Source organism: Microvirga mediterraneensis (genome assembly GCF_013520865.1).
Classification (GTDB): domain Bacteria; phylum Pseudomonadota; class Alphaproteobacteria; order Rhizobiales; family Beijerinckiaceae; genus Microvirga; species Microvirga mediterraneensis.
Window position 1 is genome coordinate 4,519,618 of the sequence record NZ_JACDXJ010000001.1, and the last position, 55,649, is coordinate 4,575,266.

Annotated in this window: 55 protein-coding genes and 1 tRNA gene (2 of these 56 only partly in view); 33 read left to right on the top strand and 23 right to left on the bottom strand. The window is 64.6% G+C overall.

The genetic code is table 11. The features are described from left to right. Positions 1–1,055: the 5' portion of a hypothetical protein gene (locus tag H0S73_RS21465; protein WP_181054041.1), read on the bottom strand. The gene continues 427 nt to the left of window position 1, outside the view; only the first 1,055 of its 1,482 coding nucleotides appear in the window; it begins with the start codon at positions 1,053–1,055; the stop codon falls past the left edge of the window. Continuing rightward, the gene (locus H0S73_RS21470) at positions 1,052–2,182 is read right to left on the bottom strand and encodes a hypothetical protein (protein ID WP_181054042.1); all 1,131 of its coding nucleotides are present in this window, start codon (positions 2,180–2,182) and stop codon (positions 1,052–1,054) included. The genes H0S73_RS21465 and H0S73_RS21470 overlap by 4 nt, the downstream gene beginning before the upstream one ends. A gap of 1,369 nt (positions 2,183–3,551) precedes the next feature. On the opposite strand from H0S73_RS21470, the gene H0S73_RS21475 reads away from it, so the two are divergent. The 5 genes from H0S73_RS21475 (at position 3,552) to H0S73_RS21495 (ending at position 7,410) form a co-directional block, all read left to right on the top strand. Continuing rightward, entirely contained in the window at positions 3,552–4,238 is a 687-nt protein-coding gene (locus tag H0S73_RS21475; RefSeq protein WP_181054043.1) for a recombinase family protein, read from the top strand. Positions 4,239–4,811: 573 nt separating this feature from the next. Beyond that, positions 4,812–5,078 carry a hypothetical protein gene (locus H0S73_RS21480; RefSeq protein ID WP_181054044.1) on the top strand — a complete coding sequence of 89 codons (267 nt, stop codon included), beginning with the start codon at positions 4,812–4,814 and terminating at the stop codon, positions 5,076–5,078. Beyond that, complete coding sequence (locus H0S73_RS21485; protein WP_181054045.1) at positions 5,075–5,569, top strand: ribonuclease H family protein; 495 nt, start codon at positions 5,075–5,077, stop codon at positions 5,567–5,569. The genes H0S73_RS21480 and H0S73_RS21485 overlap by 4 nt, the downstream gene beginning before the upstream one ends. A 98-nt stretch (positions 5,570–5,667) precedes the next feature. Then, the gene (locus H0S73_RS21490; protein WP_181054046.1) at positions 5,668–6,330 is read left to right on the top strand and encodes a hypothetical protein; all 663 of its coding nucleotides are present in this window, start codon (positions 5,668–5,670) and stop codon (positions 6,328–6,330) included. A 609-nt stretch (positions 6,331–6,939) separates the two neighbouring features. Next, entirely contained in the window at positions 6,940–7,410 is a 471-nt protein-coding gene (locus H0S73_RS21495) for a hypothetical protein (protein WP_181054047.1), read from the top strand. Between the two features lie 117 nt (positions 7,411–7,527). Here H0S73_RS21495 and H0S73_RS21500 read toward each other — a convergent pair whose 3' ends face one another. Further along, entirely contained in the window at positions 7,528–8,769 is a 1,242-nt protein-coding gene (locus H0S73_RS21500) for a DUF6538 domain-containing protein (protein ID WP_181054048.1), read from the bottom strand. Positions 8,770–8,842: 73 nt separating this feature from the next. Next, a tRNA-Glu gene (locus H0S73_RS21505) sits at positions 8,843–8,918 on the bottom strand. Between the two features lie 95 nt (positions 8,919–9,013). Between H0S73_RS21505 and H0S73_RS21510 the strand changes: the two genes are divergently transcribed. Next, positions 9,014–10,012 carry an RluA family pseudouridine synthase gene (locus H0S73_RS21510; RefSeq protein WP_181054049.1) on the top strand — a complete coding sequence of 333 codons (999 nt, stop codon included), beginning with the start codon at positions 9,014–9,016 and terminating at the stop codon, positions 10,010–10,012. A gap of 186 nt (positions 10,013–10,198) precedes the next feature. Beyond that, a complete protein-coding gene (rpoH, locus tag H0S73_RS21515) occupies positions 10,199–11,089 on the top strand; it encodes an RNA polymerase sigma factor RpoH (protein WP_181054050.1) in 891 nt (296 codons plus the stop codon). Between the two features lie 75 nt (positions 11,090–11,164). Here rpoH and H0S73_RS21520 read toward each other — a convergent pair whose 3' ends face one another. Together H0S73_RS21520 and H0S73_RS21525 are read right to left on the bottom strand one after the other, a co-directional pair. Beyond that, positions 11,165–12,352 (bottom strand): histidine kinase, encoded by a 1,188-nt coding sequence (locus H0S73_RS21520; protein WP_181054051.1) that lies wholly within the window; start codon positions 12,350–12,352, stop codon positions 11,165–11,167. Between the two features lie 34 nt (positions 12,353–12,386). Next, positions 12,387–13,679 (bottom strand): adenylosuccinate synthase, encoded by a 1,293-nt coding sequence (locus H0S73_RS21525; protein ID WP_181054052.1) that lies wholly within the window; start codon positions 13,677–13,679, stop codon positions 12,387–12,389. A gap of 887 nt (positions 13,680–14,566) precedes the next feature. Between H0S73_RS21525 and H0S73_RS21530 the strand changes: the two genes are divergently transcribed. Beyond that, a complete protein-coding gene (locus tag H0S73_RS21530; RefSeq protein ID WP_246389141.1) occupies positions 14,567–15,475 on the top strand; it encodes a bifunctional transcriptional activator/DNA repair enzyme AdaA in 909 nt (302 codons plus the stop codon). Between the two features lie 31 nt (positions 15,476–15,506). Here the strand turns inward: H0S73_RS21530 and H0S73_RS21535 are convergent, their stop codons facing one another. Continuing rightward, complete coding sequence (locus tag H0S73_RS21535) at positions 15,507–15,875, bottom strand: hypothetical protein (RefSeq protein WP_181054054.1); 369 nt, start codon at positions 15,873–15,875, stop codon at positions 15,507–15,509. A 368-nt stretch (positions 15,876–16,243) separates the two neighbouring features. Here H0S73_RS21535 and dnaK point away from each other — a divergent pair, with 368 nt between their 5' ends. The 10 genes from dnaK to H0S73_RS21585 all read left to right on the top strand — a co-directional run bounded on the left by dnaK (position 16,244) and on the right by H0S73_RS21585 (position 25,011). Beyond that, positions 16,244–18,160 (top strand): molecular chaperone DnaK, encoded by a 1,917-nt coding sequence (dnaK, locus tag H0S73_RS21540; RefSeq protein WP_181054055.1) that lies wholly within the window; start codon positions 16,244–16,246, stop codon positions 18,158–18,160. Positions 18,161–18,368: 208 nt separating this feature from the next. Next, positions 18,369–19,517: a molecular chaperone DnaJ gene (gene dnaJ / locus H0S73_RS21545; RefSeq protein ID WP_181054056.1), complete on the top strand. Its 1,149-nt coding sequence runs from the start codon at positions 18,369–18,371 to the stop codon at positions 19,515–19,517. Positions 19,518–19,582: 65 nt separating this feature from the next. Continuing rightward, complete coding sequence (locus tag H0S73_RS21550) at positions 19,583–20,206, top strand: rRNA adenine N-6-methyltransferase family protein (protein ID WP_181054057.1); 624 nt, start codon at positions 19,583–19,585, stop codon at positions 20,204–20,206. A gap of 8 nt (positions 20,207–20,214) precedes the next feature. Beyond that, the gene (pyrF, locus tag H0S73_RS21555; protein WP_181054058.1) at positions 20,215–20,943 is read left to right on the top strand and encodes an orotidine-5'-phosphate decarboxylase; all 729 of its coding nucleotides are present in this window, start codon (positions 20,215–20,217) and stop codon (positions 20,941–20,943) included. A 55-nt stretch (positions 20,944–20,998) separates the two neighbouring features. Further along, a complete protein-coding gene (locus tag H0S73_RS21560) occupies positions 20,999–21,286 on the top strand; it encodes a DUF1330 domain-containing protein (RefSeq protein ID WP_114947455.1) in 288 nt (95 codons plus the stop codon). Positions 21,287–21,290: 4 nt separating this feature from the next. Then, positions 21,291–21,593, top strand: coding sequence for a DUF1330 domain-containing protein (locus H0S73_RS21565; RefSeq protein WP_181054059.1), 303 nt, complete (start codon positions 21,291–21,293; stop codon positions 21,591–21,593). A gap of 197 nt (positions 21,594–21,790) precedes the next feature. Beyond that, complete coding sequence (dapB, locus tag H0S73_RS21570; RefSeq protein ID WP_181054420.1) at positions 21,791–22,597, top strand: 4-hydroxy-tetrahydrodipicolinate reductase; 807 nt, start codon at positions 21,791–21,793, stop codon at positions 22,595–22,597. A 40-nt stretch (positions 22,598–22,637) separates the two neighbouring features. Further along, positions 22,638–23,258, top strand: coding sequence for a 2,3-bisphosphoglycerate-dependent phosphoglycerate mutase (locus H0S73_RS21575; protein WP_181054060.1), 621 nt, complete (start codon positions 22,638–22,640; stop codon positions 23,256–23,258). Between the two features lie 147 nt (positions 23,259–23,405). Further along, positions 23,406–24,026 (top strand): alpha-ketoglutarate-dependent dioxygenase AlkB family protein, encoded by a 621-nt coding sequence (locus tag H0S73_RS21580; protein ID WP_181054061.1) that lies wholly within the window; start codon positions 23,406–23,408, stop codon positions 24,024–24,026. 46 nt (positions 24,027–24,072) lie between these two features. Further along, positions 24,073–25,011: a hypothetical protein gene (locus H0S73_RS21585; RefSeq protein ID WP_181054062.1), complete on the top strand. Its 939-nt coding sequence runs from the start codon at positions 24,073–24,075 to the stop codon at positions 25,009–25,011. 46 nt (positions 25,012–25,057) lie between these two features. On the opposite strand, the gene H0S73_RS21590 is transcribed toward H0S73_RS21585, so the two are convergent. From H0S73_RS21590 to H0S73_RS21600, 3 genes are all read right to left on the bottom strand, one after another. Further along, on the bottom strand, positions 25,058–25,693 hold the full coding sequence (locus tag H0S73_RS21590; RefSeq protein ID WP_343058431.1) for a trimeric intracellular cation channel family protein: 636 nt from the start codon (positions 25,691–25,693) through the stop codon (positions 25,058–25,060). Between the two features lie 212 nt (positions 25,694–25,905). Continuing rightward, positions 25,906–26,523, bottom strand: a complete 618-nt coding sequence (gene grpE, locus H0S73_RS21595; protein WP_181054063.1) for a nucleotide exchange factor GrpE — start codon at positions 26,521–26,523, stop codon at positions 25,906–25,908. A 66-nt stretch (positions 26,524–26,589) separates the two neighbouring features. Further along, complete coding sequence (locus H0S73_RS21600) at positions 26,590–29,340, bottom strand: [protein-PII] uridylyltransferase (RefSeq protein ID WP_181054064.1); 2,751 nt, start codon at positions 29,338–29,340, stop codon at positions 26,590–26,592. 252 nt (positions 29,341–29,592) lie between these two features. Here H0S73_RS21600 and H0S73_RS21605 point away from each other — a divergent pair, with 252 nt between their 5' ends. The 4 genes from H0S73_RS21605 to H0S73_RS21620 all read left to right on the top strand — a co-directional run bounded on the left by H0S73_RS21605 (position 29,593) and on the right by H0S73_RS21620 (position 32,868). Then, positions 29,593–30,561, top strand: coding sequence for an aliphatic sulfonate ABC transporter substrate-binding protein (locus H0S73_RS21605; protein WP_181054065.1), 969 nt, complete (start codon positions 29,593–29,595; stop codon positions 30,559–30,561). 83 nt (positions 30,562–30,644) lie between these two features. Continuing rightward, entirely contained in the window at positions 30,645–31,550 is a 906-nt protein-coding gene (locus H0S73_RS21610) for an ABC transporter permease (protein WP_246389143.1), read from the top strand. Beyond that, positions 31,550–32,338: an ABC transporter ATP-binding protein gene (locus H0S73_RS21615; protein WP_181054066.1), complete on the top strand. Its 789-nt coding sequence runs from the start codon at positions 31,550–31,552 to the stop codon at positions 32,336–32,338. Before H0S73_RS21610 ends, H0S73_RS21615 begins: the two co-directional genes overlap by 1 nt. A 20-nt stretch (positions 32,339–32,358) precedes the next feature. Further along, on the top strand, positions 32,359–32,868 hold the full coding sequence (locus H0S73_RS21620; protein ID WP_181054067.1) for an OsmC family protein: 510 nt from the start codon (positions 32,359–32,361) through the stop codon (positions 32,866–32,868). Positions 32,869–33,071: 203 nt separating this feature from the next. Here H0S73_RS21620 and H0S73_RS21625 read toward each other — a convergent pair whose 3' ends face one another. Further along, on the bottom strand, positions 33,072–34,355 hold the full coding sequence (locus H0S73_RS21625) for a penicillin-binding protein activator (protein ID WP_181054068.1): 1,284 nt from the start codon (positions 34,353–34,355) through the stop codon (positions 33,072–33,074). A 134-nt stretch (positions 34,356–34,489) separates the two neighbouring features. Between H0S73_RS21625 and rsmI the strand changes: the two genes are divergently transcribed. Both rsmI and H0S73_RS21635 read left to right on the top strand, forming a co-directional pair. Then, complete coding sequence (gene rsmI, locus H0S73_RS21630; protein WP_181054069.1) at positions 34,490–35,428, top strand: 16S rRNA (cytidine(1402)-2'-O)-methyltransferase; 939 nt, start codon at positions 34,490–34,492, stop codon at positions 35,426–35,428. Then, entirely contained in the window at positions 35,425–35,802 is a 378-nt protein-coding gene (locus tag H0S73_RS21635; protein ID WP_181054070.1) for a YraN family protein, read from the top strand. The genes rsmI and H0S73_RS21635 overlap by 4 nt, the downstream gene beginning before the upstream one ends. 132 nt (positions 35,803–35,934) lie before the next feature. Here the strand turns inward: H0S73_RS21635 and H0S73_RS21640 are convergent, their stop codons facing one another. Next, positions 35,935–36,807 carry a LysR family transcriptional regulator gene (locus tag H0S73_RS21640; RefSeq protein WP_181054071.1) on the bottom strand — a complete coding sequence of 291 codons (873 nt, stop codon included), beginning with the start codon at positions 36,805–36,807 and terminating at the stop codon, positions 35,935–35,937. Between the two features lie 104 nt (positions 36,808–36,911). On the opposite strand from H0S73_RS21640, the gene H0S73_RS21645 reads away from it, so the two are divergent. Beyond that, positions 36,912–37,121 carry a DUF1127 domain-containing protein gene (locus H0S73_RS21645; RefSeq protein WP_181054072.1) on the top strand — a complete coding sequence of 70 codons (210 nt, stop codon included), beginning with the start codon at positions 36,912–36,914 and terminating at the stop codon, positions 37,119–37,121. Here the strand turns inward: H0S73_RS21645 and H0S73_RS21650 are convergent. Beyond that, entirely contained in the window at positions 37,118–37,999 is an 882-nt protein-coding gene (locus H0S73_RS21650; RefSeq protein ID WP_181054073.1) for a lipid kinase, read from the bottom strand. The genes H0S73_RS21645 and H0S73_RS21650 overlap by 4 nt on opposite strands. Before the next feature lie 224 nt (positions 38,000–38,223). On the opposite strand from H0S73_RS21650, the gene gshB reads away from it, so the two are divergent. Beyond that, complete coding sequence (gshB, locus tag H0S73_RS21655; RefSeq protein WP_181054074.1) at positions 38,224–39,168, top strand: glutathione synthase; 945 nt, start codon at positions 38,224–38,226, stop codon at positions 39,166–39,168. A gap of 257 nt (positions 39,169–39,425) precedes the next feature. On the opposite strand, the gene hemW is transcribed toward gshB, so the two are convergent. Both hemW and H0S73_RS26170 read right to left on the bottom strand, forming a co-directional pair. Then, positions 39,426–40,586: a radical SAM family heme chaperone HemW gene (gene hemW, locus H0S73_RS21660; protein WP_181054075.1), complete on the bottom strand. Its 1,161-nt coding sequence runs from the start codon at positions 40,584–40,586 to the stop codon at positions 39,426–39,428. 130 nt (positions 40,587–40,716) lie between these two features. Further along, positions 40,717–42,285 (bottom strand): calcium-binding protein, encoded by a 1,569-nt coding sequence (locus H0S73_RS26170; RefSeq protein WP_181054076.1) that lies wholly within the window; start codon positions 42,283–42,285, stop codon positions 40,717–40,719. Positions 42,286–42,718: 433 nt separating this feature from the next. Here H0S73_RS26170 and H0S73_RS21670 point away from each other — a divergent pair, with 433 nt between their 5' ends. Both H0S73_RS21670 and H0S73_RS21675 read left to right on the top strand, forming a co-directional pair. Then, positions 42,719–43,390 carry a TetR/AcrR family transcriptional regulator gene (locus H0S73_RS21670; protein ID WP_181054077.1) on the top strand — a complete coding sequence of 224 codons (672 nt, stop codon included), beginning with the start codon at positions 42,719–42,721 and terminating at the stop codon, positions 43,388–43,390. 75 nt (positions 43,391–43,465) lie between these two features. Then, entirely contained in the window at positions 43,466–43,945 is a 480-nt protein-coding gene (locus tag H0S73_RS21675) for a DUF2852 domain-containing protein (RefSeq protein ID WP_181054078.1), read from the top strand. A 73-nt stretch (positions 43,946–44,018) separates the two neighbouring features. Here H0S73_RS21675 and H0S73_RS21680 read toward each other — a convergent pair whose 3' ends face one another. The 3 genes from H0S73_RS21680 to rph form a co-directional block, all read right to left on the bottom strand. Continuing rightward, entirely contained in the window at positions 44,019–45,116 is a 1,098-nt protein-coding gene (locus H0S73_RS21680; RefSeq protein ID WP_181054079.1) for a M10 family metallopeptidase C-terminal domain-containing protein, read from the bottom strand. Positions 45,117–45,238: 122 nt separating this feature from the next. After that, entirely contained in the window at positions 45,239–45,880 is a 642-nt protein-coding gene (locus H0S73_RS21685) for a non-canonical purine NTP pyrophosphatase (RefSeq protein WP_181054080.1), read from the bottom strand. Beyond that, positions 45,877–46,590, bottom strand: a complete 714-nt coding sequence (rph, locus tag H0S73_RS21690; RefSeq protein WP_181054081.1) for a ribonuclease PH — start codon at positions 46,588–46,590, stop codon at positions 45,877–45,879. Before rph ends, H0S73_RS21685 begins: the two co-directional genes overlap by 4 nt. A 147-nt stretch (positions 46,591–46,737) precedes the next feature. Between rph and hrcA the strand changes: the two genes are divergently transcribed. The 5 genes from hrcA (at position 46,738) to H0S73_RS21715 (ending at position 52,431) form a co-directional block, all read left to right on the top strand. Further along, a complete protein-coding gene (gene hrcA / locus H0S73_RS21695; RefSeq protein ID WP_181054082.1) occupies positions 46,738–47,829 on the top strand; it encodes a heat-inducible transcriptional repressor HrcA in 1,092 nt (363 codons plus the stop codon). A gap of 122 nt (positions 47,830–47,951) precedes the next feature. Then, entirely contained in the window at positions 47,952–48,359 is a 408-nt protein-coding gene (locus H0S73_RS21700) for a hypothetical protein (protein WP_181054083.1), read from the top strand. A gap of 245 nt (positions 48,360–48,604) precedes the next feature. Continuing rightward, positions 48,605–48,997, top strand: coding sequence for a hypothetical protein (locus tag H0S73_RS21705; protein WP_181054084.1), 393 nt, complete (start codon positions 48,605–48,607; stop codon positions 48,995–48,997). A 128-nt stretch (positions 48,998–49,125) separates the two neighbouring features. Next, positions 49,126–50,931 (top strand): translation elongation factor 4, encoded by a 1,806-nt coding sequence (lepA, locus tag H0S73_RS21710; protein WP_181054085.1) that lies wholly within the window; start codon positions 49,126–49,128, stop codon positions 50,929–50,931. A 264-nt stretch (positions 50,932–51,195) separates the two neighbouring features. Then, positions 51,196–52,431, top strand: coding sequence for an MFS transporter (locus H0S73_RS21715; protein ID WP_181054086.1), 1,236 nt, complete (start codon positions 51,196–51,198; stop codon positions 52,429–52,431). 20 nt (positions 52,432–52,451) lie between these two features. On the opposite strand, the gene arsC is transcribed toward H0S73_RS21715, so the two are convergent. The 5 genes from arsC to H0S73_RS21740 form a co-directional block, all read right to left on the bottom strand. After that, complete coding sequence (gene arsC / locus H0S73_RS21720; protein ID WP_181054423.1) at positions 52,452–52,877, bottom strand: arsenate reductase (glutaredoxin); 426 nt, start codon at positions 52,875–52,877, stop codon at positions 52,452–52,454. Positions 52,878–52,963: 86 nt separating this feature from the next. Further along, positions 52,964–53,584 (bottom strand): hypothetical protein, encoded by a 621-nt coding sequence (locus tag H0S73_RS21725; protein ID WP_181054087.1) that lies wholly within the window; start codon positions 53,582–53,584, stop codon positions 52,964–52,966. A gap of 159 nt (positions 53,585–53,743) precedes the next feature. Continuing rightward, complete coding sequence (locus H0S73_RS21730) at positions 53,744–54,832, bottom strand: TRAP transporter substrate-binding protein (protein WP_181054088.1); 1,089 nt, start codon at positions 54,830–54,832, stop codon at positions 53,744–53,746. A 212-nt stretch (positions 54,833–55,044) separates the two neighbouring features. Beyond that, positions 55,045–55,218 carry a DUF1328 domain-containing protein gene (locus H0S73_RS21735; protein WP_114945815.1) on the bottom strand — a complete coding sequence of 58 codons (174 nt, stop codon included), beginning with the start codon at positions 55,216–55,218 and terminating at the stop codon, positions 55,045–55,047. Between the two features lie 98 nt (positions 55,219–55,316). Next, positions 55,317–55,649: the end of an ATP-dependent DNA helicase gene (locus tag H0S73_RS21740; protein ID WP_181054089.1), read on the bottom strand. 759 nt of this gene lie beyond the right edge of the window; the window shows 333 of its 1,092 coding nt (coding positions 760–1,092); its start codon lies beyond the right edge, outside the window; the stop codon is at positions 55,317–55,319.

A 55,649-nucleotide genomic window follows, 5' to 3' on the forward strand; every position in this document is an offset into this window, starting at 1 on the left:
AACATGCGCAGCGGATCGTCGATTGCCTCTTCTGCAATCATCATTGCCTTGGCGCGTTCGTACTCATTCAGGCGCATGGCTGCCGACCGCGAGTTCATGCGTACCTTGCGCCGGCCCTGCGCGGGCCCGACCATCCAGCTCAGGTGGCTCGCGTAGGCAATCCGGTCTTCCCGAACCCGTCGACTTACTGATGCAGCCTCAGTCCGCTTACGTTCACGGTCCACGACCTTCCAAACCAGCTTCCACGTATCATCGACTAAGTCAGCGTACAGGTCCCGCAACGGCTTCACGAGCTTGCGAACGGTTGGTGCGTCCCTGCGCCCTGCCCTTGCTTGATTGAACTGCATCATTAGGTCGTACACACGTTCCGCGTCGATCGGATCGGGCGCGGGCCCGACTGCTTGGCGTTCAGCCACCTCCGCTGCGTCAAATCCGTGACGCCCTTTTCCCGGATCTACCCAGGCGTCCATAGCCGCAAGCGAGCGAGCCTCGTAGCTGCTCATGCCGGCGACGTAGTGCGTGGCAAGCAGGTCGGCCATCGACAGGATCAGCTGCTGACCCGGCGTGTTGGCGTGTGCGGCGAGCCACATGAAATGCCTACCCAGCCGAGGAAGAATCGGATCCGCCGCACGCTCTCCAGTCGTGGGTAGATACGCCAGCCGCCTACCAAGGCGGCCCAAGACGCCAACCGTTTCAGAGTTCGCCACGATCACCTGAGGCAACATTTTAGGGACCCGCAGCTCGGCGCCAAAATGCTCAATCACTTCAACGGCCCCCTGCGCGTACGCCTCGAAGGCGGGGCAGAAATCTTTCGCGAAATCGGTGAGAGCCGAGAAGAGCAGTTCGCGATCGAGCGGATAACCCGGTACGTACACCTTCGGGCCGGACCGTTTGGTGCCGAAGGCAATAGCGCCAACGCTGTACGGCTCTGCGCCAAGCTGCCAAGCTACGATGCAGAGAGGGTTTTCAGAGATCGCCCGGTGGCGAAATAAGGCAGACGGCTGAGCACGCCCATCCTTGTGAGCCCGTGCGGCAAGCATAGCTTGGAAGCTCATAGGCCCCCTCCTTTTAGGACACGGTCATACGCCGCAGCGGCCCTTGCGAGCGCGTCAGCAGCATGCACCTCGGCTGGTCCTGGAGGTGCGCCCGTTGAGAGCTCGATTGCGCGGGTCAGGGAGTGGACGCCGGGGAGCTGCCGAACGACAGGTCCTCCGCAGAGCACCGGCAGTCCAGAGGTGTGAGCCCGACTACGGCACAGCCGCGCCATTCCACAATCCTGAAGGCAAGACGGCGTATAGCTCGTGCCGACTATATCGAGCAGCTTTTCGAGCACAATCAAGCGCAAATCGGGGTCCAGTGCGACGGCCGGTAGTTCCACCCCTTCCGGAAGGCGAGATAGGATCTCCGCGGGTTTTGGTAGGGTTGCAAGCAGCCGTTCAGCCCTGCGGATACGAGCTTCCATCGGCTGACGCAGCAGGGTGGGGGTCAAGCCGACACCATCGGCGACGATGATGAACCCTTCTGAAGACACAATGTCCGCGGACAATCCCTCGTCCGCCAGAGTGCGGCGACATAACAGGGCGTACCAGGCAGCCTGATCCACTGCGGCGCCCAGCTTGTCGGGATCACAACGAGCGTCAGTGATCGGAAACGATTTCACTTCAACCACGTGCAGCTTGCCATTGGCAGCTGCGGCCAAGCTGTCGGCCTCGAAGTAAGCCGTTTGCCCGGCGATCTCACACGTCAGCACGGCCCCATCAATGATGTTCGGAGCCGTCGCAGCATTGCGAGCGATCAGCCGCAAGATCCGCTTCGTCTCCGCTGCCCGCTGTTTCAGACCGGCAGTGTTGGGAGGGGTGCGGCTGCGGAGATCTTCGACCCGCACACTCGTCAGCGGGAAGCCTGCTTTATCCCTGAGCAGCTGGATCAGCGTGCCATAATTCGGCTCCTTGACGCGCCGCTCGAACATCTCACCGCGCTGGAACGCCTGGGGATCCTGTCCGAATGCGACCTCGAAGTCGGTCCCATCGCACAGCTTGTCGAGGTCGGCACGGGCTGCGAGCGCAACCATCGCGAACGCGCAATCACTGTGCGACGTCGCCGCACTGAGGACACGTACCGATGGGCGCTTTTCAGGCGCCTGGCCACGCACTTTGATCAGCTTCTGCTCCGGCGTCATCATCGGCCGCTCCTAACCGGATATTGGGACGACTTGCGGCATCGCCCCACCCCATAACAGCTGCTCCTCACCGAGCTGACGCAAAGCGCGGCCTGCCTCGCGCTCGCGCGACTCTTGGTCTTGTGTGCCGATGAGCTCAAGCTCAGCGAGCGTTGCCACACGCACGCGCGACACATCGACTGCATCGCCTGTGGTCCATGCGTCATCGAGTGCGGAGGGCACACTGCGGGCGTACTCCACGAGCAAGCTGCGCATGCGTTGTGCTACATCCTTATTGTCCGCTACCTCCACGCGGTCGGCAATGCGAAGGCACGCCGTCAGATGGTCGGCACGAGGGCTCAGCGGGCCCACGATCCGTTGCGTTAGCGGCCAGCTGGACAGAGCGAGGCGACCACGGCCCGCCAAAAACCACGGCCCCTCAAGAGAGGGCACCAAGTAGGTTTCGCGCCGCGACCCGGAAGACCAGGACCTATATTCATCTCGTCGGACTGACGCGAGAGCTCGCACATCGAAAGGCTCCCCAGTGCGTGCTTCCGCATATGCAGCAATCTGCTTCGGCGAGCTCGGAACCGACAGGTCGGTCAGCGCCGCTATAGTCCGCTCCCTCGCGCTGGGGCTCCTTGGCCGCGACGGCCGCTTGTGCTGACGCAGGCCGAGTCGACGGGCACGCGCCCAAACGCTCTCCGCCTCCTTTTGCAGACGCGATGAAGCTTCGAAGTCACCGCGACGCAACGCGTCCGCAGCTTGGTCGGCCAGCTTGGCAGCATCATTCAGAGCTTTGGCAAGATCATCACTCATGAGGCACAATCTACCAGACTTTTTCCAGATTTCAAGCCCGCTTCCAGATAGAGTCTGGAGCTTATCTGGATACCTCGTAATTTCGTGCGACTTATGAGGGTCGATAGTTAGAGTTGTGAAACCGGCTGGAGCTCCGTACCGCCCAAGCCGTGTTCGGGACGAGCTCTATTGAGGTCGCTCCATATCCCTCTGGTGGGTTCACGCCGATTTTTCAAAGTAATTGTTCGCTCGATTTCCGACCTGCGATCGGCGATGTGTTCCCCCCTCTGGGGTGCCGCAAATGGCGTTGGCCCAGCGGCATTTTAGAAAGCAAGTCTGTTCCATTGCTTCTTCCCTCAGCCCCGAGAAGAGCGTCCGATAGGGCATTCTAACGGCCACCACGAGAACGTGCGTGGGTTAAGTCCGCACAGGTTCCATCCGGGCTTGTGGCAGGCTCAGTACGGACACCGCATTATCGGGCATACCGAAGACGACGACAGAGGCCGCAATAGCGAGTCGTGACAGTCACAACGTCCGTTGACAAATGCCACAGCGGCCGATTAGATCGTCCTCAACATCGAGGAGATCCCGACTGATGCCCACCACCAAGTATGTCCTGTACTACCGCGTTTCGACCGAGGAACAGGGGAAGAGTGGCCTCGGCTTGGAGGCACAACATCGGGACATCACCCTCTACCTAGAGACCTATAGCCCCACACCTTGGGAAATCGTGGGGGAGTTCACGGACATCGAGAGCGGAGCCAACAGCAGCCGCCCCGAGTTGACCAAGGCCATCGAGCTTGCACGGAAGTCCAAGGCGGTCCTGCTCGTATCGAAGCTGGATCGTCTCAGCCGCAAGGTCTCCTTCATCGCGGCCCTAATGGAGGACAGGCGCCTGACCTTCCGGGTCGCCTCGATGCCCCACGCTGATGCTTTCCAACTCCACATCTACGCAGCGTTGGCCGAGCAGGAGCGAGCCTTTATCAGCCTCCGGACCAAAGCAGCCCTACAGGAAGCCAAGGCCCGAGGCGTTAAGCTAGGTGGACTCCGGGATACCACCATGAAGCGCAACGCCGTGAGGATGGAGCAGGCCCAGGCGCAGGCCGAGGCATGGCGTGGGGTTGTTGAGCCCCTACACCACGCCGGGAAGTCTTTGCGGGAGATCGCCGCAGCCCTGAACGCAGCCGGGATCAAGACAAGCCGTGGAGGCGAATGGCAGGCCAAGACCGTGAGCCGTGTCATCGAAAGACTCACCATCGGGGACACGCAGGAAGCCGCTTAGCGGGGCCGTGGAGAGACATCGGAGAAACCTGATAGGCACGGACCACCGGATGCCCTCAAGCCAACCAGCGGACTTCGCAACGGGGTTCCTGAGAGGCGAGAACGCAGGGGACTAGAGGTGGACATCAGATCCCCTGCGAAACCGGAAGAAGTCTCAACAAGATCAAGGCCTGGTCACACCGAAGGGACACGTTGTGACGAATTAAAGGGGCACTACGCAGAAGAAGCGCCCCAAGCTTGTGACATTCAACTGGCTCACAACGCAGGACAGATGCCGGGACGGCATGAGCGAGGTTCTTGAGGAAATCCCTCGGGAGCCTTTTCTAATTTCGGCAGCAGCTCGGTCTCAAATCCCCTTTCCGTGACGTTCAACAGCGGCACATTGCAGAGCAACGCCAGGACGGTGGCATTCGTCAGAGCGCCACCTTGCCCACCTCAAGCGGCGACCGCATCCCCCAATCAAGCTGCTCTGTTTTGAAACTCAGGCCCCTTGTCTCACTCGCCGGAGGCATGGGTTTTCCTTTCAAAATGTAAGAGCAGACAGAACAACCCACCCCAACAACAAGGAACCCCGATGATCAAGAACCGCACCAAGCCGACGCTCTATCGTGTTCGGAACCAAGCTCTCACGAGCCACAATTTCAAGCTTTCCGCAGTGGACCTTCAGAGGCTCGCAAAGATCCGGCAGGCGTTCGAGGAGAAGCATGGAGTGATGGTGTCGACCAGCATCGCCCTTTCTCTTGCGCTCGAAGGAATGGCCGAGGAGATCGCCGCAGGGACCCTCAGGACAAACCGCGAGGTTTCTGAAGGGCTTTTCCGCATGAAGGAAGCAGCACGATGAACGCCTCACCAGAATGGCGCGTGTGGTGCGACGGCAGCGCCCTGAACAACCCAGGCCCAGCAGGCTTCGGGGTCTACATCGAGCAGAGCAACGATGAACGGTGGACCCTCCACGGATCAAGCAGGAACACGACGAACAATCGCGCCGAGCAATACGCATTCCTCCAAGCCGTCCTAGCGGTCCCTGAATACCAGCCCGCAATCATCCGCACCGATAGTGAGTATGTTGTGAAGGGATGCACCGAACGACGCAAGAGTTGGCAGGATCGAGGCATGAGGACCGCAGCAGGAAAGCCCCTCGTTAACACAGACCTATGGAAGCTCATTTGGGAAGCGGTCGACCAACGCCCACTAGTCCGCATCAAGTGGACCAAGGGACATGCTGACGATCAGGGAAACGTCATCGCCGATCGCACAGCCCGGGAGGCGGCGCAGCGAGTGAAGCAGACCGGGAAGCGCGAGGATCTGATCCGCACCGAACTTCACGCCTAGCTCACCTAGTGAACAACTAAAGGCCGACACATGGGGCCCCGCCGGAACACCACCGAGCGGGGCCTTTGCACATCCAAGAACAGCAGCAGGAACAACCAATGTTCTACACCATCGAACGCTTCGACCGGACTAGCGGGGAACTCACCGAGACCGAAGAGAACTGGCTCACCGTGACCGAGGTCGGGCAGCTTTACAGGGTTGGCAACCGGACCACCCGCGCGATCCTTCATCACATGGGATTGTTGCAGCAGGAGCGTGGTCGCTACCGCCTGACACAACACGCCGTGAAGACCGGGCTTGGCAGGCGTCACGATAAGACGAAGTCAGGCAATCCCTTCGACGCAATCTCGCCCCTCGGGCAGGCCAAGATCGCAGAGGCTTGGAACATGACCGTTCAGGATTATGCGGCGGAACTCTCGAAGACCACTTGCATGACCGTAGCGCGTGAAGCCCTGGACAAGTTCAGAACTACCCGCCGCAACCCGATCACGCCCGAGGCGGAAGTCTCATGGCTGATTGACCATTTCTCAAGGCTCACACACGACCACATCGCGACCCTCGTGGAAATCACACAGCCCCTCGTTTCCCGCTATGCGAAGGCCCGTGCGAAGCGCCGAGCGTTCTACATTAAGAAGATGGTAGAGGAGCACCTGGAGGATCTGGGCCGCCCCACTGCGGATCGAGACGAGGTCGCCCAGACCCTCGACTTCTACACGGGCGCTCCATGCCAAACGACCGCGCCGGAAGCTATCGCAGCGTAACTATGGTTCTTTCTCGGCGTGTAATGAGCTTTAGTTATAATTACCGCTTCTACGACAATACACCGCGAAACAGGTCATCCCTGAAGAAACAACAGGGATGGGAAGACACCTACCTCATTGCCTCCGCCTGCTGCCTTCACTCCTGTGTCTATCACCTCACAGGCCACCTCCCTTAAGACCGAGACACAGAACTAGGGAAGGGTGTCCTTTCAGGACCACCGCACAATCGAGCAACACGCGCAGCAATAGAAGCAGCGACACCCATCCACGTATGAGCTTGTGGTCTTTGAAGGCCATAGACGCTCACCCAGATCCCACCAAGGCCCTGCCAGGATCACCCTGAGCAGGGTCTTCTCATGTCAGCAGCACCATCGAAAGACAGCACCAACTATGCCAAACACAACGCCCATCCGCCGGGGGTTCAGCCAATGCTCCATTCCAGGATGCACCAACCCGACCCGCTCTAGCGTATCGCCCCTCTGCACGAAGCATCACTCCCAAGCCCGAGTGCACGGCGACCCGCAACAAACCCTCGTCACCCGCCCCGAGCTTCGCGCCTATGAGGCTAGGGTTCGGAAGGTCATGGCCACGGGAAAGCAGGAACTAATCGTGTCGAGTCTCAATGAGATCACCCGACGCCTCGCCGAGCACGCCCAAGCGGAACTCGCTAGGTTCCACCGAGGCCACGCCATGAACCGTCATCTCGTCACCGCTTGTGATCAGATCGAGAAGGTGACCAAGAGTGTGGACAGTATCGAGACCGCGACCACGATTGCCGCCATGTTCCTGCTGCGGGATCAGCAGCCGAGGAGGTTCGTCTCCGATCAAGGGTTCATAGGACAGACCGTGAGGCAGTTTAGATTGCCGTCAGGGATTGCGCGGGGCACGACCTACGATCAGCGCAAGGACAAGACGGTTGGCTGGTTCCGCCCCCTCAGTCGCAAGACCACGGAGGTGATCGGGCGGATCATGGTCGAAGCCTACAAACCGTGGCTGGTCCACATCCAAGCCGCAGAGAAGAGGCTCACGGAGGAGGAGCAGCGTGTGTCTCGCGACCTCGCCGCAGCCTTCGCATTCTAACGCCAGCACACCGAGGAGCAGGAGGTCTTGGCGGCCCCTGCCCCCTCGCTCGCGAGATTATTTCCTTGTCTGAGTCTTTGAGGTGGGAGGCCATACCTCGATACCCCCGGCCCACCTTCAGTCTAACTTGAAGTGAACCCGCTCGACCCACTCGCGGAGAGCCGCCGCGTCCCTATGCTTGGAATAGACGCGGTAGCTTATGGAGATCGGGGAGTGTCCCAGGAGGCGGACAGCCGTAAGCTCAGGACAGCCCATGCGTTCCAGAGCCCCCGCGAAGTTCTTCCTCAGGGAGTGAAACACCTTGCCGTCGCCGAGTTTCAGGTGATCGAGCTTTCGACCGAAGGCCACCGAGGCGGCAGACGCCTTGAGACCATTGGGTATCACCACGTCAGCAAGCCGGGGATGCACAGGGATCACACGGGCGGCGTTGTCGGTCTTACCCTGCCCATCGGGTAGGACGTAGCAGTCGACCCCATCGATGTCCATGCGGACCACCTGGAAGACTTCCGAGAGACGAAGGCCTGAGAACAGCGAGACCATCGCGGCAGCTTTGAGGTCGTCCCGCCCGTCGAGAGCCTTGAAGACGGCCTTGAGTTCACCGCTAGTGAAGGGATGGTAGGTCTCCCGCCCGCCGCTGTGCTTCTTCCCAAGTCCCTTGACGAGATCCTTGAAGGGGTTGAGCGGGGGCTTCTCATCCATGCGGCAGTCCCAATCGACCAGATGGGAAAGCACCGTGGCGTATCTTTGAACGGTATCCCGAGCCTTGCCCTTGCCAACCTCCTCCAGCCACTCAAGGGCCTTGCGCCGAGTAACGCCCCGGAGAGGCCGATCCCCATGCTTCTCAATCCAAAGGTCCACAGCCTTGCGGTAGTTCGCGGCAGTCGTAGGGGAACGCTTGGGGTTCGCCTCAAGGTAGGAGGCCAAGATCGCGGAGACGGGCTCACGACCCGCGATGAAGTCTTGAAGCGCCTCGACCCGCTCGTCCTTGTCCGGTCCCCGGTAGGCCTCGACTTGGTCGATCAGTGCGTCAACCGCCGGGTTGGTCATGGGCTCGCCAGTCAGGACATTCACGTCCTCGGCCGGCCCCGCAACCTTAAGCCGGGACAGGAAGGCCGCATACCCCGAAGCCTCAGGAGCGGGAGCCTCCTCTTGGAAGCGACCCCGAGCCCAAGTCACGACATCCCAACGACGCCGCTGAGCCTCCCGCAGGTCGGAGGTCTCAAGGGTTCGACGAAGGTACGGACCCAAGCGGGGGCGCAGCCGGTTAGGCACGGGAACCCGAGCGTACCAGCGGGAGCCGATGCGTTGGAGATACTGAAGGTCGTGGGGATCGAAGGAACGGGAGGAGCGTTTGGACATGCCACAAGAATCGCCCGGAGCGAGTCTGTAGGCAAGTCCTGTAGGCAAAGAAAGGGCCAGAACCCTAAACCTTTGGCGCTCCCTAGGGGACTCGAACCCCTGTTTTCGCCGTGAGAGGGCGACGTCCTAGACCGCTAGACGAAGGGAGCTAGCAAGGTGGAGGCCGTTCGTATAACCACCCTTCGAAAGGCCTTCAAGTCCTTTTGCTGAAAAAAGCGGACGGCCCAGGTAAAATGAGGATGCGGTGAACGACGCGACGCGCCAGGAATGGCTCTTGGAAGACGATGTACCGGCCGAACGGCTGGACCGGGTATTAACGCGCCTTCATGCCGACCTGTCGCGAAGCCGCCTGCAGGCACTCATTCGTGATGGGCAGGCTGCCGTCGACGGCGTGCCGGTCCTCGACCCGAACCGAAAGGTCGGCGGTGGCGCCCGGATCGCCCTGACCGTGCCCCCCCCCGTTCCGGCCGAGCCGGTCGGCGAGGCGATCGACCTCGCCATCGTCTACGAAGACGACGATGTCATCGTCATCGACAAACCGGCAGGCCTCGTGGTTCATCCGGCGGCGGGTCACGATTCCGGCACGCTGGTGAACGCCCTTATCGCCCATTGCGGGGAAAGCCTGTCGGGGATCGGCGGCGTGAAGCGGCCCGGCATCGTCCATCGCCTCGACAAGGATACGTCCGGGCTCCTGGTCGTCGCCAAGAACGACCTCGCCCATCAGGCGCTCGCCGCGCAATTCGCCGACCATGGCCGAACGGGCCCTCTGGAGCGCGCCTATCTGGCGATCCTCTGGGGTATTCCCGAGCGGCGGCGGGGAACCGTCGAGGCGGCGCTCGCCCGCAGCACCCACAATCGGGAAAAGATCGTCGTGGTGGGCGAGGATCGCGGCCGCTACGCCATCACCCATTACGAAGTTCTGGAAGGCCTGCCCCCAGGACAACCGATCGCGAGCCTGGTCCGGTGCGAGCTGGAGACGGGACGCACCCATCAGATCCGGGTTCACATGGCCCATCTCGGCCATCCGCTCCTGGGCGACGCGACCTACGGGTCGGGCTTCAAGACCAAGGCGAACCGCCTTTCGGAGCCGCAGAAGGAGGCGCTGGGCGCCCTCGGCCGGCAGGCTCTGCACGCTGCGATCCTCGGCTTCGAGCATCCGCGCAGCGGGGAATTCCTGCGCTTCGAGAGCCCCCTGCCCGCGGACATGGCCAGGCTTCTCCAGGCTTTGCGAACAGAGATTTAGCGTCAATCGGTCGCAAAATCAGGTTCCGCGGGCACCCTTGCGAGTCTGGAGCGTTCACCACGTCTTGAAGCCTGACGCCTCTATTCGGACACGGTTGAACCGATTATATAGGGAGCAGGGTGGCCAGCCATGGAGGGGGCCGCCCCAGGCTTGCCTCGTGGTGAGGGAGCCAAAGGAGGAGAAAAGATGGCTACAGCGCTTCCGGTGCTTGCCAATGAAGGGGGCCTTTCGCGCTATCTCGACGAGATCCGTCGCTTCCCCATGCTTGAGCCGCATGAGGAATACATGCTCGCCAAACGTTGGCGCGAGCATGGAGATCGCGAAGCGGCCCATAAGCTCGTGACATCACATCTGCGCCTCGTCGCCAAGATCGCCATGGGCTATCGCGGCTACGGTCTGCCGATCGGCGAGGTCGTATCGGAAGGCAATGTCGGCCTCATGCAGGCCGTCAAGCGCTTCGAGCCCGACAAGGGCTTCCGCCTCGCCACATATGCCATGTGGTGGATCAAAGCGGCCATTCAAGAGTACATCCTGCGGTCCTGGTCGCTCGTGAAGATGGGCACCACGGCGAACCAGAAGAAACTGTTCTTCAACCTGCGCAAGGCGAAGGGCCGCATCTCCGCGTTCGAGGAAGGCGATCTTCGCCCCGAGCACGTGAAGCAGATCGCCACGCAGCTCGGAGTGACCGAACAGGACGTGGTGGACATGAACCGCCGTCTCGGCGGCGATGCGTCCCTCAACGCGCCCTTGCGCGATGAAGGCGAAGGCGGCGGCGAGTGGCAGGATTGGCTGGTCGACAGCGGCCAGAGCCAGGAGCAGGGGCTGGTCGAGGAGGAAGAAGGCCAGAACCGCCTGAGCGCGCTCCGCTCCGCGCTGTCCGTGCTCAATCCGCGCGAGCGCCGCATCTTCGAGGCGCGCCGCCTGTCGGACGACCCGATTACCCTCGAGGAACTCTCCACCGAGTTCGGCGTGTCCCGCGAACGGGTCCGTCAGATCGAGGTCCGGGCGTTCGAGAAAGTCCAGGAAGCGGTCAAGAAGAACCTGACCCAGATCGAGACCTCGTCGGCCGAGGCTTAAGCTCGGCCGGCTTCGAGACCATGAAAAAAGCCGCGCTGCATGCGCGGCTTTTTTGTTGTCGAGGGTGGGTCCGCCCTACTGCCACTGATTGAAGGCGTCGTTGAGGATCTGGGTGCCGGACCCGCCCTTCTCGAAGCTCAGGATGGCGCGTTGGCCGGATGCCATGCGGACCGGCAGGTCGATCCAGTTGCGGCGCACGAACAGCTGGGTGTTGCGCGCGATATCGACCTGAAGGTTCGAGAGGCCGATCAGGAAGAGGTTTTCGCGCACGGGAACCGGCAATCCGGCCACGGGCGTTCCGCGAGCGGCTTCCTCATCCTTGAACTGCAGCAATCCCACGTCCCGGATGACGCGGTTCGCATCGCCCTGGCGCGTGGTGAAGGTGAGTTCGACCGTGTGCGAGGCGGGCAAGGTCGTGTCGAGGTTGCGCCTCAGCACCATGCGCATGGTCAGACCGGCGTCGGGCACCTCGATCAGGGCGCTGACCGCTTTCTCGAGCGCCTGCCCCTGCCCGGGATTCACGTCCTCCAGGCGCCAGGTGACGCGTCCGACCAGCGCCTTGGGTGTCTGTGGGTTGGTCGGGTCCTCCTCGTAGAAGACCGCGCGCTGCACCGCGCCCGCTTCCTGGCGGGGCGCCGTGGCGGGAGCGGTCGCAGGAGGAGCCTGGCCGCCGACACGCTCGTTGATCTTGGCATCGGCCGGCGGCGCCGGCTGCTGCGGCGCCTCCGCAACGGGTGCTTCGGGAGCGAGGTTTTCCGGTTTGTCGCGCCACAGGAACGCGAAGGCCGCGATCGCCGCGATCACGAGCGCCAGCACCGATCCGAAGATGATGGTCCGCGTCCGTCCCTTGCTCTGCATGGCCGGATGCGGACGGCTGTCGACCTTGGGACGTGCCACCGCGGGCTCGGCATAGGTCTCTTCGGCTTCTTCCTCTGCGGCAGGCTGAGGAGCGGGCGCCCGCAGGCCATGGACGGAACCTCGGGACGCCGCAGGAGCCGGCTGATCGTCCGCCAGCATGTGCGAGAAGGCGTCGGCATCGAACCCGGCCGGCGGCGCGCTGTAATCCGCCTCGACGCGGGTAATGGCGTCGTCGAGGGAACGGCTCTCCTGCTGGATTTCCGCCTCGCTCAACGGCGGGTTGAGAGAGCGCAGCTGTGCGATCAGAGCCGTGCGGGCGCGCTCATAGACAGCGCGCCGCTTGTCGGGATTCTGCTCGGGCAAGCCTTCGACGGCTCGTGCGATGAGAGGGTAATAATCTGCCATTTCTCTCTGGGAATGACCCGCCGTGGCTCCGCCGTCAACCCTCAAAGGGGTTCTTCATGAGGATTGTGTCGTCACGCTCCGGCGAGGTGGAGAGCACGGCGACGGGCGCCCCGATCAGTTCCTCGATCCGGCGGACATACTTGATGGCCTGCGCCGGCAGGTCGGCCCAGGAGCGTGCTCCCGCGGTCGAGCCGCTCCAGCCCTCGATCTCCTCGTAGATCGGCTCGACGCGCGCCTGGGCGCCCTGGCTGGCCGGAAAATAGTCGATCGTTTCGCCGTCGAGCTTGTAGCCGGTGCCGATCTTGATGGTCTCGAAGCCGTCGAGGATGTCGAGCTTGGTGAGCGCGATGCCGTCGATGCCGGAGGTGCGCACGGTCTGGCGCACGAGCGTGGCGTCGAACCAGCCGCAGCGGCGCTTGCGGCCCGTCACCACGCCGAATTCCTTGCCCTTCTGGCCAATCAGCTCACCGGTCTCGTCGAACAGCTCGGTCGGGAACGGCCCCTCGCCGACGCGGGTCGTGTAGGCCTTGGCGATGCCGAGCACGTAGCCGACGCCGCCCGGGCCCAGGCCCGAGCCGGTCGCCGCCTGTCCGGCCACCGTGTTGGAGGAGGTGACGAAGGGATAGGTGCCGTGGTCAACGTCGAGCAGCGCGCCCTGCGCGCCCTCGAACAGGATGCGCTTGCCGGCCCGGCGCTCGTCGTCGAGCAGGCGCCACACGGCATCCATGTAGGGCAGCACCTTCGGGGCGATGGAGGCGAGCTCCTCGTAGATCGCATCCGCGCCGAACTCATCGAGGCCGAAGCCGCGGCGGAGCGCGTTGTGATGGGTGAGCAGCCGCTCGATCTTGTCGCGCAGGGCCGAGAGATCGGCGAGATCCATGAGGCGGATGGCGCGGCGGCCGACCTTGTCTTCGTAGGCCGGACCGATGCCGCGCTTGGTGGTGCCGATCTTCGTGCCGGCGCTGCCGCTTTCGCGCAGCGCATCGAGCTCGCGGTGGATGGAAAGAATCAGCGTGGCGTTCTCGGCCACGCGCAGGTTGTCGCGGGAGATCGAGACACCCTGCTCCTTCAGACGCTCCACTTCGCCGGCGAGCGCATGCGGATCGAGCACGACGCCGTTGCCGATGACGGAGAGCTTGCCCGGACGCACGACGCCGGAGGGGAGCAGCGACAGCTTATAGACCTTGTCGCCGATCACGAGGGTATGGCCGGCATTGTGCCCGCCCTGGAACCGCACGACCACGTCCGCCTGTTCGGACAACCAATCGACGATCTTTCCCTTGCCTTCGTCGCCCCACTGGGCGCCCACGACAACTACGTTCGCCATCGTTCAAGCCTCACATAAAAAAACCCCGGCGCAAGGCCAGGGTCGGTCAAAAACCTTGCAAACCCTCATGGTGGATCACGCGCCTCAGGTCAAGGCGGAATGAGCCTCGATCTCAACATGGTACTCCTCACGCACGGCGGGAATGTGTTTTCCATTCGAAACCAAGAAGCCAGCCCCTTTGGGCCCGCAGCGTGCGCTGCGAGCCTGAAGGTCAGTCGAGGGAGGGTGCGGTGCATCGCCCGGCTCGCTGTGAGAGTGAGAGTGGAAGAGCCGGACGGCGCCTCGCACGCGGTTCTTTTCAGGTGGACCAGCTGGGGAGCGCCCAAGGTCGACCTCCCGCGACCACAGGCGTGCGAGACCTGCGGCGGGACCGCCTCCCGCCCCGCACTGGCTAACGCCTCGCGAGCGCGCCCCTCGGCGGGCGGGAATGCGAACGATATAGCCGAGCTTGTCCGCCCTGTCAAGAACAAAGTGAGAACATGCCATCCGCCCGACGATCCCTCCTCGCGTCATGACCGGGCTTGGCCCGGCCGCCCACGTCTTCAACCCGCTTCAAGACGTGGGGGCCGCAACACGGGCGGCCGTGACGGGGTGAGTGTCATCCCCGGCGAGCCGAAGGCGAGGGAAGGGGATCCATGGCGTTGCGCCTGATCGTGGATTCCCTTCCCGTCCGATGGCTTCGCCATGTCCGGCCGGGAATGACAGCGATGACACCTCACCGAAGCGGGATGGCCGGGACAAGCCCGGCCACGACGTGGAGGGTGTCATCCCGGCGCTTTCAATCACCTCCCTCGAGGCTTCCCTGAGACCTGTGCCTGGCGTCACAGAAATCGGGTGTCGCCCTCCTCCCCGGCTCGCTAGGATGAGTGTCAATCAGGATGAAAGCCATGCTGGATACGCTACGCGACATCACCATCGAACCGGGCGCGATCACGGTGCCCGACGAGCCGCATTCGGATTACGAGCGGGTGCGCCGGATCATCGCCTATATCTCCGAGCGCTGGCGCGATCAGCCCTCCCTGGAGGCGATCGCCGACCATGTGGGCCTGTCCACCACCCATGTGCACCACCTCTTCCGGCGCTGGGCGGGACTGAGCCCGAAGGCCTTCCTGCAGGCCCTGACCCTCGACAACGCCAAGGCGCTGCTCTCCGATTCCGCGAGCGTGCTCGACGCCACCTACGAGGTCGGCCTTTCGGGCCCGGCCCGGCTGCACGACCTCTTCGTGACCCACGAGGCCATGACCCCCGGGGATTACAGGACGGGCGGGCTGGGCCTCACCATGCGCTACGGCTTCCACCCCTCCCCCTTCGGCGAGGCGGTGCTGATCGCCACCGACCGGGGCCTCGCGGGCCTCGGCTTCGTGGATGACGACGATCGGCAGGCGGCCCTCTCGGACCTGACCCGGCGCTGGCCCAGGGCGACCTACATCGAGGACGAGGCCGCCACCCCCCCGCCGGCGCGGCGCCTCTTCAACCCGTCGCAATGGCAGGCGGAGCAGCCCCTGCGGGTGGTCCTCATAGGGACGGATTTCGAGGTCCGGGTCTGGCAGACCCTGCTGCGCATCCCCCGCGACAAGGCCACCACCTATTCCGACATCGCCCGCCATATCGGCAAGCCGTCCGCCTGCCGGGCCGTCGGCGCAGCCGTGGGCAAGAACCCGGTCTCCTTCGTGGTCCCCTGCCACCGGGTGCTCGGCCGCTCCGGAGCCCTGACCGGCTACCATTGGGGGCTTACGCGGAAACAGGCGATCCTGGGGTGGGAGGCGGGTCAGTCCCTGGGTGGGAAAGCGGCCTGAGGCTCGAAAGGCGGCCCGAGCCACCGGCGGCCTATCGGTCGCTCCGGTCAGGTGGGCTCGGCAGCGCCGCCGTGCTCGGCGGCAGCACCGCGCATTGCGTCACGTGGAACACGCTGTTGTCGACCCTCTGGTAAGCGCGGCCGCACCAGTGCCCTCCGCCCGTCTGTCCGGCATCTCCGAGCAGGCTCCGGTACTGGATCGTGTAACCCGGCACCTCGACCCATTCCCCGTCGACGAGCATCTGCACGCCGGTCGGGGTGATCCGGTAAGGCGCCGGGCGGCAATCCTGCTCGCTGCAGCAGCTGTTGCCCCAGGAATCCAGCAGATGGGAATAGATGTCGTGGGCTCGGGCCGGACTAGCCAGCCCCATGGCGATCAGGACGACGACAATCTGGGCCATTGGCCGCTTCCATAAGGAGCAGGTCGGCAGCGCTCTTGAGAGCGCCGGGGAACGCCACGAACCCTGATTCTACCGCAGGACGAGCAACGGGGATAGCCGGGCGCCCTGCCACAAAATCCCCGGAAAGGCTTGGTTTTGAGCCTCGTCGCCCCTCCCTTGCAGACATGCAACAGACGCAGGATCAGACGAATTGAGGCAATCTCACCTTCAGGATTGTCTTGCAGCCCCGAATGCCCCTTCTTATATCAGCGCCAGCAAGGGGCACGGCTCGGTCTGAGCCGGTCCCGGCTGACAGTCATCAACATGTAAGCCATGGGCCGAGCTGCTTTCAGGGCTCGGCGGTCTGCTTGAAAGTGAGGGATCCCGCCATGGGTAAGGTCATCGGTATCGACCTCGGCACCACCAACTCCTGCGTCGCTGTCATGGAAGGCACGACGCCCAAAGTCATTGAAAACGCGGAAGGCGCCCGGACGACCCCGTCCATCGTGGCCTTCACGGACGAAGGCGAGCGCCTCGTCGGCCAGCCGGCCAAGCGCCAGGCGGTCACGAACCCGTCGCGCACCTTCTTCGCCATCAAGCGCCTGATCGGCCGCACCTTCGACGATCCCATGACCAAGAAGGACATGGGCCTCGTTCCGTACCACATCATCCGGGGACCCAACGGCGACGCCTGGGTCGAGGCCGACGGCAAGCAGTATTCGCCCTCGCAGATCTCCGCCTTCACCCTTCAGAAGATGAAGGAGACGGCCGAGTCGTATCTCGGGCAGCCGGTCACCCAGGCCGTCATCACGGTCCCGGCCTATTTCAACGACGCCCAGCGTCAGGCCACCAAGGACGCCGGCAAGATCGCCGGCCTCGAGGTGCTGCGCATCATCAACGAGCCGACCGCTGCAGCCCTGGCCTACGGCCTGGACAAGAAGCAGACCGGCATGATCGCGGTCTACGACCTTGGCGGCGGCACCTTCGACGTGTCGGTCCTGGAGATCGGCGACGGCGTGTTCGAGGTGAAGTCCACCAACGGCGACACCTTCCTCGGCGGTGAAGACTTCGACATGCGCCTCGTCGAGTATCTCGCGGCCGAGTTCAAGAAGGAGCAGGGCATTGACCTGACCAAGGACAAGCTCGCCCTGCAGCGCCTGAAGGAAGCCGCCGAGAAGGCCAAGATCGAGCTCTCCTCGGCCCAGCAGACCGAGATCAACCTGCCCTACATCACGGCAGACGCCTCCGGTCCGAAGCACCTCGCCCTCAAGCTCTCGCGCGCCAAGTTCGAGCAGCTCGTGGACGACCTCGTGCAGAAGACCATCGAGCCCTGCCGCAAAGCCCTGAAGGACGCCGGCATCTCCGCCGGTGACATCGACGAGGTGGTTCTGGTCGGCGGCATGACCCGCATGCCGAAGATCCAGGAAGTCGTGAAGCAGTTCTTCGGCAAGGAGCCCCACAAGGGCGTGAACCCGGACGAGGTCGTGGCCATCGGCGCGGCGATCCAGGCCGGCGTGCTCCAGGGCGACGTGAAGGACGTGCTGCTCCTCGACGTGACCCCGCTGTCGCTCGGCATCGAGACGCTCGGCGGCGTGTTCACCCGCCTGATCGACCGCAACACGACGATCCCGACCAAGAAGAGCCAGGTGTTCTCGACCGCGGAAGACAACCAGAACGCGGTCACCATCCGGGTCTTCCAGGGCGAGCGCGAGATGGCGGCGGACAACAAGCTGCTCGGCCAGTTCGACCTCGTGGGCATTCCACCCGCGCCGCGCGGCGTGCCGCAGATCGAGGTGACCTTCGACATCGACGCGAACGGCATCGTGAACGTCACGGCGAAGGACAAGGCGACCGGCAAGGAGCACCAGATCCGCATCCAGGCTTCGGGCGGCCTGTCCGATTCCGACATCGAGAAGATGGTGAAGGACGCCGAGGCTCATGCCGAGGAAGACAAGAAGCGCCGCGAGGTCGTCGAGGCGAAGAACCAGGGCGAGAGCCTGATCCACGCCACCGAGAAGTCCCTGACGGAATACGGCGACAAGGTCTCCGAGTCCGACAAGCAGGGCATCACGACCGCCATCGACGCGCTCCGCCAGGCCCTGGCCGGTGAGGACGCCGAGGTGATCAAGGCCCGCACCACGGACCTGATGCAGGCTTCCATGAAGCTCGGCGAAGCCATGTATGCCGCCCAGGCGAATGCCGGCGAAGGCGGCGAGCAGGCCTCGGCCGAGGAGCCGAAGAAGGACGACGTCATCGACGCCGACTTCCAGGAAGTCGACGAGGGCGACAAGAAGAAGCGCGCCTAATTCGATGCGCACCTTCTGACGAATTCGGCACCCGGTTTCGTGACCGGGTGCCGTTTTCATGAAACGAGCTTAAACACACCCATGACCGATCAACAGACCGCTTCCCGCGATGTTCTGGAAAAGGCTTCCAGAGCCTTTTCCTGTGCAGCGCGCGCGAAAGGGTCCGGCACAATGATGGAGCACATCGACGCTCCGAGGGGCGCCTGACATGTCCAAGCGCGATTATTACGAGGTTCTCGGCGTCGCGAAGACCGCCAGCGAAGCGGAAATGAAATCCGCCTTCCGCAAGCTCGCAATGCAGTACCACCCGGACCGCAACCCGGGGGACCACGAGGCCGAGATCAAGTTCAAGGAAATCAACGAGGCCTACCAGACCCTGTCCGACGGGCAGAAGCGCGCGGCCTACGACCGCTACGGCCATGCGGCCTTCGCCAATGGCGGCGCCGGTGCCGGCGGGCCGGGATTCGGCGGCGACTTCTCCGACTTCATGTCGGACATCTTCGAGAATTTCTTCGGCGAGACCGGACGCGGCGGCGGGCGGGGCCGGAGCACCGGCGGACGCGAGCGCGGCGCCGACATGCGCTACAACCTCGAAATCTCCCTCGACGAGGCCTTCAACGGCAAGACCGCCGAGCTGAAGATCCCGACCTCCATCACCTGCGAGGCCTGCTCGGGCTCGGGCGCGAAGCCGGGCTCCAAGCCCAAGACCTGCCCCACCTGCGGCGGCGCGGGCCGGGTGCGGGCGACGCAGGGCTTCTTCTCCATCGAGCGCACCTGCCCCAACTGCCACGGGCGCGGCGAGGTCATCGACGATCCCTGCGGCCAGTGCGGCGGCGCGGGCCGGGTCACCCGGGAGCGCACGCTCTCGGTCAACATCCCGGCGGGCGTCGAGGACGGCACGCGCATCCGCCTGGCGGGCGAAGGCGAGGCCGGCCTGCGCGGCGGGCCGGCGGGCGATCTCTACATCTTCCTGTCCCTGAAACCCCATCCGTTCTACCAGCGCGACGGGGCGGACCTGTTCTGCCGGGTGCCGATCTCCATGGTGACGGCGGCGCTCGGGGGCGAGTTCAGCGTTCCGACGCTGAGCGGCACCGATGCGCTCGTGAAGGTTCCCGAAGGCACCCAGACCGGCAAGCAGTTCCGCCTGAGGGGCAAGGGCATGCCGGTGCTGCGCTCGCGGGACGTGGGCGACCTCTACATCCAGGTTGTTGTGGAAACTCCGCAGAAGCTGACCAAGCGCCAGCGCGAGCTCCTGATGGAGTTCGACCAGGAATGCTCCAAGGAAAACCACCCGGAAAGTTCGGGCTTTTTCTCCCGCTTCCGGGAGTTTATCGACGGGCTCGGCGGATCAACTTAACTTGACGGTCGTTTTCATTGGGTTCTAAACAGCGAACGTGATCCGCCGCGCAAGGGGTCTTCTCAGTGCATCAGTCGTTTCAACGGCCAACGACCCGGAAGATCCCCTTCAAGAAGGATCGCTTCCAGGATGAGGCCCGGTTCCTGCGCTCCTGGCTCGAGCGGCCCCTCGTCATCGGGGCCGTGACCCCTTCCGGCAAGATCCTGGCCCGGACCATGGCGTCCTATGTGGATCCGCGCATTCCCGGCCCGGTCGTCGAGCTCGGCCCCGGCACGGGTCCGGTAACCGATGCCCTGATCCGGCGCGGCGTGGCGCAGGAGCGGCTTGTCCTGATCGAGTTCAACCCCGAATTCTGCCAGCTCCTGAAGCGCCGCTTCCCGAAGGCGACAATCATCCAGGGCGATGCCTACGACCTCAAGGAAACGCTCTCCGGCATCCTGAAGGAGCCGGCGGCCGCCACCGTCTCCAGCCTGCCGCTCTTCACCAAGCCCATGGACCAGCGCCTGGAGCTTCTGGAAGCCGCCCAGGCGCTGATGCACCCGAACGCGCCCTTCATCCAGTTCACCTACGCGGTGGTGCCCCCGATTCCGGCACGCTCGCAATCCTACAAGGCCAGAGCCTCCAACCGGATCTGGCGCAACCTGCCCCCGGCCCGCGTCTGGGTCTACAACAAGGTCAACCATCCATGAGCGCCGCGATGTCTCTTCCGCCGAATCCCATTCCCGCAGGAGACATTCGCGACAAGCTCATCATCGGCCTCGACGTTCCCTCCGTCGAGGAGGCCCGCGCCATCGTCGCGCGGATCGGGGATGCGGGTACCTTCTACAAGATCGGCTACCAGCTCGCCTATGCGGGCGGCTTCGAGTTCGCCCGCGAGCTGATCGGCCAGGGCAAGAAGGTCTTTCTCGACCTGAAGCTCCACGACATCGGCAACACCGTGGAGGAAGGCGTGCGCTCGGTCGCCCGCCTCGGCGCCACGTTCCTGACCGTCCACGCCTATCCGCAGACCATGCGCGCGGCGGTGGCCGGGAAGGCGGGATCGTCCCTGAAGATCCTCGCCGTGACCGTGCTCACCTCCTACGACAACAACGACTTGGTCGAGGCGGGCTACGCCCCCGTGACGGCGGCGGAACTCGTCGCCCGCCGCGCCGGACAGGCGCGCGACCTCGGCATCGACGGGATCGTCTGCGCGGCCACGGAAGCGGAACGCGTCCGCGCCATCGTCGGCCCCGACCGGCTCATCGTCACACCGGGCATCCGGCCTGCCGGAGCGGATGCGGGCGACCAGAAGCGCGTCGTGACACCGGCGCAAGGCATCCGACTCGGCGCCGACCACCTCGTGGTGGCCCGGCCCATCGTGAAGGCTGCCGACCCGCGCGCCGTCGCCGAGGCGATTGTGCGGGACATCGCCGACGTGAAGGCTTGACGCTGCGGCGTCTCTGGCGTTCGCTGCGCCTCCCGAAAATCAACAGGAGCGCCTCATGCCCAAAGGCTATGTCATTGCCCGCGTGACCGTCACGAACCCCGAAGCCTATGCGGAATATGCCAAGGGGGCGACGGAGGCGATCCGCCAGTATGGCGGTCGGCCGCTCGTGCGCGGCGGCGCCTACGAGGCGCTTGAGGGCGAGGCCCGGCCCCGCAACGTGGTGATCGAGTTCGACTCGGTCGAGCAGGCCCGGACTTATTACCATTCGCCGGAATATCAGGCGGCGAAGGCCAAGCGCGAAGGCGCCTGCGTGGCGGAATTCGTGCTCGTGGAAGGAGCCTGAGGCCATGAAGGGCTATTGGATCGGCCGCGTCGACGTCTCGAACCCCGACGCCTATCAGAATTACGTGAAGGCAAACGCCGTCCCCTTCGCCAAGTACGGCGCCCGCTTCCTGGTGCGCGGCGGCGCCTACCGGGTCGCCGAGGGCGAGGCCCGCGCCCGCAACGTGGTGATCGAGTTCCCGAGCTACCAGGCGGCCCTGGAATGCTGGGACTCGCCCGAGTACCAGGCGGCCAAGGCCCACCGCGACGGCCACGCGGTCGCCGACATCATCATCATCGAGGGCTACGAGGGCCCGCAGCCGGGGTAGAAGCGCAACGCCCCTCTCCCCTTTGCGGGAGAGGGGCAGCTTGTGGCGAACTCTCCCCCCTCTCCCGTCCCTCGCTGACGAGAGGGCCACCCTCTCCCGCTTCGGGGAGAGGGGTAGAACGCACCTCCACGCTTCTCAGCCTTCCCCTGAGCGGCTATACCCTGAGCCCGGAACAACAGGAGAGCTGCATGAGCGAGATGCGACTGGTCGTGGTGGGGGCTGCCGGACGCATGGGGCGCATGCTCATCAAGGCCGTGGCCGAGACGGAGGGCTGCACCCTTGTCGGCGCCATCGAGCGGGAAGGATCTCCCGCGCTCGGACACGATGCCGGGCTTCTCGCCGGAACCGGCCTCCTCGACGTGGACGTGACGGACGATCCCCTCACCGTCTTCGCCCAGGCCGACGGCGTGCTCGATTTCACCGCGCCCGCCGCCACCACGGCCTTCGCCGCGCTCGCCGCCCAGGCGCGCATCGTCCACGTGATCGGGACCACGGGCCTTCAGGAGGCCGATTTCGCCAAGCTGGAGGCGGCCGCGCGTCACGCGCGCATCATCCAGTCCGGCAACATGTCGCTCGGCGTCAACCTGCTCGCGGGCCTCGTACGCAAGGTCGCGGCGACATTGGGCGAGGACTTCGACATCGAAATTCTCGAAATGCACCATCGCATGAAGGTCGATGCCCCTTCGGGCACGGCTCTCCTCCTCGGCGAGGCGGCGGCGGAAGGGCGCAGGGTCTCGCTGAAGGAGCGCTCAGTGCGCAGCCGCGACGGCCACACGGGAGCCCGCAATCCGGGCGATATCGGCTTCGCCACCCTGCGCGGCGGGACGGTGGTCGGCGAGCATTCGGTGATCTTCGCGGGCGCCGGCGAGCGCCTGGAGCTGTCGCACCGGGCCGAGGATCGCAGCATCTTCGCCCGCGGGGCCGTGAAGGCCGCGCTCTGGGGCTTCGACAAGAAGCCCGGCTATTACACCATGGCCAATGTTCTCGGCCTCGATCAGCTCTAAAACCCGCTTTCGACGAACATCCAAACGGAGACGCCACGACATGAACCGCCTTCTCGTCCTTGCACGCCACGGCCAGAGCGAATGGAACCTCAAGAACCTGTTCACCGGCTGGAAGGATCCGGGGCTCACCGAACTCGGCATCGAGGAGGCGCGCAATGCCGGCCGTCGGCTGAAGGAGATGGGCGTCCAGTTCGACATCGCCTTCACGTCCGACCTGTCCCGGGCTCAAGCCACCTGCAAGCTGATCCTGGAAGAAATCGGCCAGCCCAACCTGAAGACCATCGCGAACCAGGCCTTGAACGAGCGCGATTACGGTGATCTCTCCGGCCTCAACAAGGACGACGCCCGCGCCCGCTGGGGCGAGGAGCAGGTCCATGTCTGGCGCCGCTCCTACGACGTGCCTCCGCCCGGCGGCGAGAGCCTGAAGGATACGGTGGCCCGCGTGCTGCCCTACTACATCCGCGAGATCCTGCCTCGCGTCATGCGCGGCGAGCGCGTGCTGGTCGCCGCCCACGGCAACTCCCTTCGCGCCCTCGTGATGGTGCTCGACGGCCTGACATCCGAGACCATCCCAAGCCTCGAACTCGCGACGGGCATTCCGCTGGTCTACACCCTCAACGACGACACGACCGTGGCCGGCAAGAAGGTGCTGGAGGGGTAGAGTAAACCCTCAGCCCGACCACGCTCCGCGACGTCATGGCCGGCCTTGTGCCGGCCATCCCGCTTCAGTGAGGCTCGGCGCGCTTCCGATCGGGATCACCGGCACAAGGCCGGTGATGACGACGAGTGGCATGTGTCAGGATAGAAGATGACCTCCATCACCCTCGCCCCCGGCCTCACCTATTACCCCGACTATCTCGACCGTCAGGCCCAGGAGGAGCTGCTCCAGTCCCTGCGCGACATCACGCGCGAAGCCCCCCTGTTCACCCCGCGCATGCCGCGCACGGGAAAGCCGTTCTCCGTGCGCATGACCAATTGCGGCCCCCTCGGTTGGGTGTCGGACGTGGAGGGTTATCGCTATCAGCCGACGCATCCTGAAACGGGCCGTCCTTGGCCCGCCATGCCGGATCAGGTTCTGCGGACCTGGGAGGAGCTGAGCGAGTATCCGCACCCGCCCGATGCCTGCCTCGTCAATTTCTACGAGCCCTCGGCCCGGATGGGGCTGCACCAGGACAAGGACGAGGAAGAGTTCGCCGCGCCTGTCGTATCGCTTTCCCTGGGGGACACAGCCCTGTTCCGCTACGGCGGCTTGGACCGGAAGGATCCGACGAAATCCATCAGGCTCCGTTCCGGTGACGCGATCGTGTTCGGCGGGCCCGCGCGGTTGATCTATCATGGGATCGACCGTCTCATGACGGGAAGCTCGGACCTGCTGCCGCAGGGAGGGCGGCTCAATCTCACCTTGCGCAAGGTGGGAAAGCCGCTTTAGCTTCGAATGTGCAATGACCTGCAAGTTTCCTTTTAGAGAGGCATCCATGAAGGGTTTTGCAGCCGCTAGCCTGGCTCTCGTCCTGACGGCTCACGCCGCCTTAGCGGCCGAGCCGGTTTTCCCACCCGCCTCGCGGATCGGCATCGTGCCCCCTGAGGACATGATGGTCTCGAAGCGCTTCAGCGGCTTCGAGAGCGAGGAGAAGGCCGCCGCCATCAACTTCGTGGAGATGCCAGCGGCCGCCTACGGACAGGTGGTGAGCGGACTCACCAAGGAGGCCCTGAAGCGCCAGGGCATGAGCGAGACCTCCCGGGAGAACCTGCAGCTCGGCGCCCGGACGGGTGTGCTCATCGGCGGCACCATGGCGAGCCCCGTCCAGGGCCGCAAATGGGTGATGGCCGTCAAGGACGAGGATCTCACCGCCCTCGTGATCGCACAGGTGCGCGGCGGCCAGGACGGCTACAGCGAGGCTCAGATGCGGGAGGCTCTGAAGAGCATCGCCCTGCGCGGTCCGGTGTCCATCGACGAGCAGGTCTCCGCCCTGCCCTTCCGCCTCGGCGACAAGGCGGGCTTTCGCCCGGTTCGGGTGATGTCGGGCAACTCGGCCCTGTTCACGGACGGTCCGCAGGACACGATCAAGGCGGTGGAGCAGCCGATGGTCATCGTGGCGGCCGCCACGAACGTGCCTGTCCCGCCGGCCGAACGGCGCAGCCAGTTCGCCCGCGCGGCCCTGAACTCCAACCAGATCCTCAAGGATATCAAGATCGAGCGTTCCGAGTCCTTCCGCTTCAAGGGCCAGGACTGGCACGAGATCGTCGCCACGGCCTTGGAAGCCGAGTCGGGCCAGCCGATCGTGGTGATGCAGACGATCCGCTTCGAGCCCGACCGCTACGTCCGCCTGATCGGTCTCACCCGGGTCGAGCAGCGGGACCAGAACCTGCCCCGCTTCCGGACGATCATCGACGGGGTCGACACGAATCCCTGAAGCATCTTTACACGCAAAACCGGTTCCCACTTTTGCGTTCGATGCTTTAGTCCCGCTTCGGGAAGGCCGGCAGGGACCAGCCGCGCAAGAGGGCAAGCGCCCGGAGAATGAACGCGGCCGCGAAGCCCGCTGCGGCGCTCGCCAGTGGAGCGACGCCCGCCGCCTGCAGGGCGACCATCACGGACGCGCCCAGGGCCGCGGCCGTGACATAGATCTCCTGGCGCAGGACCAGGGGCGTCGTTCCGGCGAAGATATCGCGGATGATGCCGCCGAAGGTGGCCGTGATGGTGCCGAGCGCGATGGCCGAGAGGGCCGGAACCCCGGCCGCCAGCGCCTTGCCCGTGCCCGAGACGGCGAAGAGGGCCAGTCCCAGGGCATCGGCCCAGAGGAGAACCCGACCCCGGCGGCCGCCCTCCATCATGGCGACCCGCTTGGGCCCAAGGGCGAAGACGAGCTCGGCGACGATCAGGCAGACCAGCACGTCGGTCGGATCCCCGACCCAGAACACGGCCCGCGTGCCGATGAGCAGGTCCCTGACCGTTCCGCCGCCGACCCCCGTGAGGGTGGCCAGCAGGGCGAAGCCGAACGGATCCATGCCCTTGCGGGCCGCCATGAGGGCGCCGGACAGGGCGAAGACCGCGACGCCGATGGTCTCGAAAGGGATGCTTTGAAGGAAGTCCACCGGGAACACCTGCCGCAAGCCCGGACCTCATCCTGAGAAGCCGCGGAAAGCGGCGCCTCGCAGGAGGATCCAGAGAGCACTGGAGACGCCCTGATCCTTCGAGACGGCCACCGGGGCAACCTCCTCGGGATGAGGGCTTGAGTGGTGTCCGCTTACAGCATTTTCAGGCGAAGCGACTACCGCTACGCCTGAAAAACAGGGTAAGGCTCCGTTTACTGAGCCGTCGAGGAATTGTCCGTCGCTTCGGCCCCGTTGGCGGCAGCCTTCGGGCCGCCCTTGGAGACGCCGACGAGGGCCGGGCGCAGGACGCGCTCGCCGATCACGTAGCCAGACTGGACCACCTGCAGGACCGTGCCGTTCGGGACCTCCGCATTGGGGATCTCGAACATGGCCTGGTGCACGTTCGGGTCGAACTTCTGGCCCTGCGGGTCGAGCTTCTTGACGCCGTGGCGCTCAAGGGTCTTCAGGAGGTCGCGTTCGGTAAGGTCGATCCCCTCGATGAGCCCCTTGAAGGCGCCCTCGGCGGTGCTGCGGGCCTCCTGCGGGACGCTCTCGATGGCCCGGTGGATATTGTCGGCCACGTTGAGCATGTCGCGGGCGAAGTTCGCCACCCCATAGGTCCGCGCATCGGCGATCTCGCGCTCGGTGCGGCGGCGCAGGTTCTCCATGTCGGCCATCAGGCGCAGGAGTTTGTCCTTCAGGTCCGCCTTCTCGGCCTCGAGAACGGCAATCGGATCGGCCTCGGGCGCGGAAGCCGCTGCGGGAGCGGCGTCAGTGGCGGGCTCGGCCTGGGGGGCCGCATTGTGGTTTTCCGTGTCGTTCGGATTCATGGTCGATCAACTAAGCGTGGGAGAAAGAAAGGTTCGTGCCACATATCAGGTCCCTTGCCCCACAAATCAAGCACTTCGCCTGTGGAGGGGCTCGGCTTCCTCAGCCTTGAACACCTCGAGCAGGGTGCGGGTGATGGTGGCCTGGCGGCCCGCATGGGTGATCTTCGTGCCCGTCAGGTCGGTCACGTAGAACACGTCCACGGCCTTTTCGCCGAAGGTGACGATATGGGCCGAGGCGATGTTCAGGTTGAGCTTTCCCAGGGCGGTCGTGAGGTCGTAGAGCAGGCCGGGCCGGTCGAGGCCGGAAATCTCGATCACCGTCTGGCGGCTCGACAGGGAATTGTCGATGTTGACCTCCGGCGGCACATGGAATGCCTTGGAGCGCTCCTTGGCCGGGCGTTTGCCGTCCACGAGGTCGGCGATCTTCACCTCCCCCTTCAGGGCCCGCTCGATGGCCTTGGCGACCCGCTCGGCCCGGCGCAGCTCGTCCTCGTCCCGGTCGAAGGCGCGGGAGAGCACGATGGTATCCAGCGCCATGCCGTCCGTGGTGGTGAAGATCTGCGCATCCACGATATTGCCGCCCGCCGCCGCGCAGGCGCCGGTCACGATGGCGAGCAGGCGCGGATGGTCGGGCGACAGGATGGTCAGCTCCGTCACGCCCCGGAACTGGTCCGTCTCGTAGGCCGTGGTCACCGTGCGCCCGCCCTTCTCGGCCTCCCGCAGGAGCCGGGCCTGCTTGGCCCGCCGGGTCTCGTCGGTCTTCAACCAATAGCCCGGCGTATGGCGCGCGGCGAAGGCTTCGAATTCCTCATCGGTCCAGTCGGGCAGCTCGGACCGCAGCCGTTCCTGCACCAGGCGCACGCGCTCCGACCGGGCGAGGTCCACCGCGCCGCCGCCGAGGATCACCTCCGTCTCATGGTAGAGGTTGCGCAGGAGCTGCCCCTTCCAGCCGGTCCAGGTACCCGGTCCGACCGCCTTGATGTCCGCGATGGTGAGCACCAGGAGCAGCTTCAGGCGCTCCATGGTCTGCACCACCTCGGCGAAGCTCTTGATGGTGGCCGGATCCGACAGATCGCGGCTCTGGGCCGTGTTCGACATGAGGAGATGGTGCTCGACGAGCCAAGCCACCGTCTCGGTCTCCGCCTCGGTCAGGCCGAAGCGCGGCCCGAGCTTGCGGGCGATCACGGCCCCCGCCTCCGAATGGTCTTCCGGCCGGCCCTTGGCGATATCGTGCAGGAAGACCGCCACGTAGAGGGCGCGGCGGTTGCGGATCGAGGAAAAGATCTGGTTGGCGAGCGGGTGCTCACTGCCGAGCTGTCCCGCTTCGATCTCGGTGAGCACGCCGACCGAGCGGATCAGGTGCTCGTCCACGGTGTAGTGGTGATACATGTTGAACTGCATCATCGCGACGATGCGGCCGAAATCCGGGATGAAGCGCCCGAGCACGCCGGCCTCGTTCATGCGCCGCAGCACCACCTCGGGGGCGTTCTTGGAGGTGATGATCTCCAGGAACAGCTTGTTGGCCTCGGGATCGGTCCGCAGGTTGTGCCCGATGAGCTTGAGCGAGCGGGTCGCAAGACGCGTCGCGTCGGGATGAATGGCGAGGTTGCGCCGGTCGGCGAGCCAGAACAGGCGGATCAGGTTGACCGGATCGCGCTCGAACGCCTCCTCGTTCTCCACGTTGAGGCGGTTGTTGTCGATGATGAAGCCCTCGCTCACCAGCGCGCCGCCGCTGCGGCGGCGAAAGCGGCCGAACATCCGGTCGAGCATGGGGCGGCGCTTGGTCTGGCGCGCCTCGAGCTCGGCGCAGACGATGGCCGTGAGATCGCCCACGTCCTTGGCGATGAGGAAATAGGCCTTCATGAAGCGCTCGACCGCCGACAGGCCGCCGCGCGGCGCGAAGCCGATGCGCTCGGCGATGGTGCGCTGCAGGTCGAAGGTCAGGCGCTCCTCGGCGCGGCCCGTGGCGAAATGCATGTGGCAGCGCACGCGCCACAGGAATTCCTCGCAGCGCGAGAAGAGATTGAACTCGGCCTGCGTGAAGAGCCCGGCCTTCACCAGCTCCTTGGGCTCCTTCACCCGGTAGACATACTTGGCGATCCAGAAGAGCGTGTTGAGATCGCGCAAGCCCCCCTTGCCGTCCTTCACGTTCGGCTCGACGAGGTAGCGGGACGCGCCCGCCTTGGCCACGCGGGCATCGCGCTCCTTGAGCTTGGCGTCCACGAACTCCGCCGCCGAGGTCGCGACGATCTCCTGGTCGAAGCGCTTCTCCAGGTTGTCGAAGAGTTCCCGGTCGCCGAACAGGAAGCGGGCTTCGAGCAGGGAGGTGCGGACCGTCATGTCCGCCTGCGCCTCGCGCAGGCATTCCTCCACCGAGCGCGTCGCGTGCCCGACCTTCAGTTTCAGGTCCCAGAACACGTACAGCATCGCCTCGACGACACTCTCGCTCCAGGCGGTCTGCTTGTAGGGCAGCAGGAACAGGAGATCGACGTCGGAGCCCGGCGCCAGGGTCCCGCGCCCATAGCCGCCGGTCGCCACCACGGCGAGGCGCTCGCCCGCCGAAGGGTTGGCCGCCGGATAGAGATGCTGGACCACCGCATCGTGGACGATGCGCACCAGCTCGTCCATGCGCTCGCAGAGATAGCGGGCGCAGACGAACCCGTTCTGGCTCTCCTGGAGCTTGGCCTGAGCCTCCTCATGGCCCCGGTCGAGCAGCGTCCTCAACGCGGGCACGAGCCTGGCGCGCAGCTCCGCCGCATCGCGGATCGGTTCGCTGCCGAGGGCTTTCAGGACGCTCTTGGGGCTATGAAGGGTCATGGAGCAACCGCATGCGAGGACATGCCTGACTTAACACTTGAAAGGCCTCCGCCAAAGGGAGGGCTGGAACAATCCGGCCAAACGGATAGTTTGTTCTTTATAAGAGATATTGTTTGACATAAAAAACGCTGAGTTCTAAAAACCGAACACGCGCCGATTTGAGCATGCAGATTGCGGGCGCGAAACAAGTGCAGCTAAAGCGCCGGGCGCCTTCGAACGAAGCTCCCATGCGCAGAACATGGGAAGAACACGATGAGCCTGACGCGCCGCCTCCTGATCGCCGCCTCTCTCGCCACCGGCCTTGCCTCCCTCACCACCGCGGCTTCCGCGCAGGTGAAGGAAATCCGGATCGACTACGCCACCTACAACCCGGTCAGCCTCGTCCTGAAGGACAAGGGCTTCCTCGAGAAGGAGCTGGAGAAGGACGGCATCGGCGTGCGCTGGGTGCAGTCGCTCGGCTCCAACAAGGCCCTCGAATTCCTCAATGCCGGGTCGATCGATTTCGGCTCCACGGCGGGCGCCGCGGCTCTGATCGGCAAGATCAACGGTAATCCGATCAAGTCGATCTACGTCTATTCCCGCCCCGAATGGACCGCCCTCGTCACCCGCAAGGATTCGGGCATCACGAAGGTCGAGGACCTGAAGGGCAAGCGCGTCGCCGTCACCCGCGGCACGGATCCGCACATCTTCCTGGTGCGCGCCCTGCAGGAAGCCAAGCTTACGGAGAAGGACGTGAAACTCGTCCTCCTCCAGCATCCGGACGGCCGCACCGCCCTCGAGCGCGGCGACGTGGATGCCTGGGCCGGCCTCGACCCGCTGATGGCAGCCGCCGAAGTGGAAAGCGGCGCGCAGCTCTTCTACCGCAACGCCGGCGCCAACACCTGGGGCGTGCTGAACGTCTCCGAGTCGTTCGCCAAGGACAATCCGGCCCTCGTGCAGCGCGTGCTCAAGGCTTATGAGGAAGCCCGCAAATATGCGCTCGCCAACAAGGACGAGCTGAAGAAGACCCTCGTCACTTATACCAAGCTGTCCGACGCGGTGATCGAGCGCCAGCTCGAGCGCACGGAGCTGACCCATTCCAACATCGGCCAGCCGCAAGTCGATACGATCCTCGCCGCAGGTCTCGCCCTGCAGCAGGCCGGCGTGATCGCCGCCGACGCGAATGTGCAGGCCGCCGTCGATTCCCTCATCGACCGCCGCTTCGCCACCGCGTCGCGCTGATGTCTTCATCGCGGGAGAGCGCCGTGACAGGCCAAGCCACGGCATCGGACCCAAAAGTGGACACCACTTTTGGGATCCATCCGATGCCTGCTTCCTTGAAGGGCGTGTCGTCCAGTGCGGAAAACCGGAACCACTTTTCCGCACGACACGCCGGCAACGCCTGGTCCTCCCATGAGGGTGCCGCCGCTCTCGCGGCCCCTGCCTTAACCGAGAAGCGACGCGTCTTCGACTGGCGCATCCTTCTCGGCCTTTTCTTGCCCATCGTGGTTGCGCTCCTCTGGGAAGCCGCCGTTCGTCTTGGCCTCGCGCAGGGACGGCTCGTTCCTCCACCGAGCCGCATCCTCGCAACGCTCTGGGGCCTGGCCCGGACGGGCGAGCTGTGGACCCACACCTGGATGACGCTCTGGCGCGTTCTCGTCGGCTTCGTGATCGGTGCCGCCGCCGGCATCGTGCTCGGCGCGCTTTCCGGCTCCAGCAAGACAATCCGTCAACTGCTCGACCCAACCCTTCAGGCCCTGCGCGCGATCCCGTCCATCGCCTGGGTGCCGCTGTTCATTCTCTGGCTCGGCATTTTCGAGGCCTCGAAAGTCGCGCTGATCGCGGTCGGCGTGTTCTTCCCCGTCTATCTCGGCATCGCGGGTGCGATCTTGTCCGTCGACCGCAAGCTTGTGGAAGTCGGCCATGTGTTCCGCCTCTCGCGCGTGCAGCTCGCCCGCCGCATCCTGCTGCCGGCCGTTCTGCCCGAAGCCGTGATCGCGCTCCGCTCAGGCCTCGGCCTCGGCTTCATGTTCGTGGTCGCGGCGGAATTCATGGGCGCATCGGAAGGCCTCGGATACCTGCTCGTCGATGGCCAGCAGATGGGCAAGCCCGACCAGATCCTCGCCGCGATCATCGCCTTCGCGCTCCTGGGCAAGATCGCCGACAGCCTGCTCGTCGCTGCCACCCGCCCGCTCGTGCGCTGGCAGGACACTGTGCGGGAGAGGCTGTGATGCTGAACCTCGAACATCTCTCCAAGACCTATGCCGACGGCACGCGGGCTCTGTCCGACATCAATCTCGTCGTGCGGGAAGGCGAGATCGTCTCCCTGATCGGCGGTTCGGGCTGCGGCAAGACCACGTTGCTGCGCCTCATCGCAGGTCTCGACCGGGCGAGCGCCGGCCGGATCAGCCTCGACGACGAAGTGCTCTCAGGTCCTCATCCGGCCGTCGGCATCGTGTTCCAGGAGCCGCGTCTTCTGCCCTGGCTGTCGGTTGCCGACAATATCGCCTTCGGGCTCGACGGCCTGAGCACGCCTGAGAAGAAGGCGCGCGTCGCGCATGCCCTCGACAAGATCGGCTTGGCCGAACACGCGGATCGGTGGCCGCGCGATCTTTCGGGCGGACAGCAGCAGCGCGTCTCCATCGCCCGCGCCTTCGTGACGAATCCGAAGGAGCTGCTCCTCGACGAGCCTTTCTCGGCGCTCGATGCCTTCACCCGCGCGAGCCTGCACGAGCATCTGCTGGGCTTATGGGAAGAAACGCGCCCGACCGTCGTGCTCGTGACCCACGACGTGCAGGAAGCGGTGACGCTCGCCGACCGGGCCATCGTGATGCAGCCGAAGCCCGGCCGGATCTTCGACGAACTGCCGCTGACGCTCTCGCGGCCGCGCGACAAGACGGGCCTTCCGTTCGAGACCTCCGTGCGCCGCATCTTGACGGCCCTGGACCACTCCCTCAAAGCTCCGCAATTGCAGCCTCAACGTGAACGCGACCGTCAGGCCGCTGCGTTGTGGTGGTAAGCCACCCAAAGGACATCATCATGGATGCGACCGCCCTTCGCGCCCTCCAGGCGCCGCTGAAGGATCAGTACCGCAACGATCCCGACAAGGCCGTGATCACCCTGAAGGCGCAGGGCACGCTCGACGACCAGCACATCGCCTGCAAAGTCGAGACCGGCCGCGCGCTCGCCGTCGCGGGCCTTCACCCGGCCACCGGCGGCTCCGGCGCAGAACTGTGCTCGGGCGACATGCTTCTCGAAGCGCTCGTGGCCTGCGCGGGCGTGACGCTGAAGGCGGTGGCGACCGCCCTCGAAATCGAGCTGCGCCATGGCGCCGTGAAGGCCGAGGGCGATCTCGATTTTCGCGGCACGCTCGGGGTCGACAAGACGGCGCCGGTCGGCTTCAGGAACATCCGCCTCTCCTTCGAAGTGGACACGGATGCGCCGCAGGAGAAGATCGACCAGCTGCTCAAGCTCACCGAGCGCTACTGCGTCGTCTTCCAGACCCTCAATAACAAGCCCGAACTGAGTGCTACGCTGACGCGGAAATAGGGCCGGCTGTTTGGATTACGCTCATCTTCGGCTTTTGACAGAACTCTCACCTCATCCTGAGGAGCGGCGAAGCTGCGTCTCGAAGGAGCTTCCAGTGTGTGCTGGACCGTCCTTCGAGACGGGCCTGCGGCCCTCCTCAGGATGAGGGTTGAGGATGGCTTTTCTCGCCCGATGAGATTATGGCCGGAGAAGCAGAAATGCCCTCAATTCCCAGCCACCAGGGTTCGCGGCGCGCCGCTGATCGCGATGGCGCTGCCGCCGCGGATTTCCTGCACGGTCAATCCGCGTTCGTTGGTACCGTCGGGGTTGAATCGGAACACGCCGTCTGCACCGGCGAAGCCGGCCGGACTCGTCAGCATGGCGTCATTGAAAGCCTGCGCGCCCTGCATGCGCGCGAGCGCGGCCGCAAGCGTCACCGCATCGTAGGACAGGGTCGCCAGCCGGATCGGATCGACGTTGAAGCGCGCCCGGTAGCGTTCGGCGAAGGCCGTAAAGCCGCGCTTGTCGGGGGCGGCGAACCAGCCGCCCTGCAGGGCCGGGAGGGCTGCCACGCGCGGCTCGTCCCACAGGCCCGTGCCGAGCGGCTTGACTCGCAGAGGATCGAAGCCCGCCATCCGCAGAGCCTGGGCGATGCCCGGCAGGCCGTCGCCGTTCTCCGGGATGAACAAGGCGTCGGCCTGCGGCGAGGGCCCGCCGATGACCGGCGCCATGCGCTGCACGACGTCATGAGGACGGCCCGGCGGATAATACTCGATCGCCGCGATGCGGAGGCCCTGCCGAGCGGCCGCCTGCTGCAGCCGCGTTGCGGCCACGCGGCCATATTGCGTGTCCGGGATCAGGGCTGCGACCGACCGGCGCCCCTGGCTGGCGGCGAACGCGACGATGCGGTCCACCTCCTCCTGCACCATGAAGCTGAGAAGATACACTCCCTGGCTGGCCACGCTCGCATCCGTCGAGAAACCGATGACGGTCTTACCTCCCTGACGGGCCACCTGACCGGCGGCCTGCACGGAGCCTGCGTAAAGTGGGCCGACGATGAGCTCGGCTCCCTCGGCCAGCGCCTGCCGGGCCGCCGCCTGCGCGCCCTCCGCGGTTCCGGCATCGTCCTTGACGAGGATGGTGAGGTCGGAGCCCTGGAATTCGTCGAGGGCCAGTTCCGCCGCGTTGCGCATGCTCTGCGCCACGACGGCCCCTTGGCCCGGCTCCGACATGGGCAGGATCAGCGCGACCTTGACGGGGCCGTGGCCGATGGTGGTCCCTTCCAGCCTGGGTGCATGGGACGCGTTCGGCGCGGGAGCGGCGGCCGATGGCATATCGGCAGCGTAAAGAGGCTCGGACGGCGCTGCTGCAGCAGGCCGGGCCGGCTTGCGGGCCGATGTCCGGCTGCCGGAGCCGACGCATCCCGACAGCGCCAGCGATGCGGAGAGAACGAAAGCCCAAGCGGCACGGCCGGACAGGACGGCCGCATTTTCGATGAAGCGCGCCATCTCCACCCCCTTTGGAAACAGCTCAAGCGATGGACTGAGCATGACGGCAAAAGGTAAACATTGTTTCCAATGCCGGTCGATGGATCGACAACCCCGCTTTCGCGACAACGCCCCTTCATGCGACAGTGACGACGATGAGCCAGAGAATCGATAATCGGACCAAGCGGCGCGAGCCGAACGAACGTGTTGCCACCTTCACCGCCTTCGGCCTCGCCGCCGAGGCCAAGCCCCTGTCGCCGGGGCTCTATGTGGTCGCGACTCCCATCGGCAATTTGCAGGACGTGTCCTTCCGCGCATTGAACGTGCTCGCCGCCGCCGATGCGATCCTCGCCGAGGACACGCGGGTGACGAAGACCCTGCTCGCCCATTACGGCATCACCACGCCGCTGGTGGCCTATCATGAGCATTCCAACGATGCGGTGCGCGAGCGCATGGTCCACCGCATCCGGGAGGGCCAGGCGCTTGCGCTGGTGTCGGATGCGGGCACGCCGCTGGTGTCGGACCCGGGCTACAAGCTCGTTCAGGCGGCGATCGAGGAAGGGCTGCCGGTCACGCCGATCCCCGGCCCCTCCGCCGTCCTCACCGCCCTCGTGGCCTCGGGCCTGCCCACCGACCGCTTCTTCTTCGAAGGATTCCTGCCGCCGAAGAGCGCCGCGCGCCGCGCGAGGCTGACCGAGATCGGCACGATCCCCGGCACGCTCATGCTGTTCGAGGGACCGCACCGCCTGCCCGAGATGCTCGTCGACGCGGCGGAGGTGCTCGGCGAACGGCAGGCCGTGGTGGCGCGCGAACTGACCAAGATGTTCGAGACGATCCGGCGCGGCACCCTGCCGGAACTCGCCCGGCAATTCGCCGAGGAAGGTCCGCCCAAGGGCGAGATCGTGGTGCTGATCGGCGAGGCGACGAAAGAGATGCATGCGGCCGAGGCCGACGCGGCACTCGACGGCAAGCTCGAAGCGGCGCTGAGGAACCACTCGATCAAGGATGCCGCGGCGCTCGTCGCGGCGGAGCTCGATCTTCCCAAGCGCGAGGTCTACGCCCGCGCCCTGACGCTCGCCAAGAAGGACGCATGACGAGCGCTCTCGAACGGCGACGCGCCACATTCCTGCGCGGCCACCGCGCCGAGTGGGTCGCGCTGTTGTTCCTCGTGATGAAGGGCTACCGCCCGCTCGCGCGCCGCTATGCGGCTTCGGGCGGCGAGATCGACCTGATCGTGATGCGAGGCGACACCATCGCGTTCGTCGAGGTGAAGGCGCGCGGCCTGATGGACGACGCGCTCTCCGCCATCACGGCCCGCAAGCGCCAGCGCTTCTCGCGCGCGGTCCGCACCTGGCTGTCGCGCAACGCTTGGGCGCAAGGCAAGACATGGCGCGCCGACGCCGTGTTCATCGCGCCCAAACGATGGCCGCAGCACATCGTGTCGGCGTTCGAACTGGAGATGCGCTAGCGCATCGGACGGAACCGGGAGGGCCGCGTCAGCGAAAAGTGGACGCGGTTTTCCGGTCTATCCAATGCGCCAACCAAGAGAAGGAGTATCGGATGAATCCCAAAAGTGGTGTCCACTTTTGGGTCCGAGGCTCTAAGCCGCCATCCGATGCCGGTCCGCCACCGCCTCGCGGATGTGCCGCGCCAGTTCCTGCACGACATGATTGCCGCCGTCGCGCGGCAGGTAGAGATTGACCATGAAGGGCGGCAAGGCAGGCAGTCCCGATTCAGGCCCCAGCACGTCGAAACCGCTCGGCACGGTCGAGGCCATCCAGGCCATCACGGCGATGTCGGCCGCCACCGTCGCCACCTGCGCGGACGTATTCGTGACTTCGGAGACAGAGCGCCATTCGATGCCGGCCTTCTGCAGCGCCTCGCGGATCGGCGCGCGGAAGGCGCAATCGGAGCAGCCGATGGAAACGGGCAAGGGGCGCTGGCGCGCCGCATCGCCGCCCCGTGCGCCGACCCAGACGAGACGATCCATCACGAGATTCTGTCCATCGGGATCGCAGGCCATCTCGGTGGCGAGCACCACGTCGACCTTGCCGCCGTAGAGCTTCGAGCGAAGGGACACGCTGGAGCCGCTGTGGAGCACGATCTGCACACGGGGATAGCGGCGCGCGAAATCCTTCAGGAAGGTCGGCAGATAGGTTGTGACGATGTCGCTCGGGATGCCGAGGCGCACCTCGCCCTCGAATTCCGGCGTCGTCATCTCGGTCCAGATTTCATCGTTCAAGGCCAGCATCCGCTTTGCCCGCCCGAACAGGCGCTCGCCGGCGGTCGTCAGCTTCATGCCGCGCCGGTCGCGGGTGATGAGTTCCTCGCCCAGAGTTTCCTCGAGGCGCTTGATCTGCTGGCTCACCGCCGCCTGGGTCAGGTTGAGAACCCCGGTGGCGGCGGTCATGCCGCCGGCATCCACCACCGCGACGAAGGCCCTGAGCAGGCTGACATCCAGGTTCCGGGCCATGGCTCACCTCAATAACGAAGCATTATTTTCAATATAATGAACATTCGTTTTCCTTATGCAAGGGGGAGGCGCATCATCTCCTCATCGAACCTGAGGAGACAGCCATGACAGCCCATGTCACATCCTGCGATTGGACCGCCCATCAGAAGGTCACGAGACCCTCGCGGATCAGGAGCCTCTTCGCGGCCCTCATGCATGAGATCGAGATTCGCCGTGCCTTGCGCAACGTCAGCTCCCTGGATGATGCGATGCTGCACGATATCGGCCTCACGCCAGGCAACATCGAGGACGCCGTCCGCTACGGCCGGCATTAATCTCCCTGTTTGGGCGCGAACACCGTCACGGCCGCTGGCCGGATCGAGAAATGGGCGGGCGTCTGGGTCACGATCTCGCCATCCGCATTGATGGGCCTCGGCTTGCGGGTGCGGATGTCGAACTCCTTGGCTCGCACCGCCCTCACCTCCTCCCAGGCGCCATGCTGCCCGTAGCGGAACGAGCGCGCCATGAGGGCGAGCTTCCAGGCCCGTTCCAGCTCAAGGCTGTAGAGATCGAGATGCTGGTCGTCGATGGCCGCGTCCTTCTCCACCGCATTCCCGCCGCCATAGAAGCGCCCGTTGCCGACCGCGATCTGCAGCGTCTTCACGCGCACGGATTCGTTATCGCTGGCGATTGTGGCCCGAAAGGGCTTCGCCTGCGCCAGGACCTTCAGGGCCACCAGGGCATAGCCGAGGCGGCCCCAGCGGCGCTTGATATCCCGCGTCAGCTTCTGCGCCAGCTCCGCCGACAGCCCGAGGCTCGCCACGTTGAAGAAGGGCTCACCGTTGACGAGGCCGAGATCGATCTTGCGGGTGATGCCCGCGGCGATGACGTCGGCGGCGGCGTCGATATCGAAGGGAATGCCGAGGGTCCGGGCAAGATCGTTGGCCGTGCCCATCGGCAGAATGCCCAAGGGGAGACGGGCCTCGATCACCCCGAAGGCCGCCGCGTTGATGGTGCCGTCGCCGCCGCCCACGATGGCGCAATCCACATCATGCGCATGCTCGACGATGAGCGGAGACAGGTCCTCGCGGCGGCCGCATTCCACGTGAACGGGCTCGATGCCATGATTCTTGAGGCGCTCGACCGCCGTGTCGCATTGGGCGGCGCCGCTGCGGCTCTTGGTATTGACGATCAGAAGGGCGCGGCGGGTCATGGTCTGTCACATGGAAAAGCTTGAGCGGATCCGCAAGGGGGGGAGCGTCAAAGCGGAGCCGTTGGATAACCCGCCTCTCCGGCTTTCGTTCACCCTGCTCTCATCCATAAAGGAAGCATCGGATTCGATCCCGAAATTGCGAATCCGCTTTTGGGTCCGATGCTTTGGAGTTGCCAACCTCGATATTTGGCCCAATAACCCTGCTTCCCAAGGAGGCCTGACGCATGACCCTCACCGTTGCGTTCCAGATGGATCACATCCGCAGCATCAAGATCGCAGGCGATACCGGCTTTGCGCTGATGCTCGAAGCCCAGCGCCGCGGGCACAGGGTCCTGCACTACACCCCCGACCGCCTGTCCCTGCGCGACGGCGCGGTGATCGCCCTGGCGGAAACCATCGAAGCGCGCGACGTGGAGGGCGATCATTTCACCCTGGGAACGCCCGAGCGGGTCGATCTGTCGACGGTCGACGCGGTGCTCATGCGCCAGGACCCGCCCTTCGATCTCGCCTACATCACCGCCACCCATTTCCTCGAGCGCATCCATCCCAAGACGCTGGTGGTCAACGACCCGACCCATGTGCGCAATGCGCCGGAAAAGATCTTCGTCACGCATTTCCCGCACCTGATGCCCCCGACCCTCATCTCCCGCGACAAGCAGGAGATCGAGGAGTTCCGGCGCGAGCATGGCGACGTGGTGATGAAGCCGCTCTACGGCCATGGCGGTGCGAGCGTGTTCAAGGTCGGGCGCGAGGATCCGAATTTCGGGTCGCTCTACGACCTGTTCTCCAACCTGTTCCGCGAGCCCTGGGTGATCCAGCGTTTCCTGCCCAAGATCACCGAGGGCGACAAGCGCATCATCCTTATCGACGGCGAGGCGGCGGGCGCGATCAACCGGGTGCCGGCAGCCAACGACATCCGCTCCAACATGGTGCGCGGCGGCGCCGCGAAGCCCACGGACCTGACCCCGCGCGAGCGCGAGATCTGCGAGACCATCGGCCCGGACCTCAAGCGCATGGGCCTCATCCTCGTCGGCATCGACGTCATCGACGGCAACCTCACCGAGATCAACGTGACGGCCCCCACGGGCATCCGGGCCATCAAGCGTCTGGGCGGACCGGATCTCGCCGTGACGGTGTGGGACGTGATCGAGAGCAAGGTAAAAGGGTAAGAGCCGCGCTCTTTGCCGTCATGCCCGCACTTGTTGCGGGTATCCACGCCTGTGTGAGGCGCCAACTTGAGCCCTCATCCTGAGGAGGACCGCAAGGTCCGTCTCGAAGGACGAGGGCGTTTCCAGAGAGCTGGACGATCCTTCGAGACGCAGCTCCGCTGCTCGTCAAGATGAGGTCGAGTAGACGCAGGACGTGGATGGCCGAGATGATCCCTGGTCAAGTCCAGAGGCGTCCATGACGGGATAGGCTCGTTGCTTCAAGCCGCCAGTTCCGCGATCACCGCGTTGAGCACCGGAAACCCCTTCGGCGTCACGGCGAGGCGCGAGCCGGTCACCTGGAGCAGCCCCTCCTCCTCGAGGATCCGCAGGCCGCGCTGATTGAGCGCCTTGCCGGTAAAGGCCTCGAAGCGGCGCGCATCGACGCCTTCCTTCAGGCGCAACCCCATCAGCAGGAACTCGTCGCCCTCGGCCTCGGAGGTCAGAACCTCCTCGTCGATGACACCGTGGCCTTCGCGCTCGACCCGCTCCAGCCAGGTCTCCGGATGCTTCTCCGTGGCGGTCGCAAGCCGCGCATTGCCGGTAACGAGGCGTCCATGGGCGCCGGGGCCGATGCCCGCATATTCGCCGTAGCGCCAATAGAGCAGGTTGTGGCGGGATTCCGCCCCGGGCCTCGCGTGGTTCGAGATCTCGTAGGCCGGCAGCCCGTGCTTCTCGCACACTTCCTGCGTGATGTCGTAGAGCGCGCGGCCGGTCTCCTCATCGGGCACCGTGATCTTGCCCGCATCGTAGAGGCGCTGGAACCAGGTGCCGGGCTCGATGGTGAGCTGGTAGAGCGACAGGTGCTCGACCGCATGGGAGATGGCCTGCCCCAGCTCAGCCCCCCAGGCCTCCGGGGTCTGGCCGGGCCGGGCATAGATGAGGTCGAAGGAATAGCGCTCGAAGATGGAGGCGGCGATCTTCACGGCGCCGAGGGCTTCGTCGACCGAATGCATGCGGCCGAGCCGCTTCAGGTCGGGATCGTTGAGCGCCTGGACGCCGAGCGAGACCCGGTTGATGCCGGCGTGACGGTAGCCGCGGAAGCGCTCCGCCTCGACGCTGGTGGGGTTGGCCTCGAGCGTCACCTCGGCCTTGGGATCGATGGACCAGGCCCCGCCGATGGCGTCGAGGATTGCCCCCACCGTCTCCGGCTTCATGAGCGAGGGCGTCCCGCCGCCGAAGAAGACGCTCGTCACCCTCCGCCCCGGAATGCGCGCGGCCGTGTGGGCGATCTCTCGCCGGAAGGCGGCCAGGAACCGATCCTGATCCACCGGCTGGTGACGAACATGGCTGTTGAAGTCGCAATAGGGGCATTTGGAGGCGCAGAAGGGCCAATGGACATAGACGCCAAAGCCCACATCGCGCGTCGGATGATCGATCATGAGGAAGGCTTATGCCATCTTTCGCCCAGGCCGTCATCCTAGGCCCATCGCGAACTCTCGATGCCCCTTCCTTATTCAAACAAAAAGGGGCGCAACAGCGCCCCCGGATCATTTCCTCTTCGAGCGACTCTCATAAGCCGATCATGTTATGCGTTGCGGTGTTCCACCACAGTCCGCCTTTGAAATTCTCGACAACGATCTGCCACGTATCATCGACCGTGACCAATTGGTCGGTACGGTAATAGAACGACCAGCCATTGTGCGCCAGGGTTGTGATCTGGGTCACCTTCACATTGCTCGTTCCGTCGATCTGAATGATCTCGCCCACCTGGAAATCCTTGATGACATCCACCCTCAACGGTATCCGGAGGAACGATGCTTGCTTGTCGCGGGCGGCATCGAATTTGAACGTATCCCGCCCGGCGCCGCCGACCAACACGTCCCTGCCCGCGCCGCCGGTGAGGATATCGTTGCCGCTGCCGCCATCTATCGAGTCATCGCCGCTCTCGCCAAACAGGAAATCGTTCCCGTCATAGCCTGTCAGGGAATCATGGCCCTCACCGCCATAAAGCGTGTCGTTGCCGTTCTCGCCTCCATCGACAATGTCATTGCCCGCATTGCCATTCAAAAGGTCATGACCTGCATTGCCCAACACCACGTCGTCGCCGTTGCCGCCTTCCACGCGGTCGTCATCGTTCCCACCCGTCAGGTAATCCATGCCGTCGCCGCCATAGACCTGATCGTTGCCGTCGCCGCCATCGATCGAATCCTCGCCGGTGCCGCCCAGAAGAACGTCACGCCCGGAATATCCGTTGATCTTGTCGTTGTCTTGATCGCCCGTGATGTAGTCGCTGCGAATGCTCCCATTCACCGTATCGTCGCCCGCTCCGGCGCGGACGATCATACCGCTCACCTTGAGCGCGCCTCCCCGACCTTCGTGACCGCCGTTTGTCTCCCAGTGCGCGCGGACCCAGTCGCTGGATTCGTTATGGGCGATCTTGTAGGCAAAGACATCAGGATTCGCCGTCAGATAGCCTATCTCATCGAACTGGGGGCCCGTATCCTCGCCCCACGAGCGGGTAAGCCCAGTCCAGCCGCCAAGCCGCGCCTCGCGAGATCCCATAACGGCCCAATGATTAAAGGCGAAATCCAGGCCGAGACCATGCGCGATCGCATATTGCTGGACGTCGGGATTCATCTGGTAATATTCGAGGGCGTTGAAATTCTCTGCTGAGGTATTGCCCGCCTCGATCATATCGTTGAAGGCGCTGCCGATGACGTTCTCCACGTCGACCAAACGATCTACGTAGCCATCCCTGCCCTTAACGATACCGACCGAGAGATTCGCATAGATCCCGCTCATGTTCTCCGCATAATTTACCGTATCGATGCCGGCGCCGCCGAGGAGCGTATCTCGGCCTAAACCTCCCGTGAGAAAATCGTCCCCGTCACCACCGCTGAGAAGGTCGCCGGATGTGCTGCCGGTCAACGAATCGTTGCCGCCGTATCCAAATGTCCAGCCGAAGTCTTTGACCACATCGTTGCCCGAGCCGCCAAAGTTGAGCTTAGGGGCACTCGCTAGAAGGGGCGTCTCCCACCTCCAGTCCACGTCATAAGAGATCTCGATGCTAGCATTGGCAGAGTCTCCCCCTACCGAAAAAATACGAGGTATTGAGAATAAAAACTTGAAGAGTCCCATTGATCGCCTCTAAAGCCTGATCGAGGCAATTTAATGGTATGTTATAATTTTTCTATAAGCGTTAAATTGTCTGTCCTGCCATGGAAACACGCGAAGATTGCAATCCTCGAGTTGCTGTAGAATGAATCCAGATCGGCGGCCGCCCAAGCGCCGTCAAAGCATTCTCGGGTAGGTTTCACGTCCTTCCTAAGCAGTGCCGCGCCAATTGTGCAAAAGCCGAGTCCAGTGGGAGAGGCCCCGTGGTTCGGGTTTCGACCCGTCGATAGCGTGATCGCGCGGGACAAGCCCCTGGGGGTCATTCCCAGCCGGAGCGCTGTCCAAACTTTTCTGAACCTGTTCAATCACAAGGTTGTTCTCTCCTATAGAACCTTCCGTTCTGGCCTCCGGCGTTGCGGAGCCCTATGATCGGCAGGTAAAGAGTCAGGAACCCACCATGCGGCATTGGCGCGGCCCGTTCGACCGGCAGGGCTACCACCACGGCAATCTGAAGGAAGCGCTCATCGAGGCGGCGCAGCGCTTCATTGCCGAGCGCGGGATCGGCGGGGTCCCCCTGGCCGATGGGGCCAAGCTCGTGGGCGTCACGCCGGCCGCGCTCTACCGCCATTTCCGTGGCCGGGACGCACTGGTGGCCGAGGTCGCCTTCCGCGGCTACGACGAACTGGCGAAACGGCTCGGACGTGCACTCCAGAGCGAGGGCACGGCACTGGAGCGCTTCACGCGCATGGGCGAGGCCTATCTTGCCTTTGCCGAGCAGGAGCCGGGCTTCTACACCGCCATGTTCTCGGCCAAGCCCGCCGAGGGTGAGGCATCCTGCGGCCCCTTCTGGGCCAAGAGCATCCAGAGCGGCGGCAAGCCCGTCGGCAATGCTTTCGATTTCCTGGTCCAGGCCCTTTCGCAGACCTTTCCCGAAGGGTTCCAGAGCGTCGACGTGCGCTTCATCGCCATCGAGGTCTGGGCGCTGTCCCACGGCATCGCCACCCTGGATGCCGCTGGCCAGCTGCCCAAGGGTCCTGGGCTGCCGGACAAGTATGAATTGCTCCGGGCCGGTGTGCTGGCCCTGGTCCACGGCGCCCTGAAGGAGCGCACCGGAAGCCCGACGAAATAATCGACGAAACCTCTCTTGAAAGCGCCGAAATCGATCCGCATGTTAATGTTGTTAGCATTAACATAGGGACCTCCAATGTCTGACTCTGCCTCCGCCGCCTGGAACGCGGTCCCGCATGCGGGCCCCTGGAACAACGGCGCTCAACACCGCCGCTGCGGGCGCAGGCCCGGACGCGGCCTGGAGATCGCCGGCATCATTCTGGGATTCATCTTCGTCTGGCCGCTCGCGCTGGCCTATCTGGTATGGAAAATGTGTGGATATCCGAAATACGATGAGGCCAAGGCCTTCTTCCGCGACACCCTCGGCCGGGCCCGGGACGATTTCTTCGCCTCGCGCGGGCCTGCCGGTTTCGGCGGGTTCGCGAGCACGGGCAATGCGGCCTTCGACGATTACCGCCGCAGCGAGCTCGAGCGCCTCGAAGCCGAGCGTCGCAAGCTCGACGAGGAGGCTCGTGACTTCCGCAACTTCGTCGAGGAGCTGAAGCGGGCCAAGGACCGCGAGGAGTTCGACGCCTACATGGCCAAGCGCCGCGGCAACGGCACGACGAACGCCTGATTGGCCTGACTGAATCAACGGAGCGCCCTTCGGGGCGCTCCGACTCTTATCGCCCGAGACTTGTGCTGAACGCTCAGATCACGAAGAAGTCGCCTGCGCTCAAAGCCTTCTTGGGCAGCTTGGCAATGGCGATCTGCGCCTTGGAGCCCACTCCGTCAGGGTCGTAATAAAGAACGCCCTTGTCCTTGTTCCAGATGATCCGGTCATTGCTGTCGTGGGCCTTGGAGCCTGAGTAAAAAGCCTTGGCGTCGATTTTCTTAGGCGCCGCCATGGTTCCGGCCTTGCCGATCCCTTTGAACACGGCGTCGTCGAGCCAGATATCGTCGTCCTTGGCACGAAAATCCTTGATGGTGTCGAGGTTCGTCTTCTTGTTCGGCTTCGTGTTGAACACGAACGCATCCTTGCCGGCCCCGCCCGTCAGGGTGTCCTTGCCCGAGCCTCCGCTCAGGGTATCGTTGCCGCCCAGGCCGTTGAAGATATCGATATCGGCTCCGCCCACCAGATAATGGGCGAAGTCATTCCCCATCACGTTTTCACGGGCAACGTCGCCGACTTGTACCGTCAGGGTCTGGGTAAGAGAAAACCCGGTGCTCCCGACCACTTTCACGGTGATGGTATGAGCGGTGGCCTGCTCATAATCGAGCTTGAGGCCGTCACGGACCTTGAGCTGCGCCCCTTCGAGCATGAAGCGGCCACCCGCGTCGTCGACCAGCTGGTAATGCATGGTGCCGGTATCGGTCGGGTTCGCATTGGCCAGGGATAAGTTGCCGATGAGCGCGCCCGTACCGGATGCCTCCGCGATCGGGCCAGCATGGAGGGACAGTTGCGGTGGGGCGATACCGGCGAAGTGGCCTTGGTAGATGGTATCACCAGAATCGGTGACGTCCGCCCAGGTCACAACCCAGCTTCCATCGCTAAGAGCCGTTACAACAGGGTGAATCGTCTCGCTCGTCGGGTTGAATTTATTGACTCGCTCAGGCGGCCCATAGGCAATTCCCAGAGGGTTGAAGACTTGGGCAAGGACCTGCGTTCTCGATTCAACCACTGCCGACCACACGATGACCCAGCCACCGTTCGGCAGCGCGGCCACGGAGGAGCCGGTGACCTCATAGTCAAAATGAGGCATATCACCGGTGATTTGTACTTCTTCTCCAATTCTAATGAGTGTCATAGGTCCCGCCTTCCTGAGAACGCACATAAACGTTATTGCGTATCATAAGGCGTGATAGCCGAAACCTTGGGCCTCGTCGAGCACCGGCCTGTGCGGGGGTGCACCCCAAGGAGATCAGGGACTCATGCTCTCCTCAGACAGCCGGCCGCCAGCTTCACGAAGGCGCGGGCCCGGTGGGAGAGCCCGTCCGGCTCCGGCTTCGACCAGTCGATGCCGTGCTTCTCCTCGGATGAGATCTCCCCGAAGGTCTCGGTGAAGCCGTCCGGCTGGAACATGGGGTCGTAGCCGAAGCCCTTGGTCCCGCGCGGCGGCCACACGACCTGGCCGAACACGCGTCCCTCGAACAGTTCCTCGTGCCCGTCCGGCCAGGCGATGACGAGGGCGGAGACGAAATGCGCCCGGCGATCCGTCGCCTCCCGCTTCGAAAGCTCGCGCTCCACCCGCTCCATGGCGGCGGAAAAATCTCGCTTCGGGCCGGCCCAATCGGCCGTGAACAAGCCGGGCGCTCCATCCAAGGCATGCACGCACAGGCCGGAATCGTCGGAGAGAGCCGGCAGTCCGGTGGCCGTGGCGGCCGCATGGGCCTTGATGGCGGCGTTCTCGGCGAACATGTGCCCGGTCTCGTCGGGAACGGGCAGGCCGAGCTCGCCCGCCGAGACGGCCTCGATGCCGAACGGGGCGAGCAGTTCCTGCATCTCCCGCAGCTTGCCCGCGTTGTGGGTCGCGATGACGACCTTGCCGGTCAGGGGGCGGTGGGTGCTCATGCGACGGCCTTCTTCTGCAGGTCCACGAGCTGCGCCACGCCGGTCTTGGCGAGCCGCAGCAGGCTCAGGAATTCCTCCTCGGAAAAGGGCTTGCCCTCGGCCGTGCCCTGCACCTCGACGATGCCGCCGGAGCCGGTGATCACGAAATTGGCGTCGGTCTCGGCGGCGGAATCCTCCGCATAGTCGAGATCGAGGACCGGCTGGCCCTTGTAGATCCCGCAGGAGATGGCGGCGACGGGCTCACGCAGAGGGTTGATCGAGATGATCGAGCGGTTCTGCATCCAGGTGAAGCAGTCGTGCAGCGCCACCCAGGCGCCGGTGATGGAGGCGGTGCGGGTGCCGCCATCGGCCTGGATCACGTCGCAATCGACCACGATCTGCTTCTCGCCGATGGCCGGCAGGTTGACGACGGCGCGGAGCGAGCGGCCGATCAGGCGCTGGATCTCCTGGGTCCGGCCCGAAGGCTTGCCGGAATTGACCTCGCGACGGGTGCGCTCGTGCGTGGCGCGGGGCAGCATGGAATATTCCGCCGTCACCCAGCCGCGTCCGGTGCCGCGCAGCCACGGCGGCCCCTTCTCCTCGAGCGACGCGGTGCAGATGACCTTCGTATTGCCGAAGGAGACGAGGCAGGAGCCTTCCGCATAGCGCGCGACGCCGCGCTCCAGGGTGACGGGACGCAGTTCGTCGGGGGCGCGGTTGGAAGGACGCATGGCGGTTTCTCCTGAAAGATCTTGCGATTCCCGCCTGTTTGAAGCGGCCAGGACGATTAGGCAAGCGCAAGGCTTGCCGAAGGGGCTTCCGATCCGCACATAATATCGGCTTGCAGGGTGGAATTGTGAGAGCGTAGAACCCTTCGGATGCATCCCACCGGTCCTTTTTCCCATCTTTCGGAAAACCGCGCCATCGCGGAGCTGAACGACCGTTCCCGCGAGATCTTTCGCCAGATCGTCGAAAGCTATCTCATGACCGGCGAGCCCGTGGGCTCGCGCCACCTTTCCCGCATCCTGCCGATGGCGCTTTCGCCGGCCTCGATCCGCAACGTGATGGCGGATCTGGAGGCCGCGGGGCTGATCTTTGCCCCCCATACGAGCGCCGGCCGCCTGCCGACGGAGACCGGCCTGCGCTTTTTCGTCGATGCCATGATGGAGATCGGCGACGTCACCTCCGAGGAGCGCTCGCGCATCGAGGCGCAGATGCGGGCCGCCGCCTCCGGCCATACCCTGGAGACGGCGCTCGCCGAGGCCTCGGCCCTGCTGTCGGGCGTCTCGCGCGGCGCCGGCGTCGTGGTGACATCGAAATCCAACGCGCGCCTCAAGCACATCGAATTCGTCCGCCTGGACCCCACCCGCGCCCTGGTGGTGCTCGTCTCCGAAGACGGCTCGGTGGAAAATCGCCTCCTCGACCTGCCCGCAGGCCTGCCGGCCGGGGCCCTGGTGGAGGCAGGCAATTTTCTCAACGCCCGCATCCAGGGCAAGACGCTCGGCGACGTCAAGCGCGAGATCCAGACCCGCCGCGAGGACATGGAGCGCGAGCTCGACGTCCTCACCGCCCGGCTCGTCGAAGCGGGGCTCGCCACCACGGTGGGACCGGCGGATTCCCGCCAACTCATCGTGCGCGGCCAGGCCAACCTCCTCGACGACCTGAAGGCCGTGGAGGACCTGGAGCGCATCCGCCTGCTCTTCTCCGACCTGGAAACCCAAACCGACGTGATCGACCTCCTGAGCCGCGCCGAGGGCGGCGAGGGCGTGCGCATTTTCATCGGCTCGGAGAACAAGCTTTTCTCGCTCTCCGGCTCCTCGATGATCGCCGCCCCCTTCCGTGACGGCAGTCAGAAAATCGTCGGCGTTCTCGGCGTCATAGGCCCGACACGTCTCAACTACGCCCGGATCGTCCCGATGGTGGATTACACCGCCAAGGTGATCTCGCGCATCCTGGAACGGGGACGGTAAGGCGTCCCGTCCGTCCAACGCCGCCAGCATATGGCGGCGCCGCAGGGAACCATCCTGTCCTGACGCGTTAAACCTCCTGTCCGCGAATGCGGCCTATGTTCCCATCGATGGAGGAGGTTTCCTTGAAGACAGCAGCGATCATCGCCGGCGCCGGTCTCATGATGCTCGGCACCCTCGGACAGGCCCAGGCTCAGGCCAGCGGCACTCCCGGCTCCCCGTTCCCCAACGCCGCCCCGCATGAGATCCAGACGATCAACGGCGTGCCCTGCCGCACCATCCTCGACCGCGAGAGCAACACGCGCATCCCGGTTCAATGCGCCAGTCAGGCCGGCATGGTCGGCATGGACCCGACGACAACCGGCAGCGTTCTCGTGGCTCCGGCCGGACAGGCTCCTGTGTCCGGCACGCCGGCCTCCGCCTTCCCCACGGCCGCCCCGCATGAAATCCGGGTCATCAACGGCGTTCCCTGCCGCACCGTCCTGGTCCAGGGGACGGACCAGCGCGTCCCCGTGGAATGCGCTATGCGGTAAGCTCTCCGCAGCTTCCGGCAGGTGCGGATGTCCGCCTCCGCACCTGACGGGATCTTCGACATTGCCCCGACACGCCAGACCGACGGCGATTCTTTCGCACCGGTCCCCGTGAGATCACACGGCCCCTCGAAGGGGATGCAAGCTCCCTTTCGAGGCATGTTGCCCCGGACGGACAACCTCCTATCTCCAGAGCGTCAACCTCTGCCGTAAGAGTGGCTCTTTCGCCCTGAACCCAGGAGGTTCCTATGAAGACGCTCTCGGTTGCCGCGATCGCCGGCCTCATGGGGCTCGGCGCCCCTGGCTTTGCCCAGGCCCAGGCTGGCGGAACACCCTTTTTGCCGTTCCCCGATTCCGCCCCCCAGGAGATCCGGATTTACAACGGTGTGCCCTGCCGCACGATTCTCGACCGGGCCAGCGGAGTCAGGCTTCCGGTCCAATGCGCCGGACCGAACGGCGTGGTCGGCGTGGATCCGACCGCGACCGGCAACATCCCCGTCCCGCCGCCCTATGGGGTTCCGGGTCCCGGCGCGCCGCCCTACGCCTTCGAGAGCGATATCCAGATCATCAACGGCTTCAAGTGCCGTACCGAGTTCATCGAGGAGACGGGAGAGCGCCTCCCTGTCGAGTGCGTTCGCTGATCCCCTCCTCTTTTCCTCTGCGAGCCCGAGCTTTCCGCCTGCGCCGACCCGATACGCCCGGCGGCCTCCCTTGGCTTTGGGGGCCGCCCCTGCTATTGCGGCCTGAACATTCTTATATTTGCAGTATTATGACCGCTCGCACCTTCGACAACATCCGCAACTTCTCCATCGTGGCCCATATCGACCACGGCAAGTCGACGCTCGCCGACCGCCTGATCCAGACCACGGGGGCGCTGACGGCCCGCGAGATGACGGAACAGGTGCTCGATAACATGGATATCGAGCGCGAGCGGGGCATCACCATCAAGGCCCAGACCGTCCGCCTGGAATACAAGGCCCAGGACGGCAAGACCTATATCCTGAACCTGATGGACACTCCCGGCCACGTGGACTTCGCCTACGAGGTTTCCCGGTCGCTCGCCGCCTGCGAGGGCTCGCTGCTGGTGGTGGACGCCTCGCAAGGGGTGGAGGCGCAGACGCTCGCCAACGTCTATCAGGCTATCGACGCCAATCACGAGATCGTGCCAGTCCTCAACAAGATCGACCTGCCCGCCGCCGATCCGGACCGGATCAAGGAGCAGATCGAGGAGGTAATCGGCATCGACGCCTCGGACGCGGTGCCGATCTCGGCGAAGACCGGCCTCAACATCGAGGGCGTGCTGGAAGCCATCGTCAAGAAGCTTCCGCCGCCGAAAGGCGACCCGGACGCGCCGCTCAAGGCTCTCCTGGTCGATTCCTGGTACGATGCCTATCTCGGCGTGGTCGTGCTGGTGCGCATCGTCGACGGCACCATGAAGAAGGGCCAGACCATCAAGATGATGGGCACGGGTGCTTCCTACGGCCTCGACCGCGTCGGCGTGTTCAACCCGAAGATGACCGAGCTGGCGCAGCTCGGCCCCGGCGAAGTCGGTTTCTTCACCGCCTCGATCAAGGAAGTCGCCGATACCCGCGTCGGCGACACCATCACGGACGAACGCAAGCCCACGGCGGAAGCGCTGCCGGGCTTCAAGCCCGTGCAGCCGGTGGTGTTCTGCGGCCTCTTCCCCGTCGATGCGGCCGATTTCGAGAACCTGCGCGGCGCCATGGGCAAGCTGCGTCTCAACGACGCGAGCTTCTCCTACGAGATGGAGACCTCCGCCGCGCTGGGCTTCGGCTTCCGCTGCGGCTTCCTCGGGCTCCTGCATCTCGAGATCATCCAGGAGCGCCTCGAGCGCGAGTTCAACCTCGACCTCATCTCCACTGCGCCTTCCGTGGTCTATCACCTGCGCATGCGCGACGGCTCGATCCGGGAGCTGCACAACCCGGCCGACATGCCGGACGTCATGCAGATCGAGGCCATCGACGAGCCGTGGATCCGCGCCACGATCCTCACGCCCGACGATTACCTCGGCGCCGTGCTCAAGCTCTGTCAGGACCGTCGCGGTGTGCAGATCGACCTCAACTATGTCGGCAAGCGCGCCATGGTGGTCTACGATCTGCCGCTCAACGAGGTGGTGTTCGACTTCTACGACCGCCTGAAATCGGTGTCGAAGGGCTACGCTTCCTTCGACTATCACATCTCCGATTACCGTGAGGGCGACCTCGTGAAGATGTCGGTTCTGGTCAACGGCGAGCCCGTGGACGCGCTGTCCATGCTCGTGCACCGCACCCGCGCCGAAGGCCGCGGCCGCGCCATGTGCGAGAAGCTGAAAGAGCTGATCCCGCCGCACATGTTCCAGATCCCGGTTCAGGCCGCCATCGGCGGCAAGATCATTGCCCGCGAGACCATCCGCGCCCTGCGCAAGGACGTGACCGCCAAGTGCTACGGCGGCGACGCTTCCCGCAAGCGCAAGCTCCTCGACAAGCAGAAGGAAGGCAAGAAGCGGATGCGCCAGTACGGCAAGGTCGACATCCCGCAGGAGGCCTTCATCGCCGCGCTGAAGATGGACAACTGATCGCGGCATCGTTTCACCCGAGAATGCCTTGAAAAGCGTGCCGGCATCACCGGCACGCTTTTTTGTTCGAGCCACTCATGGACGGGGCCGGGAACCCGATCCGGAAGCCCGAGTTCAACACAGGCAAGGGGCCACGGTCTGACGAACGGTCGTATGCTGAAGGAACGGAGTCGTCGGACGCCGGGCTTCGGCACGTCCATGCCGGCCGAACCCTTCGAAACCGCACATCCGAGCCACAGGATCTCGCTTCGTAAAGGAGAGCCCATGCCTTCGTCCCTGCGGGCCACGCTGCCGACGCTTTTCGCCCTTCTTTTCGGCTACGCTCTCATGCAGATCGGCAATACCCTGCAGGGCACGCTGCTCAGCGTGCGCGGGAGCATCGCGCAGTTCACGCCGACGGAAATCGGCGCCGTGGGCTCCGCCTTCTGGGGCGGGATCGTGGTGGGATCCCTTTACGCCGGGCGCGTGATCCAGCAGGTCGGTCATACGCGGACCTTCGCCGCCCTGGCAGCGATCGCGGCCTCGACGGCCCTGCTGCATCTCCTCGTGATCAATCCGCCCGTCTGGATCGCCGCCCGTGCCGTGACCGGATTCTGCTTCGCCGGGCTGTTCATCGTCGTCGAGAGCTGGCTCAACGCCTCGGCCGACGCGCGGACGCGCGGCCAGGTTCTCAGCGTCTACGGGATGACAGGCCTGATCGCCGGAATCGGCGGGCAGCTGCTCTTGCCCGCAGGCGATCCGAACGGCTATCGGCTGTTCTGCTTCGTCGCCATCCTCATCTGCCTCGCCCTCGTGCCGACGGCCCTGTCGCGGGCCTCCGCGCCGGCCCATGCGGTCAGCGACACGAAGATCAACCTGATGCAGCTCTACAGGCAATCGCCCTTCGGCGTGGTGGCTGCGGTTCTCTGCGGCATCACCACGAGTTCGTTCTTCGCGCTCGGCCCGATCTGGGCCCAGGAGCGCGGGCTCGATACGACGGAGATCGCCATCTTCATGGCCTGCGGCACCCTGGGCGGCTTCGCCACCACCTATCCTCTCGGCTGGCTCTCGGACCGCATGGACCGGCGCCATGTGATCATCGGCGCGTCAGGCATGGCGGCAGCCATCCTTCTCGCGCTCATCCACTTCGTGCCGCCGACGGTGCCCGCATGGCTGCTTTTCCTCTATGTCGCCATCTTCGGCGGCAGCGTGATCCCGACCTACAGCATCGTGACGGCTCATGTGAACGACATGGTGAAGCCCGGCGAATTCGTGGCCGCCGCCGGCGGCCTCCTCATCCTGCAAGGCATCGGCGCAGCCATCGGCCCGGTGATCTCGGGCATGGCCATGACGGAACTCGGACGGCTCGGACTTCTCTATGTCGTCATCACCGCCCAGGCCCTCATGGCGATCTGGGGCGCCTATCGCAGCCTGCAGCGCGCCGCGCCTGCAACCGAGGAGAAGGAAACCTTCGTTCCGGAACCCGTCGTACCCGTGGGAACGCGGCTGGAGGCGCATTGAGCGCCTCCAGTTCGCCGATATCATGCTACGCCGATGCGCCGTCCCGAAGCATCGATCACCGGCTCGCCGTCCTCCTTGACGAACTCGCCCTGCTGCGGGGGCAGGATGTCGATCACGGCCTCGGACGGGCGGCAGAGCCTGACGCCCAGGGGCGTGACCACGATGGGCCGGTTGATCAGGATCGGATGCACCATCATCGCGTCGAGGAGCTGGTCGTCGCTCACGGAGGGATCATCGAGGCCGAGGTCCGCATAAGGCGTTCCCTTCTCGCGGATCACGTCGCGGACGCTCACGCCCATGCTCGCGACCAACTGGCGCAGTAGCAGGCGCGTCGGCGGCGTCTTCAGGTATTCGATGATATGCGGTTCGATCCCGGCATTGCGGATCAGCCCCAAGGTGTTGCGGGACGTTCCGCATTGCGGGTTGTGGTAGATGATCACGTCCATGGTCGGCCCTTCCAGTTGCGTGAAACCGTCCCTTGTCATGCCATCCGATGTCAAGGAGGGCGAACTGCCGCCCTGTTCGCGAAAGGTCAGCCCTGGCAGGCTGCCCTGCCCTGCACCTTCAACCGCGTCAGGAGCCGCCCTGCGAGAGCGTCATAGGCCTCGCGACTTTCCACGCCCGAGAGAGACAATTCGAGTACCCAATCGCTCGATAGCGGCATGATCAGGGTTTCGACCGTCATGGCGTGCGACGCCGTCGGCAGGCTGGCGTCGATCCAGGTCGCGGACCACCGGGTCGCCCCCGCCTCCGAAGTCAGAGAAACGGATTGGGCCGGTCGTCCCAGCATTTCCTCGAAATCCCGCTGCAGGGCCGCGGCGTCGCGGATCGCCAGATCGGACTGCGGCATGTCGCGAAGCTCCTCCGCCGAGCGGAAGCCGATCGAGAGATCCGCATTCGACACGACGGCTTTCAGGCCGACTTCCGTGAGATGCCATTCCTCCGGCAGGACAAAGGAGAAGCAGAGATCCGGCGCGACTTTGCCGGAAACCTGCGTCTGGTGGGAGGCTGCGTCGAAACGCGCCTGGATGGCCTCGGTCCCGTCGATCCTGTCGAGCGGGTCATTGACGGCGTACGCCATGGGAGCAACGGCAAGTCCTATCACGAGAGCGATCGCGCCCGGCCATACTCCCCGCCACATCATGCTAGCCACGGAACCCTCCAAGGGAATGAACCCTCACTCCTAAGGAAACGCCCGGGAACTGCACAGGTTGCCTCGAAATCCGGCAGCACGACATCGGCGCCCATGCGCGGCCGTTCGATAGGAAAGGCGGGCCGAAACCCGCCTTCCCTTTTCTGCTCTCGCCTGCGATCAGCCGCGGGCGCGGGCGCGGATCATGAACGTGTCGAAGGCGTATTCGGCCACTTGGAACCAGAGATATTCCTCGCCGCGGAACGCCTTGTAGCTGTCGTAGATCTTCTTGAAGTCCGGGTTCTTGGCCGAGATCTCGTCATAGACCTCGTTGGCGGCCTTGTAGGCTGCTTCCATGATCTCCTGCGAGAACGGACGCAGCTGCGCGCCGTTGCCGATCAGGCTGCGCAGGGCGGCCGGATTTTTGGCATCGTACTTGGCCTGCGTGTCGACGTTCACATAGCCCGCAGCCGCCTGGACGGCAGCCTGGTAGCTCTTCGGCAGCTCGTTCCACTTCTGCAGGTTGATGTAGAAGTGGATCGCGGGACCACCCTCCCAGAAGCCCGGATAATAGTAATACGGCGCCACCTTGTTGAGGCCGAGCTTCTCGTCGTCGTAGGGTGCGACCCACTCGGCGGCATCGATGGTGCCGCGCTCGAGCGACGGATAGAGATCGCCGCCGGCGATCTGCTGCGGCACGACGCCGAGCTTGCCCATGATCTGACCGGCGAGGCCGGCGATGCGCATCTTGAGACCCTTCAGGTCCTCGACGGTCTTGATCTCCTTGCGGAACCAGCCGCCCATCTGCACGCCTGTGTTGCCGGCCGGCAGAGCGTAGACATTGTGCTTGGCGTAGAAGTCGTTCAGCAGCGCATTGCCGTTGCCGTGATAGAGCCATGCATTGGTCTGGCGGGAGTTGAGGCCGAAGGGCAGCGTGGTGCCGATGGCGAAGGTCGGGTCCTTGCCCACGTAGTAGTACGAGCAGGTGTGGCCCATCTCGACCGTTCCGCCGCCGATGGCGTCGAGCGCCTGCGGGGCGCCGACGATCTCGCCGGGTGCGAAGGTCTGGATGATGAACTTGCCGTCGGTGGCCTCCGCGACGAGCTTGGCGAAGGTCTCGCCGCCGCCGAACAGGGTGTCGAGGGATTTCGGGAAGGCCGAGGTCAGGCGCCAGCGAACTTCCGGGTTCGACTGGGCGATGGCGGGCTTCGCGACGGCTCCGGCTGCGGCACCAAGGGTGGCAGCCTGGAGGAATGCACGACGTTTCATGAGCGTCCCTTTCATTCGTTTCCGTTTCAGGGCGCGCACGGGACAGAAAGTTTCAACGCGACGCACTCAAACGAATAGTTGAGACGCCCCTATAACGCCCCAACGGAAAGAAGGGAGGCCTTCCGAAGCAGGGACTTCATGCATTCAGTGCATGCGTGAGCAGGTCCCAGAGCAAGGCTCGGAACCTGCGGCCGATCGCACCGTGAGGGGCGTCAGAAAATCAGCTCGCCCGCACCCCAGGCGATGAGGATCAGGATCACGAAGCCCAGGAGGAACAGGCCGAACAGGACCTTGGCGACGGTCTTGGCGCCGGACGCGACGCCCGTGAAGCCCAGGGCACCGGCCACCAGCGACACCACGAGAAAGATCAGGGCCCATTTCAGCATATCCGCACCTCGACTTCATACTGCTCAGCTGAAGACATTAAGCGCTCACGGTCGATCCGGTTCCGCACAGGCGCCTGGTAGAAAGCCGGCAGTTCCCGTCAGACGACGACTGTCACCTTCTCGGCCGCGCGGGTAAGCGCCGTATAGAGCCAGCGGCTGCGATGTTCGCGGAAGGCATAGGACTCGTCGAAGAGCACGAGGTCGTCCCATTGCGAGCCCTGGGCCTTGTGCACGGTCAGCGCATAACCATAGGTAAATTCGTCGGACTCCTTGCGCAGGACGAACGGCACGTCCTCTTCCGTACCCTCGAAGAAGGCCTTGTGCACGGCGACCTCGACGGAGCGGCGGCGGGCATCGTCGTCGGGCAGCACATCCATGCGGATGAAGTCGTTGCGGATACCGCGCAGGGCCTGGATGCTCCAGGTGCCGCC

Bases quoted from the DNA above. Each gene is read 5' to 3' on its own strand.
- H0S73_RS21470 (WP_181054042.1), bottom strand. From the start codon at position 2,182: ATGATGACGCCGGAGCAGAAGCTGATCAAAGTGCGTGGCCAGGCGCCT.
- H0S73_RS21475 (WP_181054043.1), top strand. From the start codon at position 3,552: ATGCCCACCACCAAGTATGTCCTGTACTACCGCGTTTCGACCGAGGAA.
- H0S73_RS21480 (WP_181054044.1), top strand. From the start codon at position 4,812: ATGATCAAGAACCGCACCAAGCCGACGCTCTATCGTGTTCGGAACCAA.
- H0S73_RS21485 (WP_181054045.1), top strand. From the start codon at position 5,075: ATGAACGCCTCACCAGAATGGCGCGTGTGGTGCGACGGCAGCGCCCTG.
- H0S73_RS21490 (WP_181054046.1), top strand. From the start codon at position 5,668: ATGTTCTACACCATCGAACGCTTCGACCGGACTAGCGGGGAACTCACC.
- H0S73_RS21500 (WP_181054048.1), bottom strand. From the start codon at position 8,769: ATGTCCAAACGCTCCTCCCGTTCCTTCGATCCCCACGACCTTCAGTAT.
- rpoH (WP_181054050.1), top strand. From the start codon at position 10,199: ATGGCTACAGCGCTTCCGGTGCTTGCCAATGAAGGGGGCCTTTCGCGC.
- H0S73_RS21520 (WP_181054051.1), bottom strand. From the start codon at position 12,352: ATGGCAGATTATTACCCTCTCATCGCACGAGCCGTCGAAGGCTTGCCC.
- H0S73_RS21525 (WP_181054052.1), bottom strand. From the start codon at position 13,679: ATGGCGAACGTAGTTGTCGTGGGCGCCCAGTGGGGCGACGAAGGCAAG.
- H0S73_RS21530 (WP_246389141.1), top strand. From the start codon at position 14,567: ATGCTGGATACGCTACGCGACATCACCATCGAACCGGGCGCGATCACG.
- H0S73_RS21535 (WP_181054054.1), bottom strand. From the start codon at position 15,875: ATGGCCCAGATTGTCGTCGTCCTGATCGCCATGGGGCTGGCTAGTCCG.
- dnaK (WP_181054055.1), top strand. From the start codon at position 16,244: ATGGGTAAGGTCATCGGTATCGACCTCGGCACCACCAACTCCTGCGTC.
- dnaJ (WP_181054056.1), top strand. From the start codon at position 18,369: ATGTCCAAGCGCGATTATTACGAGGTTCTCGGCGTCGCGAAGACCGCC.
- pyrF (WP_181054058.1), top strand. From the start codon at position 20,215: ATGTCTCTTCCGCCGAATCCCATTCCCGCAGGAGACATTCGCGACAAG.
- H0S73_RS21560 (WP_114947455.1), top strand. From the start codon at position 20,999: ATGCCCAAAGGCTATGTCATTGCCCGCGTGACCGTCACGAACCCCGAA.
- H0S73_RS21565 (WP_181054059.1), top strand. From the start codon at position 21,291: ATGAAGGGCTATTGGATCGGCCGCGTCGACGTCTCGAACCCCGACGCC.
- dapB (WP_181054420.1), top strand. From the start codon at position 21,791: ATGCGACTGGTCGTGGTGGGGGCTGCCGGACGCATGGGGCGCATGCTC.
- H0S73_RS21575 (WP_181054060.1), top strand. From the start codon at position 22,638: ATGAACCGCCTTCTCGTCCTTGCACGCCACGGCCAGAGCGAATGGAAC.
- H0S73_RS21580 (WP_181054061.1), top strand. From the start codon at position 23,406: ATGACCTCCATCACCCTCGCCCCCGGCCTCACCTATTACCCCGACTAT.
- H0S73_RS21585 (WP_181054062.1), top strand. From the start codon at position 24,073: ATGAAGGGTTTTGCAGCCGCTAGCCTGGCTCTCGTCCTGACGGCTCAC.
- grpE (WP_181054063.1), bottom strand. From the start codon at position 26,523: ATGAATCCGAACGACACGGAAAACCACAATGCGGCCCCCCAGGCCGAG.
- H0S73_RS21600 (WP_181054064.1), bottom strand. From the start codon at position 29,340: ATGACCCTTCATAGCCCCAAGAGCGTCCTGAAAGCCCTCGGCAGCGAA.
- H0S73_RS21605 (WP_181054065.1), top strand. From the start codon at position 29,593: ATGAGCCTGACGCGCCGCCTCCTGATCGCCGCCTCTCTCGCCACCGGC.
- H0S73_RS21610 (WP_246389143.1), top strand. From the start codon at position 30,645: ATGCCTGCTTCCTTGAAGGGCGTGTCGTCCAGTGCGGAAAACCGGAAC.
- H0S73_RS21615 (WP_181054066.1), top strand. From the start codon at position 31,550: ATGCTGAACCTCGAACATCTCTCCAAGACCTATGCCGACGGCACGCGG.
- H0S73_RS21620 (WP_181054067.1), top strand. From the start codon at position 32,359: ATGGATGCGACCGCCCTTCGCGCCCTCCAGGCGCCGCTGAAGGATCAG.
- H0S73_RS21625 (WP_181054068.1), bottom strand. From the start codon at position 34,355: ATGGCGCGCTTCATCGAAAATGCGGCCGTCCTGTCCGGCCGTGCCGCT.
- rsmI (WP_181054069.1), top strand. From the start codon at position 34,490: ATGAGCCAGAGAATCGATAATCGGACCAAGCGGCGCGAGCCGAACGAA.
- H0S73_RS21635 (WP_181054070.1), top strand. From the start codon at position 35,425: ATGACGAGCGCTCTCGAACGGCGACGCGCCACATTCCTGCGCGGCCAC.
- H0S73_RS21640 (WP_181054071.1), bottom strand. From the start codon at position 36,807: ATGGCCCGGAACCTGGATGTCAGCCTGCTCAGGGCCTTCGTCGCGGTG.
- H0S73_RS21645 (WP_181054072.1), top strand. From the start codon at position 36,912: ATGACAGCCCATGTCACATCCTGCGATTGGACCGCCCATCAGAAGGTC.
- H0S73_RS21650 (WP_181054073.1), bottom strand. From the start codon at position 37,999: ATGACCCGCCGCGCCCTTCTGATCGTCAATACCAAGAGCCGCAGCGGC.
- gshB (WP_181054074.1), top strand. From the start codon at position 38,224: ATGACCCTCACCGTTGCGTTCCAGATGGATCACATCCGCAGCATCAAG.
- hemW (WP_181054075.1), bottom strand. From the start codon at position 40,586: ATGATCGATCATCCGACGCGCGATGTGGGCTTTGGCGTCTATGTCCAT.
- H0S73_RS26170 (WP_181054076.1), bottom strand. From the start codon at position 42,285: ATGGGACTCTTCAAGTTTTTATTCTCAATACCTCGTATTTTTTCGGTA.
- H0S73_RS21670 (WP_181054077.1), top strand. From the start codon at position 42,719: ATGCGGCATTGGCGCGGCCCGTTCGACCGGCAGGGCTACCACCACGGC.
- H0S73_RS21675 (WP_181054078.1), top strand. From the start codon at position 43,466: ATGTCTGACTCTGCCTCCGCCGCCTGGAACGCGGTCCCGCATGCGGGC.
- H0S73_RS21680 (WP_181054079.1), bottom strand. From the start codon at position 45,116: ATGACACTCATTAGAATTGGAGAAGAAGTACAAATCACCGGTGATATG.
- H0S73_RS21685 (WP_181054080.1), bottom strand. From the start codon at position 45,880: ATGAGCACCCACCGCCCCCTGACCGGCAAGGTCGTCATCGCGACCCAC.
- rph (WP_181054081.1), bottom strand. From the start codon at position 46,590: ATGCGTCCTTCCAACCGCGCCCCCGACGAACTGCGTCCCGTCACCCTG.
- hrcA (WP_181054082.1), top strand. From the start codon at position 46,738: ATGCATCCCACCGGTCCTTTTTCCCATCTTTCGGAAAACCGCGCCATC.
- H0S73_RS21705 (WP_181054084.1), top strand. From the start codon at position 48,605: ATGAAGACGCTCTCGGTTGCCGCGATCGCCGGCCTCATGGGGCTCGGC.
- lepA (WP_181054085.1), top strand. From the start codon at position 49,126: ATGACCGCTCGCACCTTCGACAACATCCGCAACTTCTCCATCGTGGCC.
- H0S73_RS21715 (WP_181054086.1), top strand. From the start codon at position 51,196: ATGCCTTCGTCCCTGCGGGCCACGCTGCCGACGCTTTTCGCCCTTCTT.
- arsC (WP_181054423.1), bottom strand. From the start codon at position 52,877: ATGGACGTGATCATCTACCACAACCCGCAATGCGGAACGTCCCGCAAC.
- H0S73_RS21730 (WP_181054088.1), bottom strand. From the start codon at position 54,832: ATGAAACGTCGTGCATTCCTCCAGGCTGCCACCCTTGGTGCCGCAGCC.
- H0S73_RS21735 (WP_114945815.1), bottom strand. From the start codon at position 55,218: ATGCTGAAATGGGCCCTGATCTTTCTCGTGGTGTCGCTGGTGGCCGGT.